51 protein-coding genes and 2 tRNA genes (2 of these 53 only partly in view) are annotated in these 56,816 nt (G+C 63.0%); 32 read left to right on the top strand and 21 right to left on the bottom strand.

Translation table 11 applies throughout. The annotated features are described in order from the left end of the window. Positions 1–1,039: the 3' portion of a pyridoxal phosphate-dependent aminotransferase gene (locus tag ACYG9Z_RS08155; protein ID WP_023683265.1), read on the top strand. 146 nt of this gene lie to the left of the window's left edge; 1,039 of the gene's 1,185 nt are visible here — the last part of the coding sequence; its start codon lies off the left edge, out of view; its stop codon occupies positions 1,037–1,039. A gap of 12 nt (positions 1,040–1,051) precedes the next feature. Here ACYG9Z_RS08155 and ACYG9Z_RS08160 read toward each other — a convergent pair whose 3' ends face one another. Continuing rightward, positions 1,052–1,813: an SDR family oxidoreductase gene (locus ACYG9Z_RS08160; RefSeq protein ID WP_023683264.1), complete on the bottom strand. Its 762-nt coding sequence runs from the start codon at positions 1,811–1,813 to the stop codon at positions 1,052–1,054. 332 nt (positions 1,814–2,145) lie between these two features. After that, the gene (locus ACYG9Z_RS08165) at positions 2,146–2,883 is read right to left on the bottom strand and encodes a tellurite resistance TerB family protein (RefSeq protein ID WP_023671935.1); all 738 of its coding nucleotides are present in this window, start codon (positions 2,881–2,883) and stop codon (positions 2,146–2,148) included. A 137-nt stretch (positions 2,884–3,020) separates the two neighbouring features. On the opposite strand from ACYG9Z_RS08165, the gene ACYG9Z_RS08170 reads away from it, so the two are divergent. Continuing rightward, on the top strand, positions 3,021–3,449 hold the full coding sequence (locus ACYG9Z_RS08170) for a YybH family protein (protein WP_348524867.1): 429 nt from the start codon (positions 3,021–3,023) through the stop codon (positions 3,447–3,449). Positions 3,450–3,472: 23 nt separating this feature from the next. On the opposite strand, the gene trhO is transcribed toward ACYG9Z_RS08170, so the two are convergent. Beyond that, positions 3,473–4,399 carry an oxygen-dependent tRNA uridine(34) hydroxylase TrhO gene (gene trhO / locus ACYG9Z_RS08175; protein WP_023751322.1) on the bottom strand — a complete coding sequence of 309 codons (927 nt, stop codon included), beginning with the start codon at positions 4,397–4,399 and terminating at the stop codon, positions 3,473–3,475. Positions 4,400–4,573: 174 nt separating this feature from the next. On the opposite strand from trhO, the gene ACYG9Z_RS08180 reads away from it, so the two are divergent. Then, positions 4,574–5,212, top strand: coding sequence for a 2-dehydro-3-deoxy-phosphogluconate aldolase (locus tag ACYG9Z_RS08180; RefSeq protein WP_023701045.1), 639 nt, complete (start codon positions 4,574–4,576; stop codon positions 5,210–5,212). Positions 5,213–5,348: 136 nt separating this feature from the next. Here ACYG9Z_RS08180 and ACYG9Z_RS08185 read toward each other — a convergent pair. The 3 genes from ACYG9Z_RS08185 to ACYG9Z_RS08195 all read right to left on the bottom strand — a co-directional run bounded on the left by ACYG9Z_RS08185 (position 5,349) and on the right by ACYG9Z_RS08195 (position 9,299). After that, positions 5,349–5,422: transfer RNA gene (locus ACYG9Z_RS08185), tRNA-Gln, on the bottom strand. Between the two features lie 120 nt (positions 5,423–5,542). Beyond that, entirely contained in the window at positions 5,543–7,369 is a 1,827-nt protein-coding gene (locus tag ACYG9Z_RS08190; protein WP_023728404.1) for a DUF882 domain-containing protein, read from the bottom strand. 391 nt (positions 7,370–7,760) lie between these two features. Continuing rightward, positions 7,761–9,299: a sigma-54-dependent transcriptional regulator gene (locus ACYG9Z_RS08195; RefSeq protein ID WP_023691752.1), complete on the bottom strand. Its 1,539-nt coding sequence runs from the start codon at positions 9,297–9,299 to the stop codon at positions 7,761–7,763. A gap of 145 nt (positions 9,300–9,444) precedes the next feature. Here ACYG9Z_RS08195 and ACYG9Z_RS08200 point away from each other — a divergent pair, with 145 nt between their 5' ends. From ACYG9Z_RS08200 to ACYG9Z_RS08260, 13 genes are all read left to right on the top strand, one after another. Further along, positions 9,445–11,283 carry a M3 family oligoendopeptidase gene (locus tag ACYG9Z_RS08200; protein WP_023671941.1) on the top strand — a complete coding sequence of 613 codons (1,839 nt, stop codon included), beginning with the start codon at positions 9,445–9,447 and terminating at the stop codon, positions 11,281–11,283. 414 nt (positions 11,284–11,697) lie between these two features. Then, positions 11,698–12,414: a protein in NADH-ubiquinone oxidoreductase complex gene (locus ACYG9Z_RS08205; RefSeq protein ID WP_023751323.1), complete on the top strand. Its 717-nt coding sequence runs from the start codon at positions 11,698–11,700 to the stop codon at positions 12,412–12,414. A 163-nt stretch (positions 12,415–12,577) separates the two neighbouring features. Next, positions 12,578–13,723, top strand: a complete 1,146-nt coding sequence (locus tag ACYG9Z_RS08210; RefSeq protein WP_023751324.1) for an aminodeoxychorismate synthase component I — start codon at positions 12,578–12,580, stop codon at positions 13,721–13,723. Continuing rightward, a complete protein-coding gene (locus tag ACYG9Z_RS08215; protein ID WP_031192935.1) occupies positions 13,672–14,334 on the top strand; it encodes an aminotransferase class IV family protein in 663 nt (220 codons plus the stop codon). Before ACYG9Z_RS08210 ends, ACYG9Z_RS08215 begins: the two co-directional genes overlap by 52 nt. 52 nt (positions 14,335–14,386) lie before the next feature. Continuing rightward, entirely contained in the window at positions 14,387–15,310 is a 924-nt protein-coding gene (locus tag ACYG9Z_RS08220) for a heme-dependent oxidative N-demethylase family protein (RefSeq protein ID WP_023751326.1), read from the top strand. A 2-nt stretch (positions 15,311–15,312) separates the two neighbouring features. After that, a complete protein-coding gene (locus ACYG9Z_RS08225; protein ID WP_023751327.1) occupies positions 15,313–16,377 on the top strand; it encodes a hypothetical protein in 1,065 nt (354 codons plus the stop codon). Further along, positions 16,341–16,553 carry a hypothetical protein gene (locus ACYG9Z_RS08230; RefSeq protein ID WP_031243983.1) on the top strand — a complete coding sequence of 71 codons (213 nt, stop codon included), beginning with the start codon at positions 16,341–16,343 and terminating at the stop codon, positions 16,551–16,553. Before ACYG9Z_RS08225 ends, ACYG9Z_RS08230 begins: the two co-directional genes overlap by 37 nt. A gap of 127 nt (positions 16,554–16,680) precedes the next feature. Further along, on the top strand, positions 16,681–18,126 hold the full coding sequence (locus tag ACYG9Z_RS08235) for a homospermidine synthase (protein ID WP_023751329.1): 1,446 nt from the start codon (positions 16,681–16,683) through the stop codon (positions 18,124–18,126). Positions 18,127–18,314: 188 nt separating this feature from the next. Next, positions 18,315–18,692 carry a hypothetical protein gene (locus ACYG9Z_RS08240; protein ID WP_023683250.1) on the top strand — a complete coding sequence of 126 codons (378 nt, stop codon included), beginning with the start codon at positions 18,315–18,317 and terminating at the stop codon, positions 18,690–18,692. A 197-nt stretch (positions 18,693–18,889) separates the two neighbouring features. Further along, complete coding sequence (locus ACYG9Z_RS08245) at positions 18,890–20,908, top strand: bifunctional metallophosphatase/5'-nucleotidase (protein WP_023751330.1); 2,019 nt, start codon at positions 18,890–18,892, stop codon at positions 20,906–20,908. A gap of 155 nt (positions 20,909–21,063) precedes the next feature. After that, positions 21,064–22,128, top strand: coding sequence for a ferrochelatase (hemH, locus tag ACYG9Z_RS08250; RefSeq protein ID WP_023751331.1), 1,065 nt, complete (start codon positions 21,064–21,066; stop codon positions 22,126–22,128). Positions 22,129–22,286: 158 nt separating this feature from the next. Then, on the top strand, positions 22,287–23,237 hold the full coding sequence (locus ACYG9Z_RS08255; RefSeq protein WP_023686408.1) for an SPFH domain-containing protein: 951 nt from the start codon (positions 22,287–22,289) through the stop codon (positions 23,235–23,237). Positions 23,238–23,333: 96 nt separating this feature from the next. After that, entirely contained in the window at positions 23,334–23,798 is a 465-nt protein-coding gene (locus tag ACYG9Z_RS08260; protein ID WP_023671953.1) for an NfeD family protein, read from the top strand. 87 nt (positions 23,799–23,885) lie between these two features. Here the strand turns inward: ACYG9Z_RS08260 and ACYG9Z_RS08265 are convergent, their stop codons facing one another. Continuing rightward, positions 23,886–24,881, bottom strand: coding sequence for a KpsF/GutQ family sugar-phosphate isomerase (locus ACYG9Z_RS08265; RefSeq protein ID WP_023704013.1), 996 nt, complete (start codon positions 24,879–24,881; stop codon positions 23,886–23,888). Between the two features lie 150 nt (positions 24,882–25,031). Here ACYG9Z_RS08265 and ACYG9Z_RS08270 point away from each other — a divergent pair, with 150 nt between their 5' ends. Next, positions 25,032–26,816 carry an outer membrane beta-barrel protein gene (locus ACYG9Z_RS08270; RefSeq protein ID WP_031243984.1) on the top strand — a complete coding sequence of 595 codons (1,785 nt, stop codon included), beginning with the start codon at positions 25,032–25,034 and terminating at the stop codon, positions 26,814–26,816. Here ACYG9Z_RS08270 and galU read toward each other — a convergent pair whose 3' ends face one another. After that, positions 26,817–27,722: a UTP--glucose-1-phosphate uridylyltransferase GalU gene (gene galU, locus ACYG9Z_RS08275; RefSeq protein WP_023714035.1), complete on the bottom strand. Its 906-nt coding sequence runs from the start codon at positions 27,720–27,722 to the stop codon at positions 26,817–26,819. A 207-nt stretch (positions 27,723–27,929) separates the two neighbouring features. Here galU and ACYG9Z_RS08280 point away from each other — a divergent pair, with 207 nt between their 5' ends. Both ACYG9Z_RS08280 and ACYG9Z_RS08285 read left to right on the top strand, forming a co-directional pair. Beyond that, positions 27,930–29,153, top strand: coding sequence for a lytic murein transglycosylase (locus ACYG9Z_RS08280; protein WP_023714036.1), 1,224 nt, complete (start codon positions 27,930–27,932; stop codon positions 29,151–29,153). 102 nt (positions 29,154–29,255) lie between these two features. After that, positions 29,256–30,461: an SGNH/GDSL hydrolase family protein gene (locus ACYG9Z_RS08285; RefSeq protein ID WP_023714037.1), complete on the top strand. Its 1,206-nt coding sequence runs from the start codon at positions 29,256–29,258 to the stop codon at positions 30,459–30,461. On the opposite strand, the gene ACYG9Z_RS08290 is transcribed toward ACYG9Z_RS08285, so the two are convergent. Both ACYG9Z_RS08290 and gltB read right to left on the bottom strand, forming a co-directional pair. After that, entirely contained in the window at positions 30,458–31,912 is a 1,455-nt protein-coding gene (locus tag ACYG9Z_RS08290) for a glutamate synthase subunit beta (RefSeq protein WP_023671207.1), read from the bottom strand. The genes ACYG9Z_RS08285 and ACYG9Z_RS08290 overlap by 4 nt on opposite strands. Before the next feature lie 140 nt (positions 31,913–32,052). Beyond that, positions 32,053–36,804 (bottom strand): glutamate synthase large subunit, encoded by a 4,752-nt coding sequence (gene gltB / locus ACYG9Z_RS08295; protein ID WP_023751333.1) that lies wholly within the window; start codon positions 36,802–36,804, stop codon positions 32,053–32,055. Between the two features lie 509 nt (positions 36,805–37,313). On the opposite strand from gltB, the gene ACYG9Z_RS08300 reads away from it, so the two are divergent. Then, positions 37,314–38,363: a threonine aldolase family protein gene (locus ACYG9Z_RS08300; RefSeq protein WP_023751334.1), complete on the top strand. Its 1,050-nt coding sequence runs from the start codon at positions 37,314–37,316 to the stop codon at positions 38,361–38,363. Between the two features lie 18 nt (positions 38,364–38,381). Beyond that, entirely contained in the window at positions 38,382–39,278 is an 897-nt protein-coding gene (locus ACYG9Z_RS08305) for an MBL fold metallo-hydrolase (RefSeq protein WP_023751335.1), read from the top strand. Here ACYG9Z_RS08305 and ACYG9Z_RS08310 read toward each other — a convergent pair. After that, positions 39,275–40,039, bottom strand: coding sequence for a sulfite exporter TauE/SafE family protein (locus ACYG9Z_RS08310; RefSeq protein WP_023686418.1), 765 nt, complete (start codon positions 40,037–40,039; stop codon positions 39,275–39,277). The two genes, ACYG9Z_RS08305 and ACYG9Z_RS08310, sit on opposite strands and share 4 nt — an antisense overlap. Positions 40,040–40,196: 157 nt before the next feature. Further along, the gene (locus tag ACYG9Z_RS08315) at positions 40,197–40,664 is read right to left on the bottom strand and encodes an Hsp20 family protein (protein WP_023671202.1); all 468 of its coding nucleotides are present in this window, start codon (positions 40,662–40,664) and stop codon (positions 40,197–40,199) included. A 458-nt stretch (positions 40,665–41,122) separates the two neighbouring features. On the opposite strand from ACYG9Z_RS08315, the gene ACYG9Z_RS08320 reads away from it, so the two are divergent. The 4 genes from ACYG9Z_RS08320 to ACYG9Z_RS08335 all read left to right on the top strand — a co-directional run bounded on the left by ACYG9Z_RS08320 (position 41,123) and on the right by ACYG9Z_RS08335 (position 43,605). Beyond that, on the top strand, positions 41,123–42,082 hold the full coding sequence (locus tag ACYG9Z_RS08320) for an alpha/beta fold hydrolase (protein ID WP_023735042.1): 960 nt from the start codon (positions 41,123–41,125) through the stop codon (positions 42,080–42,082). Positions 42,083–42,249: 167 nt separating this feature from the next. Then, entirely contained in the window at positions 42,250–42,411 is a 162-nt protein-coding gene (locus ACYG9Z_RS08325) for a hypothetical protein (RefSeq protein WP_023695699.1), read from the top strand. Positions 42,412–42,414: 3 nt separating this feature from the next. Then, positions 42,415–42,648, top strand: coding sequence for a DUF1127 domain-containing protein (locus ACYG9Z_RS08330; RefSeq protein ID WP_023751336.1), 234 nt, complete (start codon positions 42,415–42,417; stop codon positions 42,646–42,648). Positions 42,649–42,774: 126 nt separating this feature from the next. Beyond that, positions 42,775–43,605: a helix-turn-helix transcriptional regulator gene (locus ACYG9Z_RS08335; protein ID WP_023751337.1), complete on the top strand. Its 831-nt coding sequence runs from the start codon at positions 42,775–42,777 to the stop codon at positions 43,603–43,605. A 12-nt stretch (positions 43,606–43,617) separates the two neighbouring features. Here the strand turns inward: ACYG9Z_RS08335 and hisN are convergent, their stop codons facing one another. Both hisN and ACYG9Z_RS08345 read right to left on the bottom strand, forming a co-directional pair. After that, a complete protein-coding gene (gene hisN, locus ACYG9Z_RS08340; protein WP_023671197.1) occupies positions 43,618–44,391 on the bottom strand; it encodes a histidinol-phosphatase in 774 nt (257 codons plus the stop codon). 337 nt (positions 44,392–44,728) lie between these two features. Continuing rightward, positions 44,729–45,670 (bottom strand): N-formylglutamate amidohydrolase, encoded by a 942-nt coding sequence (locus ACYG9Z_RS08345; protein ID WP_023704024.1) that lies wholly within the window; start codon positions 45,668–45,670, stop codon positions 44,729–44,731. 164 nt (positions 45,671–45,834) lie between these two features. Here ACYG9Z_RS08345 and cpdR point away from each other — a divergent pair, with 164 nt between their 5' ends. Continuing rightward, positions 45,835–46,197 carry a cell cycle two-component system response regulator CpdR gene (cpdR, locus tag ACYG9Z_RS08350; protein ID WP_023671195.1) on the top strand — a complete coding sequence of 121 codons (363 nt, stop codon included), beginning with the start codon at positions 45,835–45,837 and terminating at the stop codon, positions 46,195–46,197. A 114-nt stretch (positions 46,198–46,311) separates the two neighbouring features. After that, positions 46,312–46,386: transfer RNA gene (locus tag ACYG9Z_RS08355), tRNA-Val, on the top strand. A 107-nt stretch (positions 46,387–46,493) separates the two neighbouring features. Here ACYG9Z_RS08355 and ACYG9Z_RS08360 read toward each other — a convergent pair. The 7 genes from ACYG9Z_RS08360 to ACYG9Z_RS08390 all read right to left on the bottom strand — a co-directional run bounded on the left by ACYG9Z_RS08360 (position 46,494) and on the right by ACYG9Z_RS08390 (position 51,846). Next, a complete protein-coding gene (locus ACYG9Z_RS08360) occupies positions 46,494–46,781 on the bottom strand; it encodes a DUF982 domain-containing protein (RefSeq protein ID WP_031197745.1) in 288 nt (95 codons plus the stop codon). Positions 46,782–46,893: 112 nt separating this feature from the next. Further along, positions 46,894–47,316 (bottom strand): DUF982 domain-containing protein, encoded by a 423-nt coding sequence (locus ACYG9Z_RS08365; RefSeq protein ID WP_306413578.1) that lies wholly within the window; start codon positions 47,314–47,316, stop codon positions 46,894–46,896. A gap of 64 nt (positions 47,317–47,380) precedes the next feature. Further along, the gene (locus tag ACYG9Z_RS08370) at positions 47,381–47,845 is read right to left on the bottom strand and encodes an Hsp20 family protein (protein WP_023671192.1); all 465 of its coding nucleotides are present in this window, start codon (positions 47,843–47,845) and stop codon (positions 47,381–47,383) included. Between the two features lie 405 nt (positions 47,846–48,250). Continuing rightward, the gene (locus ACYG9Z_RS08375; RefSeq protein WP_023710933.1) at positions 48,251–48,457 is read right to left on the bottom strand and encodes a hypothetical protein; all 207 of its coding nucleotides are present in this window, start codon (positions 48,455–48,457) and stop codon (positions 48,251–48,253) included. An 81-nt stretch (positions 48,458–48,538) separates the two neighbouring features. Continuing rightward, the gene (gene fcl, locus ACYG9Z_RS08380) at positions 48,539–49,507 is read right to left on the bottom strand and encodes a GDP-L-fucose synthase (RefSeq protein ID WP_023701026.1); all 969 of its coding nucleotides are present in this window, start codon (positions 49,505–49,507) and stop codon (positions 48,539–48,541) included. 9 nt (positions 49,508–49,516) lie between these two features. Then, positions 49,517–50,587 (bottom strand): GDP-mannose 4,6-dehydratase, encoded by a 1,071-nt coding sequence (gmd, locus tag ACYG9Z_RS08385; protein ID WP_023701025.1) that lies wholly within the window; start codon positions 50,585–50,587, stop codon positions 49,517–49,519. A gap of 104 nt (positions 50,588–50,691) precedes the next feature. Next, positions 50,692–51,846: a dihydrodipicolinate synthase family protein gene (locus ACYG9Z_RS08390; protein WP_023725193.1), complete on the bottom strand. Its 1,155-nt coding sequence runs from the start codon at positions 51,844–51,846 to the stop codon at positions 50,692–50,694. Between the two features lie 228 nt (positions 51,847–52,074). Here ACYG9Z_RS08390 and ACYG9Z_RS08395 point away from each other — a divergent pair, with 228 nt between their 5' ends. The 5 genes in view from ACYG9Z_RS08395 to ACYG9Z_RS08415 are tightly spaced (at most 10 nt apart) and all read left to right on the top strand, a layout consistent with a single transcriptional unit that may run on beyond the window. Beyond that, positions 52,075–53,133 carry a LacI family DNA-binding transcriptional regulator gene (locus tag ACYG9Z_RS08395; protein ID WP_023725194.1) on the top strand — a complete coding sequence of 353 codons (1,059 nt, stop codon included), beginning with the start codon at positions 52,075–52,077 and terminating at the stop codon, positions 53,131–53,133. Continuing rightward, positions 53,130–54,146, top strand: coding sequence for a Gfo/Idh/MocA family protein (locus tag ACYG9Z_RS08400; protein WP_023751344.1), 1,017 nt, complete (start codon positions 53,130–53,132; stop codon positions 54,144–54,146). The genes ACYG9Z_RS08395 and ACYG9Z_RS08400 overlap by 4 nt, the downstream gene beginning before the upstream one ends. Next, a complete protein-coding gene (locus ACYG9Z_RS08405) occupies positions 54,143–55,744 on the top strand; it encodes an acyl CoA:acetate/3-ketoacid CoA transferase (RefSeq protein ID WP_023710931.1) in 1,602 nt (533 codons plus the stop codon). The genes ACYG9Z_RS08400 and ACYG9Z_RS08405 overlap by 4 nt, the downstream gene beginning before the upstream one ends. Further along, on the top strand, positions 55,737–56,513 hold the full coding sequence (locus tag ACYG9Z_RS08410) for an enoyl-CoA hydratase/isomerase family protein (protein WP_023683222.1): 777 nt from the start codon (positions 55,737–55,739) through the stop codon (positions 56,511–56,513). Before ACYG9Z_RS08405 ends, ACYG9Z_RS08410 begins: the two co-directional genes overlap by 8 nt. A gap of 10 nt (positions 56,514–56,523) precedes the next feature. Next, positions 56,524–56,816 carry the 5' end (the start) of an aldehyde dehydrogenase family protein gene (locus ACYG9Z_RS08415; RefSeq protein WP_023751345.1) on the top strand. The gene runs 1,219 nt beyond the window's last position, so only the first 293 of its 1,512 coding nucleotides appear in the window; the start codon lies at positions 56,524–56,526; its stop codon lies beyond the right edge, outside the window.

Raw genomic sequence — 56,816 nt, forward strand, 5'->3', positions numbered from 1 at the left:
TGTCGAGGCCGCGATCAAGGCGCTGCGCGACGGCCACCATGGCTACACCCCGGCCAATGGCCTGCTGGCGACGCGCGAAGCGGTGGTGCGGCGCACGCTGACCACTACCGGCGTCGAAGTCTCGCCCGAGAATGTAATGATCCTGCCCGGCGGCAAGCCGACCATGTTCGCGGCCATCTTGATGTTCGGCGAACCCGGCGCCGAGATCCTCTATCCAGACCCAGGCTTTCCGATCTACCGCTCGATGATCGAGTTCACCGGCGCCGCGCCCATTCCGGTGCCGATCCGCGAGGAGAACGGCTTTGCCTTCTCGGCAGAAGAGACGCTGGCGCTGATCACGTCGAAGACCAGACTGCTAATCCTCAACTCACCGGCCAACCCGACCGGCGGCGTCACGCCGCGCGCCGAGATCGAGAAGCTGGTAAAGGGACTGCAAGCGCATCCGCAGGTCGCTATCCTCTCCGACGAAATCTACGACGTCATGACCTATGACGGCGAGACGCATTTTTCGCTGCTCAATTTTCCGGAAATTCGCGACCGGCTGATCGTGCTCAACGGCTGGTCGAAGACATGGGCGATGACCGGCTGGCGCATGGGCTGGTCGATCTGGCCGAATGGCGACAAGGGCGGGCATCTCTACGACAAGGTCCGCAAGCTGGCGGTCAATTGCTGGTCCTGCGTCAACGCGCCGAGCCAGTTCGCCGGCATCGCCGCCATCGACGGCCCGCAGGACGATGTCGACAAGATGATGTGCGCCTTCGACAACCGCAGGAAGATGGTGGTCGAGGGGCTGAACGCGCTGCCCGGCGTCTCCTGCATCACGCCCAAGGGCGCATTCTATGCCTTCCCGAATGTTTCGAAGACCGGCTGGAAGGCCAAGAAGCTCGCCTCGGCACTGCTCGAGGAGGCCGGCGTGGCGCTGATCGGCGGCCCCGATTTCGGCATTCTCGGCGAAGGCTACATCAGGCTCTCCTACGCCAATTCCGAAGAGAACATCTTGCGCGCGCTGGAGCGGATCGAGTCGTTTTTGAAGAGGTAGGCCTTCGGCTCTTCACCCACGCCCCACGAACGGCATCTTGGTCGCCATCACCGTCATGAACAGCACATTGGCATCGAGCGGCAGGCTGGCCATGTGGACGACGGCGTCGGCGACGCGCTGGACGTCCATCACCGCTTCGGCGGCGATGGTGCCATTGGCCTGCGGCACGCCGACCGTCATGGCATGCGCCATATCGGTCAGCGCGTTGCCTATGTCGATCTGGCCGCAGGCGATGTCATAGGGCCGGCCGTCGAGCGCCAGCGTCTTGGTCAGCCCCGATATGGCGTGCTTGGTCGCGGTGTAGGGCACCGAGCCCGGCCGTGGCGCATAGGCCGACACCGAGCCATTGTTGATGATGCGGCCGCCCATTGGCTTTTGCTTGCGCATGACGCCGAAGGCGGCGCGGGCGCACAGGAACGATCCGGTGAGATTGACGCCGACAATATCGTTCCAGACCTCGACCGGGATCTCGTCGATCGGCGTCGACTTGTAGCTCATGCCGGCATTGTTGAAGAGCAGGTCGACGCGGCCGAAGGCTGCGGCCACCGTCTCGAACAGATCATCGACTTCGCCGGCCTTGCTGATGTCGCAGGCAACCGCCAGCGCCTTGGCGTCCGTTTTCCCGGCCTCGGTAATGGCGGCATCGAGCACCGCTTTGCGGCGGCCGCAAAACACCGTGTTCCAGCCGGCCTTGAGCAGCGCCGTGGCGACGCTCTTGCCGATGCCGGTGCCGGCGCCGGTGACGATGGCGGTTTTCTCTGTGAGGACTGTCATGATTTTGCTCCTGCGCGCCGCGCATCCCCGGCACAGATCGGGGTGCATCCGAATGCACCGACCCATCGCAAATGAGGGCGATCATGGCAAGCCGGACACTAATGCATGTCGCTCAAAAGTGGCCCCGGTTCTGAGAGAACGACATGCATCCGGACAAAAACATGAAGCGCCACGCGCTTTATGTGATCGGTCCGACAAAAAGGGCGGTCATTGGCGACCGCCCCCTGATCTGAACCGGGCTTGGGAGGAGGAAAAGCCGATCCGACTAACTAAAATCATGCGCTTCCTCGGTAAACGAGAAGTTAACGCTTTTCCCGCCGCGGCTGCGTTGTCTACCAGCGCGGGTTCGGCGCCGTGCCTGACGGAACCGGCACCTTGGCCGCCGACACCGTCGCCTCGACATGATCGACGAGCGCATCCGGCAGGCCGAGCCGGCCGGCGAGCAGGTCGAGATAGCCGCGTTCGGCGCGCGTATCGGGGTCGATCGTCAGTCGGGACGCCGTGTAGAGCTCGAGCCTCTGCTCATCGGTCTTGGCGCCTGCGACCAGCGTATCGAGGTCGAGCGGGCTGTCCAGCTCGGCCATCAGAAACTTTTCCGCTTCCGTGCCGATGCCGGCCAGACTGAGCTTGCCGGCGATCTTTTGGCGTTCCGCGTCATCGACATGGCCATCGGCCTTGGCCGCCGAGATCATCGCCCGCACCAGGGTCAGCGTGAACTCGTCCTCCCCCTGTGGCGCCTGTGAAGGATGAAAGCCGGTGTCGGCGGGCGGCGGCAGCAATTCCGGCTGGCCGGCCGCCGGCGCCTGCTCGGGTGCATTGCCGGCCTTGTAATTCTGGTAGGCCTTGTAGGCGAGACCGCCGATCGCAGCCAGTCCGCCGAGCTTCACGGCCGTGCCGGTGACCTGCCGTCCCGTGCCGGTTCCAAGCAGCACCGCGGCCAGCGCACCGGCGGCCAGCGGATTGTCCTTGGCCATCTGCACAGCCTGCCCGGCCTTGTCGCGAACGGTGCCGGTTGTGCCGGGAACTTGCGAGCCGAGCAGATCGTCGAGAAGCTTCTTGGGGTCGAACATGGTGCCTCCAGAAAAGGGCCCGCGCCAACGTGGACGGGCAGGTTTTGGACGTTGCAGACGTAGGTCCCGATTGTTGACATTACAATGACGGACCGGCGCTTTGCTATCGGCGCCGGCAATGCCGCAAATCAAATTCGATGTGTCGAAACCCGCCTCGGCTTCGGTTAGTGTCGCCGCAACGTCGGCGAGGGAGGAGTTTTGCCGTGACCGATCAGCCAGACCGCGACCAAGCACGAGATCCCCAGGATCTGGAGCGCCTGCTAATTGATCGGCAATGGGCGGGAGACATTGAGGGCATGGTAGCGCTGTTCGAACCCGATGCCGTCATCGACACCGGAGCAGCCGAATTGACGCGTGGCCATGAGGCGATCCGCGCTTTGTTCGAAGCCTTTGCCGCGAGCTGGCGAAAATTCCAGCGCGGCGAGCAGCGCCCGGCGGCCATTAACGGCGACCTCGCGTTGACGTCGACCAGGCTTGCCGACGGCTCGATAACCTCAGAGGTCGCGCGCCGGCAGGCCGACGGCACATGGCTGTGGGTGATCGACCGCTATTCTGTCGTGTGGTGATCCAGTCAGGGCGTCGGCGGCACTTAACTGCCGATATGTCCCCTGCCCTGCGCCTGCGCAAGTTCGACCTGGCGCTGGCGCTCGGCATAGCGGGTGCGATCCTCATCCGAGCGTGCCTCGTAGCAATGCGGGCATGACACGCCGGTGGAAAAATGCGGCGACAGCCGGTTCTCCGGCGTCAGCGGATGCCGGCAGGCGCGGCAGAGTTCGGCCTCGCCTTCGGTCAACCCATGCGACACCGAGACCCGCTCGTCGAAGACGAAACACTCGCCCTGCCACAGGCTGTCTTCGGCCGGCACCTCTTCAAGATATCTGAGGATGCCGCCCTTGAGATGGAACACATCCTTGAAGCCGAGCGACTTCACATAGGCCGTCGCCTTTTCGCAGCGGATGCCGCCGGTGCAGAACATCGCGACCTTGCGGCCGTCGAGTTGGTCGCGGTGTTTTTCCACCCAGGCCGGGAATTCGCGAAAGCTTGACGTGCGCGGGTCCACCGCGCCCTCGAACGTGCCTATCGACACTTCGTACGCGTTGCGTGTGTCGATGACGATGGTGCCGGGGTCCGAGATCAGCGCGTTCCAGTCGGCCGGCGCGACATAGGTCCCCGCACCCGTCGCCGGGTCGAGGTCTTCGACGCCCATGGTGACGATCTCGCGCTTCAGCCGCACCTTCATGCGATGGAACGGCATTTCGGCGGCAGTGCTGTATTTGACCTCGAGATCGGCAAGACCTTCGATGGCCTCGAGATAAGCGATCAGGTCGGCTATGTCGGTTTCGCTGCCGGCGACCGTGCCGTTAATACCTTCCTGCGCCAGAAGCAATGAGCCCTTGATGCCGCGCCCGCAGCAGAAGGCGGCAAGCGGCGTGCGCAAGACCCGCAGCGCCTCGAAGTCGCCCAGCCTCGCAAACTTGTAGAGCGCGGCGACGCGCACGGGTTCATGGTTGGTCATCGCCAAGCCACTAGACCGTGGTCAAAGCGGATTCAAGGCAGAGCTAAAGACACTTCGTCGGTATTCGCCCGCAGGCTCGTTGGCCGACATGTGACATCGCGGCAGGCCGGGTTTCGTGGACTCGGAATCGGCCTTCTGCTAATCGGTTGAAATCACCTAGGGAGAGACAAGCCAATGCTCAGCAAGACCGAAACGCTCCTGTCGCTGCTCAATGGCCAGCCGGTCATTCCGGTGCTGAAGATCGCCAATGTCGCGGACGCCGTCCCGCTCGCCCGGGCGCTGGCCGCCGGCGGCCTGCCGGCAATCGAGATCACGTTGAGAACCGCCGATGCGCTGGAAGCGATCCGCCGCGTCGCCGGTGAGGTCGAGGGCGCCATTGTCGGCGCCGGCACAATTCTCGATGCCAAGCAGTTCGACGAGGCAGCGGCCGCTGGCTCGAAATTCATCGTCAGCCCCGGCATCACGCGAGAGTTGCTGGCGGCGGCCAAGGACAGCGACGTTCCCTTGCTGCCCGGCGCCATCACGCCCGGCGAGATCATGGCTGCCCGCGAGGCCGGCCTGCGGTTCCTGAAATTCTTCCCGGCCGAACAATCCGGCGGCATCGCCTCGCTGAAGGCCTTTGCCTCGCCGCTGGCCGACGTGAAATTCTGCCCGACCGGCGGCATCTCGGCCAAGAACGCGGCCGACTATCTCAGCCTGTCCAACGTTATCTGCGTCGGCGGCTCGTGGGTGGCGCCGGACGAGTTGGTCAAGGCCGGCAAGTGGGATGAGATCGAGGCGCTCGCACAGACCGCGAGCAAGCTCGGAAAATAACCTCCGCTACTTTATCTTTGCGCAATCCCAAGGGAAGCGCTCCGCGCTTTCCCGGGAAAATCACAGTGTTCCCGGAACTGCACTCGGCACAAAAACCCGCCAGCTGCGCCGCCGGGTTTGCTACGCGTTGAGATTTTGGTTCCCGCTCATGGGCTCGAACCACGATTCACGCCTTCAAAGGGCGCTGTCCTACCATTAGACGAAGCGGGAATGCAGTTTGGTGGTTAGCATTCTGTGGCGATGGAAGCCAGTGCTCGATATCTCGCTAGAAGCAAAAGCCGCACGGCTTGCCCAGCGCGGCTTCGATTTCGATATTGACCGGGTCACGCCCTACTTCGTCTGGAAGCGGGCGACCGAAAGGAATTTTACGGCATTGCCGGTGAAGCGGTTGGCATCGGCCATCTGGTTGTCCGCCTGGAAGCCTGCGGTGTAGACCTCGCTCGGCGGCGTATGCACGATGTTGTAGGCATAGCGCGGCGCTGTCGTCGGGCTGGAAACGGTGGCGATGTTGTCGCCGCTGCTCAGCGCCCAGCGGGCCGCCTGCGGTTCGGCCGCCACCACCACTGCCTTCGGTCCTGGCTTCAGGTCGCGGGCCGAAGCCCTGGCTTCCTTGCGTGTCGTCTTGACGCCGGCGCCGATCACCGAGGCTGGATCGGTACCGGCGGGACGGGCAGCAATAGCACCGCGCGGCGATGCGGCATCGACACCTGACGGATCGTTGAACGCCGAGCGAGGCTCGAGCGACGCAACCTGATAGTCGTCGGTAGCACCGGCTGTATCGGCGGCGCTGGCCTGTTCGAGAACCGCCTTGACCTCGTCCGGACGCTGCGACGGCAGCACCGAGAACGCGTCGGTTGCGGTCTGCTTGTGGGCAGCCGTATCGGCCAGCGCCAGCAGAACGCCCTTGTCCTGCGGCGCAAGCTCAGCCGGCGGCGAAGAGCGGTCGGGACGCCAGGTCGGCAATGGGACGTTGACCGCGACCTGCGCCGGAGCGGCAGCTTGATCGGCTCCCTGGTCGGCATTGCTCGCATCGGCCGTGCCGAACGGCACATTGGCCGGCGCCTGCGCCGTCGCCACCGTCTGTTCGGTGGTGGCATCGGCCACGCCGAACGGCACGGTCTCAGGCTGTTGCGCGCCGACATCGGCCTTCGGCCGCGGTGCGAAAGCGGGCAGCGGCACTTCCTTGGCGGGCAGCGCGGCGATGATCGTCTCCGGCGTGTCCTGCGGCTCCGAATCGTCAGCGCTGTCGTCGGCAAGCTGCGGAATGTTGGCGCGCTTGGCGTTCTGCGGCGACACGATCGCGATGCCAGGCAGATTGCTGTTGTTGTTGCTCGTGGCAGCCAGCACCGGCTTCACGCTTCTCGGCGGCGGCGCGGCGGTAGCGACATCGGCGCTGTCGTCGGCTTCGTCTTCACCGCCACCGCCAAAGAACGCGGACAGGAAGCCACCGGATTTCTTGGTGCTGCCGCCTGCGCTGGCCATCATGATGGCAGGAGAACCGGCGCCCTTGCGCGCCTTGTAGGAGGCGAGCGCCTGGTCATAACCCGGCAACGGCCTGCCGTCGCTCGGCACATGCAGCGTCTTGCCATTGGGGAACAGGCTGACCAGTTCCTGGCGGCTGATGCCTGGCCAATGCCGCACATTGCCGACGTCCATGTGGACGAAGGGCGAACCCGACGACGGATAGTAGCCGACGCCGCCGCCCTGCATCTTCAGGCCGATGTTGCGCAGCTTTTTCAGCGGCACACCCGGAATGTAGAAATCCATCGCCTTGCCCAGCATATGCTGGCTTTCCTTGGCGACACCGCGGCTGCGGCTGCGCAGCATCGAATTGGTCGACGGCGAGCGATAGCCGCAAACGACCTGGATGTAGTCGGTGGCGCCGGCCTGCCGGTAAGCTTCCCACACCAGATCGAGCAGGCGCGGATCCATCTTGGTCGGTTCGTTGCGACGCCAGTCGCGCAGGATGATGTTGATCTTCCTGAGGCCTGCCGGATCGTAGCGGCCATTGCGCTTGTAGACGATCTCGGCCTTTTCGTGCGTGTGGAGGTGATAGAGCTTGAGCGAGCGCGTTTCAGCGCTGGCGCCGGCAGCAGTTGCGGCGAGGAAAGCGAACGCAACGATCAACGCTGCCAGCCATCTTGGCCAGACGCCCATGTGATCGCGCCGCCCGTTTCTGTGTCGTTCGACTTTGTTCAAATCAAAAGGCCTTGCAGGCTGCCGTTTGTCCCCGGATTTGTCCAAACGGATGCGTGGTTCTCACATCCGAATATCGATCCTAATGGTTAATCATCGCTTATTGAAGCCGAAATGCGGTAACACCGTGGCGATATCCCGTCAAAAATAATACACAGGATTTCTTGGTAAACTGCTGGTTTAGATCAAGATTCAGCCTTTTCGCGCTACACGATCTGTTACCGCTGGCCTTAATGCGTGAACAACGCTGTCCGCGTCAGCCATATTCCCGCCCCAACCCCCTTATGCAGCGCCGGATATGGCATGGCAAGCTGGTCCCGGCCTTGCGTTGGCAAGCTGTGGAATTCGGCGTTCAGGAGGCAAGGCGGTCGAGGCGACCGGTTTCCGGGTCGATGCCGTGTTCCTTGAGCTTGCGGTAGAGCGTCGAGCGGCCGATGCCGAGACGCCGTGCGACCTCGCTCATCTGGCCGTTATAATGGTCGATGGCGAGCTTGATCATTTCGAGTTCGACATCGGCCAGCGCACGCACATTGCCACGCTCGTCCAGCGCCCGCAGCGTGCCGAAACGCTGAAGCAGCCTCGCCGGAGGGGCGGGCTCGGCAGCTGCAGTACCGGCGTCGTCAGTCTGCGCGCCATCGCCTTGCGATCCGGTGCTCAAGGCCATGACGGGGTCCGACAAGGACGCATCGGCGTCGAGATTGACGGTGCCGTCGACCTGCGCCCGGATCTGCGGAAATTCGTCAGTCGTGAGCACATCGCCTTCGGCAAGCACCGAGGCCCTGAACACGGCGTTTTCCAGCTGCCTGATGTTTCCCGGCCAATCATAGGCCTGCAGCATGGCCAGTGCGGCATCCGAGATGCCGTGCAGGCGATTGCCCGCCGGCGCCACCTTGTCCATGAAATGCTTGACCAGATAGGGGATGTCGTCGCGGCGGTCGCGCAGCGGCGGCACGACGATCGGGTAAACGTTGAGCCGGTAGAACAGGTCCTCGCGAAACTTGCCGTCCTTGACCTGCTGCAGAAGGTTGCGGTGGGTGGCCGAGATCAGCCTGATGTCGACCCTGACGGTGGAACGGCCGCCGACCGGATCGACCTCGCCATCCTGCACGGCGCGCAACAGCTTGACCTGCACGTCGAGCGGCAGGTCGCCGATCTCGTCCAGGAACAGCGTGCCCGAATGCGCCTCGACGAACTTGCCGGTGTGCTTTTCGGTGGCGCCGGTGAACGAGCCTTTTTCGTGACCGAACAGGATCGATTCGACCAGATTGTCGGGGATGGCGCCGCAATTCACTGTGACGAACGGTTTTGTGCGGCGTTCGCCGCTGCCCTGGATGGCGCGCGCCACCAATTCCTTGCCGACGCCCGATTCGCCCTCGATCAGGATCGGGATGTTGGAGGCCGCAGCCTTCTGGCCGAGGCGGATCACCCGGTCCATCGCCGGGCTATGCGTGATCATGTCCTTGAATGTCAGGTGGCCGCCGCGACGCCGCGACGTGCGCTTGACCTCGTCCTCGACCGCCTCGACCTTGAGCGCGTTGCCGATCGCGGTCTGCAGCCGGTCGGGAGACGCCGGCTTGACGACAAAATCGAAGGCGCCGTGGCGCATCGCCGAGACCACCGTTTCGATGCCGCCCTGCGCAGTCTGCACGATGACGGGAACAGTGATGCCGCGCTCGCGCATCACCTTCAGCACGCCGATGCCGTCGAGGCCCGGCATGACAAGGTCGAGGATGACTGCCGAAATATCCCTCGCATTGGGTCCGTCAAGCGCGCTCAGACCGGCCTCGCCACCATCGGCAACGATGGCGCTGTGGCCGAATTTCGTCACCGCCGCCTCGAGCAGCCGGCGCTGCACGGGATCGTCATCGACTATAAGAATGGAACCTGTCATGACTGATTTGAGTTGCCCGCCTGGGAAATTCCCATGGATCATCTTGGCACAGGGTTCTAAACAAGGTTTCAAAAAACCCGGTGAACGAATTCCTTAGGATTTGACCGGCTTGTCCTTTCCCCTTGATTCCAGAAGGTAATTGTTGATGAGCAGGATTCTCGGTCGGCAGCTTGCGGCGGTAGCGTCCGGTCAGGGCGCGGCGGAACTTGGCGACCTGCCGGAATGGAATCTCGCCGATCTTTATTCCGGCATGGAGGCGCCCGAACTGAAGCGTGACCTTGCCAAGGCGGCGGCCGACGCCGTCGCCTTCGAGAACCGCTGGAAGGGCACACTGGCTGCGGAGGCCGGGCGCGGAAGCGCCGGCAGGCTTGGCGAGGCGCTGACAGCCTATGAGGCGCTGGAGGAACTGATCGGCCGCATCGTCTCCTATGCCGGCCTGATCTATGCCGGCAACACCGCCGATCCGCAGCGCGCAAAGCTCTATGGCGACATCCAGGAAAAGATGACCGACGCCAGCGCGCATCTTCTGTTCTTCGCGCTGGAACTGAACCTGATCGATGACAAGGCGCTCGAATCCGCCCTCGCCGCCGACGCCGGCTTTGCCCATTACCGGCCCTGGGTGCTCGACCTCAGAATGGACAAGCCCTACCAGCTCGAGGATCGGGTCGAGCAGCTGTTCCATGAGAAGTCGATCACCGGGCGCGGTGCCTGGAACCGGCTGTTCGACGAGACGATGACCGATCTGCGTTTCGACATAGACGGCGAGGAACTGACGCTTGAGCCGGCGCTGAACCGCCTGCAGGACGCCGATGGGGAGGTCCGCCGCCGCGCTTCCGAAGCGCTGGCCACAACCTTCCGCAAGAGCCTGCGCACCTTCACGCTGATCACCAACACGCTGGCCAAGGACAAGGAGATTTCCGACCGCTGGCGCGGCTTCGAGGACATCGCCGACTCACGCCATCTCGCCAACCGTGTCGAGCGCAGCGTGGTCGACGCGCTGGCATCGGCCGTGCGCGAGGCCTATCCGCGCCTGTCTCATCGCTACTACGCGATGAAGGCGCGCTGGCTGGGCATGGAGGTGATGAACCACTGGGACCGCAACGCGCCCTTGCCCGAAACGCCGCAAGCGGTGATTCCTTGGGATGATGCCAGGAACACTGTGCTATCGGCCTATCAGCGCTTTTCCCCCGACATGGCGGAGATCGCCCGCACCTTCTTCGACCGCAACTGGATCGACGCGCCGGTCAGGCCCGGCAAGTCGCCCGGCGCCTTCGCCCATCCGACCGTGCCTTCGGCGCACCCTTACGTGCTGCTCAACTACATGGGCAAGCCGCGCGATGTGATGACGCTGGCGCATGAACTCGGCCACGGCGTGCATCAGGTGCTGGCCGGCGGCCAGGGCGCGCTGATGGCTTCGACGCCGCTGACTTTGGCCGAGACGGCCTCGGTGTTCGGCGAGATGCTGACCTTCCGTTCGCTGCTCGACCAGACCACCGACAAGCGCCAGCGCAAGGCGATGCTCGCCCAGAAGGTCGAGGACATGATCAACACGGTCGTGCGCCAGATCGCCTTCTACGAGTTCGAACGCAAGGTGCATGCAGAGCGCAAGAACGGCGAACTGACCTCCGACAAGCTCGGCCAGTTCTGGCTCGAGGTGCAGGCCGAAAGCCTGGGGCCGGCGATCAAGCTGCGCGAGGGCTATGAGGTCTTCTGGACCTACATCCCGCACTTCGTCCACTCCCCCTTCTACGTCTACGCCTATGCCTTTGGCGACTGCCTGGTGAACTCGCTCTACGCGGTCTACCAGAACGCTGAGCATGGCTTCCAGGATAAGTATTTCGAGATGTTGCGCGCCGGCGGCACCAAGCATCACTCGGAGCTTCTCGCGCCCTTCGGCCTCGACGCCACCGACCCCGCCTTCTGGCAGATCGGGCTTGGCGTGATCGGCGGCCTGATCGACGAGTTGGAAGCGCTCGACAGTTAATGCGCGCACCCATTGGACCGATGGCGCAGAGTGGCAGGTTCAGCAGCGGCCTCGACTTTGCAGAATCGCAGAACAGTTTAGCCGGGATGCATGTGACGGCAGCGCTGTTCTTGTTCTAAATACCTGTTCTTGAATAACTCTCCGGCGAAATTTTCCGTTAGCTTTCCCGAAGCCGTATGATAGCTTTCCGACCGAAGCTCAGCCGGGCGCGCGGCTTAAGGCCGGACAGCATCCCGGCCCATGGCAGCGGTCTGACGAATGCGACAGCGACGGTTGGCAATGGGCGGCAAAGCCGAACGCCGACACTCGACGACAGACCGGCTGTTCCCTGAGCCGCCGAACCACATTGGATGATCCGATCTGCCAAGGTCATGACTTGGGACGGCGGCGGACGGATCCGACTGGAGAGAGACGATGACCTTCTTTTACATTGTCCTGGCGTTCCTTGTAGGTGTGTTGGTTGGCTGGTTTATCTGGGGCCGGCTGCGCGGCGAACTCGACAGCCTGCGCGGCGATCTCGACCGCACCCGCAGCGAGCGTGACAGACTGCGCGCCGACGCCGATCGCCTGACTGGCGAACTCGACGCCTGCGGCAAGACCCGCGCCGATCTCGAACGCCGGCTGCGTGAAACATCAGCTCCATCCGCCAAGCCTTCAAGTTCGGCGCCGGCCGCGCTGGTATCGACAGCGGCAAAGGCCAAGTCCGCCCCGGCCGCGAAACCGGCCCCCGCCAAACCCGCCGCGGCCAAACCAGCTGCGGCCAAATCCGCGGCCGCAAAACCAGCGGCCAGCAAACCTGCCGCCGCCAAGGCCGCGCCCAAAGCCGCTGCTTCAAAGCCCGCCGCCGTCCCGAAGAAGGCCGCCCCGGCAGCTGGGAAGGCCGATAATCTGCGCCGCCTGATCGGTATCGGCCCGGTCAACGACAAACTGCTCAAGGGCCTTGGCGTCACGACCTACGCGCAGATCGCCGGCTGGACCGCGGCCGACGTCAAGCGCATCGAGGACACGCTGAATTTCGACGGCCGCATCGCTCGCGAAAAGTGGGTCGAGCAGGCCAAGCTGCTTGCCGCCGGCGACGAAAAGGAGTTCGCACGCCAATTCCCGAGCGCCGGGACCGCCAACAACAGCTGATCCGTCATCGGCAACATAACCAGAAGGCGGCGCTCTCGGGCGCCGTCTTTGTTTTTGCATTCGCCACTGTCTTTGCGCCCTGCGACGCCGCTCCCTCGATTGCACGCCGCCCGGCCCCCATATAGAGCGGTTCTGGCGTCATCGACCGCAGTACCCGAGCCCCATGCCCCTGCCCTCTGCCATTTTCCGCAACGATGAAAGCGGCCGTCAGTTGGTCTTCGACCACCCGGCCGACATCATCATTGCCTATGATGCCAAGGATTTTCTGCCGGCGCTGGCGGCTGCGCAGGCGGCGAGCGATGCCGGCAAATGGCTGGCCGGCTATTTCTCCTACGAAGCGGGCTATCTGCTCGAACCGAAACTCGTGCCGCTGCTGCCTGAAGGCCGGCGCGCGCCATTGGTTTGTCTGGGTGTCTTCGATGCTCCGGCCGAAGAGGCCGTGCCGCGCAACGATGCGCCGGCCACCAATGGCCCCATCTTCGACGCCAGGGCCAGTTGGTCCGCTCAGGACTACGCCAAACGCTTCGCGCGCCTTCACGACCACATCCGCAAGGGCGACTGCTACCAAGGCAACCTGACCTTTCCGGTCCGTGCCCAATGGTCGGGCGATCCGGTTGCTGCCTTCGACGCACTGACAGGACGCCAGCCGGTCAAGTATGGCGCACTGATTTCGCTCGGCGATCCCATCGTCTTATCGCGTTCGCCCGAGCTGTTCTTCGAGATCAATGCCTTAGGCATGATCGAAACCCATCCGATGAAGGGCACCGCACCGCGCGGCGCGACCAAGGCCGAGGACGCGCGGTTGAAGTCCTTCTTGCGCAGCGACGAAAAGAACCAGGCCGAGAACCGGATGATCGTCGATCTCCTGCGCAATGACATCTCGCTGATCAGCGAGGTCGGCACGCTGGAAGTCCCGGAACTGTTCCGCATCGAGAGCTACCCGACCGTCCATCAGATGGTGAGCCGTGTGCGGGCGAAGCTTCTGCCTGATCTCGGCATCCGCCAAATCTTTGGCGCGCTGTTTCCCTGCGGCTCGATCACCGGCGCGCCGAAAATCCGCGCGATGGAAATCCTGCACGAGCTGGAAGACACACCGCGCGACGTCTATTGCGGCGCCATCGGCTGGATCGCGCCTGGCGGCATGATGCGCTTTTCGGTGGCGATCCGCACCATATCGCTCTTTTCCAGTGGCGAGGCAGTTTACAATGTCGGCGGCGGCGTCGTCTTCGATTCGACCGCGCAAGAGGAGTATCAGGAGTGTCTGCTGAAGGCGCGCTTCGCGACGGGGACACCGCCGATTTCGAGCTGATCGAGACGATGCGCTGGGAGCCCGGCCAGGGCTTTCTGCGTTTCGAACGCCATCTCGCACGCCTTTACGGGTCGGCGGAAGAACTCGGCTTTGCCTGCGATCCGCAGCGGATCGGCGAGGTGCTGGCGAATACTATCGGGGCGCAGCAGACGGCGCTGCGCACCCGGCTCGTCCTGCAGCGCAATGGCGAGGTGACGGTTTCTGTTCAGCCTTACGAGCCACTCGCCGCCGACAAGGTCTGGCGGCTGCGACTGGCGCGGGTCCGGCTCTCCTCCACCGACACGCTGCTGCGCCACAAGACCGGCCGGCGGCAAGTCTACACTCACGCCCGCTCCGAATATCTGATCACCCAGGCCGACGAAGTGTTGCTCGCAAATGAGCGCAGTGAAATCTGCGAAGGCACCATCACCAACGTCTTCGCCGATTTCGGTGATGGCATGCTGATGACACCCAGGCTCGACTGCGGCCTGCTGCCTGGCGTATTGCGCGCCGAGCTGCTGGACGAAGGGCGCGCCCAGGAGGCGATCCACAGCTATGACGAGTTGAAATCCGCCAAAACACTGTTCGTCGGCAATTCTCTGCGCGGCTTGATCCCGGCAACATTGGCCTGATACGAAGCGGCTGCGAGAATAACCGCCGGCATTGGACACTTTCTAGCGAAGCATGAATTCTCGTCAGCCCACGCACACGCCCTATGATGGCTCCTCAAAGCTCTTCACCATCGGGCTGAAGCCGCTCGAGCTCGACAAGTGGATCGAGGTCGACCGGTATCTCTTCGACCATCTCGCCGAAAAGCGCCGGCTCTATGCCGAAATTCCCGACAAGGTGTTTGTCGAGGAAGACGGCACGCGCGACACCCAGCGCGAAGTGCGCGGCCTCATCGAAGCACATCTGCTGTCGACATTTCCCGGGATGTACCGGCGCACCAATGCCGGGGTTGAGGTCATTGGCGCCAAAGCCGACTCTGACGCCACCTTCCACGATGCCCCGCTGGTCGCAGCGTCGCTGCTCGTCCAGGAAGACCTGATCCTGATGCGCCGTGACGACACCGGCTGGCGGCTCGCCGCCGGCTCGCTGTGTTTCCCGTCATCCTGGTCGCTGGTCGAGAAGTTCGGCCGGCCGCTGCAGCAGATCCACGCACCGGTGCCGGGCTTCGGTCCGGGCACCAGGCCGGCGGAGCTCATCAACCGCATGTTCGACGGCCTGCAGGGCCAGGCCGTCGAACGCTTCAACTGGTCGATCCAGGCCGGCGACGCGCTCTATCATCCGCTCTCCAATGTCGAGCGCATCGACCGTGCCACCAACCGCCCCTCGCGATTTCCCGACGGCGACGTCAACGCCCACGCCTTCATCCGCGTCGAGCGCCAGACGCTGCGCAAACTGCCTCTGTCGCGCGACATCCTGTTCACCATCCGCATCCATCTCGACCCGCTGAAAGTGCTGGCGCGGCATCCCGACCGGGCAACGCTTGCCGCCTCTTTCGCGGCGCAATTGCAGGCGCTGGATGAGGCTCAACTCGACTATAAGGGGATGACATCAGACCGTGACCGGCTGATGCAACGCCTGCAAACCATGGCTCAGGAGTGACGATGATCCGACATGTTCTGAAGCTAGCCGTCCTGCTCGGTGCATTGCTGGCGTTGCCGGCAACAGCGCATGCGGAACCGGTGACCTATGCGGGGAAGCTCGGCAACATCGACATCGTCGTCGAGTTTACCGGTGATCCGGCGACGGCTGGAGAGGCACTGGCGGGCCGCTATTTCTACCGCTCCAAGGGCGTCGATATTCCTCTGCAGGCGAAGTCGAGCAAGGGCGCCACCTTTCAATTGGCCGAGGAAGAAGCCTGCGATGCCAAGAAGTGCGGCGACGGCCAGGCTCCACCCATCGGCGCCGTCTGGCGGTTGAGTTCCGCCGACAAGGGCAAGACGCTGGAAGGCACCTGGACGGCCAAAAAGACCCTGCCGCTGAAGCTGACAAGGATCGCCAGCCGTGCCCAGACGGAGACGCCGGCGACGACGCCACGCGATCTCTATGATTTCACCGACATGACATTCTCGGGCGACGATGCGCCGATCACCATGGCGGCATCGCCCTACGACTATCTCAAGCTGGATTTCGCGCCCAAGGCAGACGCCAAGGAAGGTTGGCCGGATGCAGCCTACAACTATGTCACCGATCCGCGCACCAAATTCGCCAGGCCGCGCATCGTCGATCTCGCCGGCAGTGCGCCGATCGAAGCCGCCAATGCCTTGCTGCAGAACCGCCATTGGCATGACAGCCTCAGCGCCTTGACATGCGCGGCGCTGCAATATGCCGGTTTCCACGACGGGCCGCCGATGGAGGGCATGGACGACGATTCGCTTGGCGGCTATGAAGACACGACGTCCAAAGTTACGTCATTGACGCCGAAGCTGATGAGCTGGTCGGAATCCGGCAGCCTCTATTGCGGCGGTGCGCGCATCCGAACAACTATTCCGACGCCTATGTCATGGACGTGCGCCGTGGCGCCTTGCTTACCCTTCAGGACATGTTTTCCGATACGGTCGACGGCAAGCCAGGCCCCTCGCTGGCCACCTTCGTCAAGGAGAAGCGCAAGAAGCCAAGCGACCAGACCGAGGTGGATTACGAGGCCGAATGCGGCATCGACGATTTGATCGGCGACTATCTCGGCGCCAGCCTGAAGCGCGATGGCGACAGGCAGGTTCTGGTCTTCGGCCTGCAAGGTTTGCCCAACGTCATCCAGGCTTGCGGCGGCGATCTCGTTGAAATCCCGGACTCCGAAGCACAAGCGCTGCTCACGCCGGAATTCGCGAAACTGCTCGAACCGTAGGCGCATCTGCGCCGTCGGGAACTAACCTTATCCCTGCTTTTCGCTTTATTGTGACAATGATCTATGGTTTGTCGCGCGGCGGTCGAACGGCCGTTTTGGCGCGTTGCTTGAAGGAGTGCTCGATAAAATGGCGAATGAAAACTGGCCCGTTTACGGTGAAATCACCGGCCCTGTCGTGATGATCGGCTTTGGTTCGATCGGACGGGGAACGCTGCCTCTGATCGAGCGCCATTTCAAATTCGACAAGTCGCGCATGACGGTCATCGACCCGCTCGACACCGACCGCAAGCTGCTCGACGAGCGCGGCATCGCCTTCGTCCAGGAGCACGTGACCGAGAAAAACTACAAGAAACTGCTGACGCCGCTTTTGACCAATGGTGGCGGCCAGGGCTTTTGCATCAATCTGTCGGTCGATACCGGCTCGGTCGACCTGATGCGGCTCTGCCGCAAGCTCGGCGTGCTCTACATCGACACCGTCGTCGAGCCGTGGCTCGGCTTCTATTTCGACGCCAGGGCCGACAATGCCAGCCGCACCAACTACGCGCTGCGCGAAGCCTTGATCAAGGAGAAGCACGACAAGCCCGGCGGCGCTACCGCGGTTTCGACCTGTGGCGCCAATCCGGGCATGGTCTCGTGGTTCGTCAAGCAGGCGCTGCTGAACCTTGCCGGCGACCTCGGCCTCGAGTTTTCCGAACCCGCGCAGGACGACCGTGACCGCTGGGCCAAGCTGATGAAAAAGGCCGGCGTCAAGGGCATCCACATCGCCGAGCGCGACACCCAGCGCACCAAGAAGCCGAAGCCGATGAACGTGTTCTGGAACACCTGGTCGGTCGAAGGTTTCATCTCGGAAGGGCTGCAGCCGGCCGAGCTCGGCTGGGGCACGCATGAGAGATGGATGCCGAAGAACGGCAAGGAGCACAAGCATGGCTCCAAGGCTGCGATCTATCTCGAACAGCCCGGCGCCAACACCCGCGTGCGCTCCTGGTGCCCGACGCCGGGCGCGCAATACGGTTTCCTGGTGACGCATAATGAGGCGATCTCGATCGCCGACTTCTTCACCGTGCGGTCGAAGAAGGGGAAGGTGCAATACCGCCCGACTTGCCACTATGCCTATCACCCCTGCAACGACGCCGTGTTGTCACTCCACGAAATGTTCGGCGCTGCCGGCAAGCCGCAGCCGGTCCACCATGTGCTTGACGAAAACGAGCTGGTCGATGGCGTGGACGAGCTTGGCGTGCTGCTCTACGGCCATGCCAAGAACGCCTACTGGTACGGTTCGCAGCTGTCGCTGGCCGAAGCCCGCAAGCTGGCGCCCTACCAGAACGCTACCGGCATGCAGGTCACCTCGGCCGTGCTCGCCGGCATGGTCTGGGCGCTGGAAAACCCGGAAGCCGGCATCGTCGAGGCCGACGAGATGGACTACAAGCGCTGCCTGGAAGTGCAGTCCCAGTATCTCGGACCAGTCAAGGGCTACTACACCGACTGGACGCCGCTCGATAACCGTCCGGGCCTGTTTCCCGAGGACCTCGACAAAAGCGACCCGTGGCAATTCCGCAACATCCTCGTTCGATAGCGGTTCCATACCCCTGCCTCACTGCCTTGCAATCGCCCGGAAATCGGGCGATTGAAGGGAAGCGGACGAGAGCAGTGTGCATCCATTTGGACGCACGAGGGACGGCTCTGGAAACTTGAGGCCACGCACATCGTGTTCTCCAAAACGTCGTTTGACGATTGGGCCGATGCGTCAGGAGAGGATTTGATATGACGATTGCGCGCAAAATTCTTTCTGCGGGCGCGGCGGGCGCTCTTGCGACGATGCTTGCCGCCTGCACCACCGGCGGCTCCGACGGGCCACCGATCTCATCGCAGGCGCGAGGCGTCGAAGGCTCATGGCTGAACGCCGAAGGCAAGGCGGTCTCGACATTGAACGGCGGCGTCTTCACCACCGTTTCGGCGGAGACCGGTGAGAAATTCGCTGACGGCAGCTACACCAAGACCGGCGCCACCTCGGTCGAGATCAACGGAACCTCGCTGATCCGGCAGCAGCCAATCGCTTTCAACTGCCTGCTGGTGTCCATAAACCAGCTGAATTGCACCAGCTCCGCCGGGCAGAACTTCGTGCTGACCAGGCGCGGCTGAACCTTTCCCATGCGGCTTTGCGGATGGCGGCGCCGCGATGCCGCCGCCTTTTTTATGCCGGCAAACCGATGCCGGTTATCCGCCCTGATTCTTCTTGCATCGCCACAACCGCGATGTGAACATACCCGAAATGCTGGCTGTTATCCTGCAGTCGGGCAAGAGCGTTAAACGCCTTTGATCATATCCGGGAGACGAAGATGAAGAAGCTCGCCGCCATTGCCGCCCTCTCTGCCTCGACACTCGGCCTGTCGGCCGCACCATCCTTTGCCGACTACACGTTGAACATCCTGCATTTCAACGATTGGCACAGCCGCATCGAAGGCAACAACAAATACGAGTCGACCTGCTCGGCCGAGGAAGAGACCAAGGGTGAGTGCATCGGCGGCGCCGGCCGGCTGGTCACCGCGATCGCACAGGAGCGCAAGAAGCTCGAAGGCCAGAACGTGCTGCTGCTCAATGCCGGCGACAGCTTTCAGGGATCGCTGTTCTACATCACCTACAAGGGCACGGCGGAGGAGGAATTCCTCAATCAGATCAAGCCCGACGCGGTGACGCTCGGCAACCACGAATTCGACGATGGCGAGAGCGCGCTGGTGCCTTATCTCGACAAGGCGAAGTTCCCGATCGTCAGCGCCAATGTCGTGCCCAACGACAAGTCCGGTGCCGCAGGCAAGATCAAGCCGTCGATTGTGCTTGAGGTCGGCGGCCAGAAGATCGGCATTGTCGGCGCCGTGACCAACGACACGCCGGAACTCGCCTCTCCCGGCCCCAACATCACCATCGCCGACGACGTCAAGTCGATCACCGCCGAGGTCGAGAAGCTGAAGGCGCAAGGCGTCAACAAGATCATTGCCGTCACCCATATCGGCTACAGGCGCGAGCGCGATACCATCGCCAAGATCCCGGGCATCGATGTGGTGGTCGGCGGCCACAGCCATTCGCTTCTGTCCAACACCGACCCGAAGGCGGAAGGCCCCTATCCGACGATGGTCGACAACCCCGACGGCTCCAAGGTGCCTGTCGTGCAGGCCGCGTCCTATTCGAAATATCTCGGCGAATTCAAGGTCGTGTTCGACGACAATGGCAACGTCAAGGAAGCCAGCGGCGACCCGATCTTCCTCGACAAGTCGATCATTCCCGATCCGGCCGTTCTTGCCCGCATCAAGGAACTCGGTGCGCCGATCGAGGCGCTGAAGAACAAGGAAGTGGCCGAGACCACCGAGGCCATCGACGGCAGCCGCGAAAGCTGCCGCACCAAGGAATGCGCGATGGGCAATCTCGTCTCCGACGCCATCCTCGACCGGGTCAAGGGACAGGGCGTCGAGATCGTCGTCTCCAATGGCGGCGGCTTGCGTGCTTCGATCGACAAAGGCACCGTCACCATGGGCGAGGTGCTGACCGTGCTGCCGTTCCAGAACACGCTGGCGACCTTCCAGATTTCCGGCAAGGATCTGGTTGCCGGGCTGGAAAACGGCGTCAGCCAGGTCGAGGACGGCGGCGGCCGCTTCCCGCAAGTGGCAGGTCTGAAATACTCATTCGACAAGTCGGTCGCGCCCAATGCCGGCCGAGTCAAGTCGGTCGAGGTGATGGAAGGCGGCGCCTGGGCGCCGATCAACCCGGACAAGGACTATCTGGTCGCCACCAACAACTATGTCCGCCAGGGCGGCGACGGCTACAAGGTCTTCGCCGAGAAGGCCAAGAACGCCTATGATTACGGCCCCGGCCTCGAACAGGTGGTTGCCGACTATCTCGCCGCGCACCGGCCCTATACGCCCAAGCTCGACGGCCGCATCACCGAGGTTGCCGCAACCGTAGCGGCTGCCCCGGCCGCCGAGCCGGCAAAACCAGCCGAACCGGCACCTGCTCCAGCCGAACCGGCAAAACCGGCCGAGGCTGCACCGGCGGAGCCGGCGATGCCCGCATTGCCGGCAGGCTCCGGCGACATCACCACCACGCCGCCGACTGTCCCGGCGGAAACGGCCCCGTCAACGCCGGCACCGGCAAAACCGGCCGAAGCCGCACCTGCTCCGGCAAAGCCGGCTGACGCCGCCCGGGCCGAAGCCAGCCATGTCATCGTCGCCGGCGATACCTATTGGGATCTCGCCAAGAAGGCCTATGGCGACGGCGCCAAGTGGAAGGTGATCTCCGAGGCCAACAAAGGCTACGAGCCACGCCGGCTTCCGGTCGGCGCGACCTTGACCATTCCGGCGAAGTAACCTCGCTTCGCACTCACGACCAGCAAAACCCGTCCGGGTAACCGGACGGGTTTTTGGCTTTCAAGGTAAGGTGCGGCCAGACGCAGCATTGAAAACTCGCGCCACATCGCTAGGTTCGCCCGACATCGTCGGTTTCGCGGTGTCGGGAGACCTTCATGACGCTTTCCACGCCTGTCGACCCCAAAGCCGCGAAAGCGCTCGACCCGCTGCCGGCCGGACATCCGCCGGTAAAGGCAGGCAAGATCGGCGTCATGTTGGTCAATCTCGGCACGCCGGACGGTACCGATTTCAAGCCGATGTGGCGCTATCTCCGCGAATTCCTGTCCGATCCGCGCGTTATCGAGCTCAACAAGGCGATCTGGTATCCGATCCTCTACGGCTTGGTGCTGACCACGAGACCGAACAAGTCCGGCGCCAATTACGCCAGGATATGGAACCGCGAGAGGAACGAGTCGCCGCTGCGCACCTACACCCGCGCGCAGGGCGAAAAGCTGGCCGCAGCGCTCATCGACCTACCCGATGTCGTGGTCGACTGGGCGATGCGCTACGGCAACCCCTCGACCGCGAGCGTCGCGCAAAGGCTGGTCGCACAAGGCTGCGACCGCATCCTGTCGTTCCCACTCTATCCGCAATACTCCGCGACCACCACCGCGACCGCCAACGACCAGCTGTTTCGCGCCTTGATGAAGATGCGCCGCGCGCCTGCCGTGCGCAGTGTTCCGCCCTACTATGACGAGCCGGTCTACATCGAGGCGCTCGCCCATTCGATCGAACGGCATCTAGCAACGCTAGACTTCGAGCCCGAGGTGGTCATCACCTCCTATCACGGCATCCCGAAGCCCTATTTCGAGAAGGGCGATCCCTATCACTGCCACTGCCAGAAGACGACACGGCTGTTGCGTGAACGACTGGGGTGGGATGAAAAGAAGCTGATCATCACCTTCCAGTCGCGCTTCGGCGCCCAGGAATGGCTGCAGCCCTACACCGACAAGACGGTCGAGGAACTGGCGAAGGACGGCGTGAAATCGATCGCCATCGTCAACCCAGGCTTTTCCGTCGACTGCATCGAGACGCTGGACGAAATCGGCCGCGAGGCGGCCGAGACCTTCCATCACGCCGGCGGCGAGAAATTCGCCCACATCCCGTGCCTCAACGACAGTGCAGAAGGCATGGCAGTGATCGAGGCGATGGTGCGGCGCGAGCTGTCGGGCTGGGTCTGAGGCCGCCACGTTGCGGCGATCGATCGCCGCAGTTGCGCTATTCCATGCACTAATAATCAACGATCACCTGATTGTAACATTATTGAAACACACCTAAGTGTTTGGTGAAGTCGGTTGCATGGAATCAACGCCATGGCCGGCATCTGAGGGAGATTCAAATGGACTTCAGTGGTTTCGGTATTGCGATTGGTGCGCTTGCCTTTCTGGTATTGGTGCTTCTTATCAAAGGCATCCGGACAATCCCGCAAGGCTATAATTATACGGTGGAGCGCTTTGGTCGTTACACCAAAACACTAAGCCCCGGCCTCAACCTCATCGTGCCGTTCGTCGACCGAATCGGCGCCAAGATGAACATGATGGAGCAGGTGCTCGACGTTCCGAGCCAGGAAATCATAACGCGCGACAACGCCATTGTCGGCGTCGACGGCATCGCCTTCTACCAGATCCTCAATGCGGCCCAGGCCGCCTACCAGGTCGCCGGCCTGGAGAACGCCATCCTCAATTTGACGATGACCAACATCCGTACCGTCATGGGTTCGATGGACCTCGACGAACTGCTGTCGAACCGCGACGCCATCAACGAACGGCTGCTGCGCGTCGTCGACGAAGCGGCGCATCCGTGGGGCATCAAGATCACCCGCGTCGAGATCAAGGACATCAATCCGCCGGCCAACCTCATCGAATCGATGGGCCGTCAGATGACCGCCGAACGCAACAAGCGTGCGCAGATCCTCGCCGCCGAAGGCCTCAAGCAGTCGCAGATCCTCGAGGCCGAGGGCCGCAAGGAAGCCGCCTTCCGCGACGCGGAGGCGCGCGAACGCTCGGCCGAAGCCGAAGCGCGAGCCACCCAGGTTGTATCGGAAGCCATCTCCAAGGGCGACGTGCAGGCACTCAACTACTTCGTGGCGCTGAAATACACTGAAGCGATGGGCAAGATCGGCACCGCCAACAACAGCAAGGTCGTGCTGATGCCGATGGAAGCCTCGGCGCTGATCGGCACGCTCGGTGGCATAAGCGAGATCGCCAGGGAGGTGTTCCGCAGCGAAGGCACCGCCGGCGCCGCCAGGCAGGCCGCCCGCCCTCCGGTGGTTCGCCCGAATGAGAACTGAGACCTGACGAGAACTGAGGTCGCGAGCATGATCCCGAAAAGTGGGAACCGGTTTTCGGAAAAGATCATGCTCCACAGGAAGTAGGAGCGCACTCCCATGTTCGACCGCATCATTTCCGAACTTGGTCCGTGGAACTGGATGGTTCTGGGCTTCGTCCTCCTGGTGATGGAGGTCATCGCGCCAGGAATATTCATGCTGTGGATCGGCATCGCCGCATTGGTGATCGGTGTGATTTCCCTGCTCGTCTGGGACGCAAGCTTCTGGGCCTGGGAAGTCCAGGTCCTCGCCTTCCTGGCCCTGTCGCTGGTCTCGGCCTTTGCCGGAAAGAAGCTGGTTGGTGGGCGTAATACCCCTAGCGACCAGCCGCTGCTCAACCGGCGCGGCGCGCAGTTGGTCGGCAGGATGGCAACGCTGGCCGAGCCGATCAAGGACGGTCGCGGCCGCATCAAACTCGGCGACACACTGTGGCGCGTCTCCGGTCCCGACCTGCCGGCCGGCACGCAGGTGCGCGTCGTCAGTTCGGCCGACACCGATCTGGAACTGACCGTCGAGGCAGTTTGACATTTCGAAAGCGCATGGCGCTTTCGATCCGGAAAATCAGGCCGCGTCGCCTAGGGCTTCCCGAACGCGACGCGTCCTTTGATTTTTTCAGGCGGCGCCGATGCGCAGCAGGTCGTGCAGATGAACCAGTCCCACGAGCCGCCTGCCTTCGACCACCATCAGGCTCGTAATGGCCGAATTGTTGATAATCTGCAGCGCCGTCGCCACCAGCGTGTCCGGTGTGGCCGTCTTCGGCTTTTTCGTCATCACCTGATCGACGCTCATTTCCATGAGATTGCTGCCGATGTGACGCCTGATGTCGCCATCGGTGATGATGCCCACCAACGCGCCATCCGCCGTCGCGATCGCCACGCAGCCGAAGCCCTTGTTCGACAATTCGAGGATCGCCTCGCGCATGCCCGTGCCGGAAGCCACCAGCGGCAGCCTTTCGCCGACATGCATGATCTCGTGGATCTGCGTGAGATTGGCGCCGAGCTGGCCGCCGGGGTGGAACGTGCGGAAATGGTCGGGCGTGAAGCCGCGCGCTTCGAGCAGCGCTATGGCCAGCGCATCGCCGACCACCAGTTGCAGCAGGGTCGATGTCGTCGGCGCCAGACCGTGCGGGCAGGCTTCCGGCGCGGACGGCAGGAGCACCACCACGTCGGCCGCGCGCGCCAGCGCCGAGGCCGCGCCCGCGGTAATCGCAATCAGCGGGATCGAGAAGCGCCTGGAATAGGCGACGATGCCCATCAATTCTTTGCTCTCGCCGGACCATGACATGGCGATGATGGCATCGTCTCTGGCGATCATGCCAAGGTCGCCATGATTGGCCTCCGCCGGATGGACGAAGAAGGCAGGCGTGCCGGTCGAAGCCAGACTAGCCGCGATCTTAGTGCCGATATGGCCGCTTTTGCCGACGCCGGTGACTATGACGCGGCCATTGATGCGCGACACCATGTCGACGGCGCGGGCGAAAGGTTCGGCCAGTTCGTTCTCCAGCGCGGCGGCCAATGCCGCCACGCCGGCCTGTTCCGTGGCTACCGTTCTCAGCGCCGAGGCGACCGAAGCCTCCAAAGGCTTCTTTTCTGGGGATCCCGCATGCATGGCTGATGCGATTAGCGCTTTGCCGTTCGCCTGTCCAACAGAATTGCCGTCCAGCCATGTCGTACAGGCACACCTTCAACCCTCCGTTAACCATCCCCGTTTACGGTTCGGTAAGTATGGCGCGCTTGCGCCGCGCAAGCAGTGGTGACGATGTCGCGGGCCCAGCCTCAAGAGAAAAAAGGTCGAACGGGCAGAGCCTTTTGCGCTCTGCTTCTCGCGACGAGCGTGCTCGCTTTGCTGCGGCCAACTGCGCTTCATGCCCAGGAGACCGAGCTGCGCGGCGAAGTTTCGGAATCGGCGATCCTGTCCGACCAGCAGCGCCGGGCCAGGCAATTGACCAAGGCCAACACGCAGGTCAAGCCCGCCCCTGCCGACACCGCCCCCACGGGAAACACGCCAACCGCTTATGTGCCGGCCAGCGATGGCGCCTTGCCTGACGACACCGACCCGTCACAGGCCGGCGCAAACAGCATTTTCGACCCGCCGGCGACCATCGACGATTCGGGCGCCGACAAGCCGCCAACCGTCCAGCCACGCCGGCCATCGACGGCAAAACAAGGCGCCGCCGCGGATGCAGACAAGGCCAAGGACAAAACCAAGGCTGCCGACAAGAAGAAGCCTGGCAAAGCCACGGACCAGACCACCACCGGAACGACCCCGGACGGCACTGCGGCAGGCGACGCCGATCAGGACACAGCTAACCGCCGTGTCCTCACCGTCGACGGCGTCGACCGACGAAAGCTCGACCCCGGCGCCGAGCGCACCAACGCCATCGAGGGCCAGAAGAAGAAGCTCGAGGACGACCCGTACGCGGCAACCGGCATCAAGGTCGGCTCGTTCCTGCTGCGGCCGACGCTCGAGCAGGGCGTTGCCGTCACGTCGAACGCCGATTCCAGCGCTGGCGGCAAGTCGGCGGTGCTGTCCGAAACGGCGCTGCGTTTCTCCGCCGCCTCCGATTGGCGCGAGAATTCGGCGGTCATCGACGGCTACGGCAATTTCCGCAACACCATTTCGGGCCAGAAGATCAATGAGGCACGCGGCCGTATCCAAGGCACGTACAATGTCGACCTCGACAATGAACTGCGCGCCATCGCCAAGCTCGGCTACGAGATTGCGCCGGAATCGGCCTCCGCGCCCGACGCCATTGCCGGCGTCAAATCGCAGCCGATCCGCCAGACGGTCGACGGCAGCCTCGGCGTCGAGAAGGACGTTGGCAAGATGCGCTTTGCGCTGACCGGCGCAGTCACCCACGACATCTATGGCGATGCCGAACTTACCGATGGCACCTCGCTGTCGCAGAAGGACCAGGACAACACGCTCTATACCGCAACGTTGCGGACCGGCTATGAAATTTCCCCGGCTCTGACGCCCTTTGCCGAGATTGAGCTCGGCCGCCGGGTATATGACCAACGGATCGACAACAAGGGCTTCGAGCGCTCTTCGACCCGGCTTGGCGCACGCGCCGGTATCGAAGTCGACATGGGCGAGAAGCTCAAAGGTGAGTTCTCGGCCGGCTGGCTGCGGGAAGCGATCGACGACAAGAACCTGGAGGCGATTTCGGGAGCCACCATCAATGCCGACCTCAAATGGTCGCCCGAGCGCGGCACCATCATCGGCCTCACCGGGCGAACCACGGTCGAAGGCACAACGAATGCCGGTGAGAGCGGCGACATCCTCTATTCCGGCCGCCTCACCGGCGAGCGGCAGATCCGCGCCGACCTGACCGGCAACGCAGCCCTTGGGCTCGACTGGCGCAATTACACCGGCTCCGACGGCCATGACATGACACTGAGTGCAGAGGCCGGGCTGACCTGGTGGCTGAACCGTTACGTCGGTCTCACCAGCCGCGCCCGCACCGAAAAGCTGACCAGCAATCTGCCCGGGCGCAACTACACCGCCAACAGCATCTATTTGGGGCTGAAGCTGCAGCGGTAGCTAAAAAGCAGCGCCGCGACGCTCGGACGGCTTCATCTCATCGAGCAGCGTGCGGATGACGCCGGCCATGTTCTCGTTCATGTCGCTGCGCCACAGCGCGAAGGCGACATTGGCCTCGACGAACCCTTCCGGCGAGCCGCAATCGAAGGTGCGGCCCTGAAAGTGGTAGCCAAAGAAGGGCTGCTGCTTTTCCAGCTTCAGCATCGCGTCGGTGAGCTGGATCTCGTTGCCGGCGCCCTTTTCCTGGCTTTCCAGGATCTTGAAAATCTCGGGCTGCAGGATGTAGCGGCCGTTGATGTAGAGATTGGACGGTGCGGTGCCGGTCTTCGGCTTTTCGACCATCTCGGTGATGCGGAAGCCGTGATGCGTGTCCTCGCCCCGGCCGACAATGCCATATTTGTGGGTCTCGGCCGGATCGCATTCCTGCACGGCGATGATGTTGTTGCCCGTCTCCTCGTAGAGCTCGACCATGGCCTTCGTGCAGCTCTTCTCCGACTGCATGATCATGTCGGGCAGCAACAGCGCGAAGGGTTCGTCGCCGACCAGTTCACGGGCGCACCAGACGGCATGGCCAAGCCCCATCGGCACCTGCTGGCGGGTGAAGGAGGTCTGCCCAGGCGCCGGCTGCAGCCGCTGCAGGCGGGCCAACTGCTCGTCCTTGCCGCGCTGTGCCAGCGTATCATAGAGCTCGAACTGGATATCGAAATGGTCTTCTATGACCGCCTTGTTGCGGCCGGTGACAAAGATGAAATGTTCGATGCCGGCCTCGCGCGCCTCATCAACGACATACTGGATGACGGGCCGGTCGACGACGGTCAGCATCTCCTTGGGGATGGCCTTTGTGGCCGGGAGAAACCGTGTGCCGAGACCGGCGACCGGGAAAACTGCCTTGCGAACTCGCTTCATGCGTCAATTATCCGTTTGAGGGCGTGCCCGGCAATCCCGCCTCGCGACATTTTCGCGCCGGAATTGTGGATTATCGGGCCATTGAGGGAAACATCAACCGGTAAAGCATCCAGGTGTCTTTTCGTTCCAGGCGCCGCCTATGGTAAACCAATTGCTAACCCGGTTCGGCGATGAATGGTCTTTCCTGAGATAAAGAAAGGGGAAAATATGTCCGTTCGCAGTGCCGCAAAACTCTTTACCAGCGTGCTGACGGCGGCCAGCCTCTCGCTCGCCTTGCTGATGCCGGCCGGACCGGCCTTCGCCGATGCCGGGTTTCGGCAATGGGTCGCCGGCTTCCGCGCCACCGCCGTGGCGGGCGGCGTTTCCGGCGCGGTCTACGACCGGGCGTTCCGGGGCATCAATGAACCCGACCCGGTGGTGCTGGAAAAGGCACGCACCCAGCCCGAATTCACCGCACCTGCCTGGGACTATTTCGACAACCGCGTCCACGACCAGTCCGTTGCCGTCGGCCAGCAGATGGCCAGGAAATGGAAGCCGTGGCTGGAACGGATCGAGGCGAGGTTCGGCGTCGACCGCTACATCCTGCTCGCCATCTGGTCGATGGAATCGAATTATGGCGAGATCCTCAAGCGCGACGACATCATGCGCAATGTCATCCGCTCGCTGGCAACCCTCGCCTATGGCGACCCGAAGCGTTCGAAATTCGCCCGCACCCAATTGGTCGCCGCGCTGAAAATCCTGCAGACCGGCGACATCGACGAAAGCCACCTGATGGGCTCCTGGGCCGGCGCCATGGGCCAGACCCAGTTCATCCCGACCAGCTACCAGCATTATGCCGTCGACATGGACGGCAACGGCAAGCGCGACATCTGGAATTCGATCCCCGATGCGTTGGCGACATCAGCCAATCTGCTGAAGAAGAATGGCTGGCAGGGCGGCAAGACCTGGGGCTACGAGGTCACCATTCCGGCGGGCAAACTGCCGGCCGGCTCGAAGACATTGGCGCAGTGGCAGGCGCTCGGCGTCGCCAGGGCCAATGGCAAGCCGTTCAAGAACGCAACCGACAAGGCGACGCTGAAAGTGCCGGACGGCCGCGGCGGACCGGCCTTCCTGATGATCAAGAACTTCTCCGTCATCAAGGCCTACAACAACGCCGACAAATATGCCCTGGCCGTCGGCCTTCTTGCCGACGAAATCGCCGGCTCTAATGGTCTGGTGCAGGACTGGAAGCGGCCTTTCACCAAACTGTCCTTCGAGGAAAGGCAGGAGTTGCAGAAGCGGCTTTCGCAGCACGGACTTTACGACGGCAAGTTCGACGGCAAGATCGGTGACGGCACGAAAACCGCCATCATGACCTATCAGGCAACGGTCGGCTTGACCCAGGACGGGTATCCGAGCATGGAAGTGCTCAAATGGCTCAGAAAGAAATAGAGCCATCGGCAGCGCCGCGCATTGCGGCGCACAAGGATGCCGTAGCATTGATGTGTGCACGATCCTCTGCGAGGGCCATGCACCAAGGGATGGAGAGGGTGCTTGGTTTCGGCAGCGCGTATCCGTGTGATCGTTTTCCGCTTGCCGATCCTCGTTCTGGCCATCGTTGTCCTGGCGACGGGGGTCGCCGGCAGTTTCCACACACCGGCTTTGGCGCAGGAACAACCGCAGAACCGCGGCTGGTCGCTGCGCGACCTTCTGTTCCCGCGCCGCAGCGAACGCATCGAGCCGCCGCTCGACGTCCGCAAGGCAAAGCCGAAGGTCAAGAAGAAGCCCCGTGCACCCCTTGAACCTTCCGCTCCGATTGTCGAGAAGACACCGGATGCCCGCGTCGTTCTGGTGATCGGCGATTTCATGGCCAACGGCCTGGCCGAAGGCCTCGAAACAGCCTTTGCCGACAATGCCAACGTCAGGATCGTCGAGCGCGCCAACGGTTCTTCGGGTTTCGTGCGCGATGATGTCTACAATTGGCCCGAACAGGTCAAATCGCTGGTCGAGACCGAAAAACCCTCCGTGGTCGTCGTCATGCTCGGCTCCAACGACCGCCAGCAGATGCGCGTCAACGATGTGCGCGAGCAGCCGCGCTCCGAGAACTGGACCAAGGAATACGAACGCCGGACCGAAGCCTTGGGAAAGGCACTGGCGGCGACCAAGGTGCCTTATCTGTGGGTCGGCATGCCAGCCTTCAAGACGCCGAAGATGACCTCCGACATGCTCGCCTTCAACGACATCTACCACTCTGCTGCCGAGAAGAACGGCGGCGAATTCGTCGATGTCTGGGATGGGTTCGTCGACGAGAACGGCGCCTTTGTCTCGACCGGCCCCGACATTAACGGCCAGGCCGTGCGGCTGCGCTCCGACGACGGCATCAACGTCTCCAAAGCCGGCAAGCGAAAGCTCGCCTTCTACACCGAAAAGCCGCTGGCCAAGATCCTCGGCCTGGCAGCGCCAGGAAGCGTGGTGACGGCTGCCGCACCGGCCGGCGCCCCGGTCGAGGCGCCGTCGCTGCCCGCCGCCCCGATCGTGGTCGACCGCACCGTTCCGATGCTGCTCAACGATCCGGCGCTCGACGGCGGGACCGAGCTTCTCGGTGCGGCGGCGGCGCCGAAAGCCAATCCGGATCTGCCCGGCGAAAAACTAATCCTCGAAGGCAAGGCGCCCGAGGCCTCGCCCGGTCGCGCCGACGACTTCTCCTGGCCGCCCAAGGCCGCTGCCGCGACGGATACGACGACGGCGATCAACCGTTAACGGGGGAGTACCGTCGACCCCATCAGCGCTTCATCGATCGAGCGCGCGGCCTGGCGGCCTTCGCGGATCGCCCACACAACCAGCGACTGGCCGCGGCGCACATCACCTGCGGCGTAGAGCTTGTCGACGCTGGTCTTGTAGTCGCGATCGTTGGCTTCGACATTGCGGGAACGGCGGCTGTCGGTGGTGATTTTCATCTCACCGTCCAACTCTTTCGCCACGCCGGCGGCAGCCGGTCCGGCAAAGCCGATGGCGATGAAGGCGAGGTCTGCACGGATGACGAATTCGGTGCCGGCGATCGGCTTGCGCTTCTCGTCGACTTCGCAGCATTTGACGCCGGTCAGCTGGCCGTCCTCGCCGATGAATTCGAGCGTCGCCACCTGGAATTCGCGCTCCGCACCTTCGGCCTGTGAGGACGAGGTGCGCATCTTGGTCGCCCAGTAGGGCCAGACTGAAAGCTTGTCTTCCTTCTCCGGCGGCTGCGGGCGGATGTCGAGCTGGGTGACGCGCACCGCGCCCTGGCGGAAGGCGGTGCCGACGCAGTCGGACGCGGTATCGCCGCCGCCGACGACGACGACATGCTGGCCGCCGGCGATGATCGGATGCGACGGCCAGGCCACCGACTGGATCGGCTCGCCGCCGACGCGACGGTTCTGCTGCACCAGATAGGGCATGGCGTCATAGACGCCGCCGAGATCGTCGCCCGGAATGTTGGCCGGACGCGGCGATTCCGAACCGCCGCAATAGAGCACCGCATCGTATCCGGCGAGCAACTCTGCCACCGGCTTGTCGACGCCGACATTGACGCCGCAATGGAAGGTCACGCCCTCGCCCTGCATCTGCTCGATGCGGCGGTCGATATAGTGCTTCTCGATCTTGAAGTCGGGAATGCCGTAGCGCATCAGCCCGCCGGGACGGCTCTCACGCTCATAGACGCTGACCTCGTGGCCGGCGCGGCCAAGCTGCTGCGCCGCCGCCATCCCTGCCGGGCCGGAGCCGATGACAGCGACCCGCTTGCCCGTCTTCTTCTCCGGCGGATAAGGCCGGATATGGCCGGTTTCATAAGCCTTGTCGGCGATTGCCTGTTCAACGGTCTTGATGGCAACCGGAATGTCCTCGAGGTTCAGCGTGCAGGCTTCCTCGCAGGGCGCGGGGCAGATGCGGCCGGTGAACTCGGGGAAATTGTTGGTCGAATGCAGGTTGCGGATCGCATTGTCCCAGTCGCCATTGTAGACGAGGTCGTTCCAGTCCGGGATCTGGTTGTGGATCGGGCACCCGGTCGGCCCGTGGCAGAACGGGATGCCGCAATCCATGCAGCGCGCGGCCTGTTTCTCGACCTCCTTGTCCGACATCGGCAGCGTGAATTCGCGGAAATGCCGGATGCGGTCGGAGGCCGGCTGGTACTTGTGCACCTGCCGGTCGATTTCGAGAAAGCCTGTTACCTTGCCCATAGTCCAGTTCCTGCTGTCCAGATGGTGCGGTTTTCGCACCCGTTAACCCCTTGAGGCAGCCATGGCAACCTTGCATCCGAGGTCAAACTGTCGCTGAAAGTTCCGCCGGGAAGCCTGCGCCTCCCGGCAAGTCGAAAAACCTATTCCGCCGCCACGCCCATGCGCATGCGTTCCATCTCGATCAGCGCGCGGCGGTATTCGACCGGCATGATCTTGCGGAATTTCGGCCTGAAGATCGTCCAGTCGTCGAGTATCTCGCGGCCGCGTACCGAACCGGTGAAATGGACGTGGTTCGAGATAAGCTGGTAAAGCCGTTCCTCGTCATGGGTGGTCATGTCGCCCGAGACGTCGACGCGACCCTTGTGGTCGAGGTCACCGCCATGATGCAGCAGCCTTTCCATCAGATCGTCTTCTTCCGGAACCGGCTCCAGCTCGACCATCGCCATGTTGCAGCGCGCGGCGAAATCGCCGGCCTCATCCAGAACATAGGCCACGCCGCCCGACATGCCGGCAGCGAAGTTGCGACCGGTCTGGCCGATGACGACGACGATGCCGCCGGTCATGTATTCGCAGCCATGATCGCCGACGCCTTCCACGACGGCGGCGACGCCCGAATTGCGCACCGCGAAGCGCTCGCCGGCGACACCGGCGAAATAGGCCTCGCCCTCGGTCGCGCCATAGAGGACGGTGTTGCCGACGATGATCGATTCCGCCGCGACGATCCTGGACTCCTCCGGCGGCCGGATGACGATGCGTCCGCCCGACAGGCCCTTGCCGACATAGTCGTTGGCCGCACCCACGAGTTCGAACGAGATGCCGCGCGCCAGGAAGGCGCCGAACGACTGGCCGGCTGTGCCGGTCAGCTTCACCTGGATCGTGTCCTCGCGCAGGCCCTTGTGCCTGAAGCGCTTGGCGACTTCGCCCGACAGCATGGCGCCCGTGGAGCGATCGACATTGCGGATGTCGACCTCGATCTTGACCGGCTGCTTGCTTTCGAGCGCGGGCTTCGCCAGTTCGATCAGCTTGCGATCGAGTACATCGTCGATCGGGTGTTTCTGCCGTTCGGTCCAGTGCACCGCCTCATGCGGCGCGTCCGGCTTGAAGAACATCTTGCCGAAATCGAGCCCACGCGCCTTCCAATGCTGGATCATCTCGCGCTTTTCCAGCAGGTCGCTGTCGCCGATGATCTGGTCGATATGGGTGTAGCCCATCTCGGCCAGCAGCCCCCTCACCTCTTCCGCAACATAGAAGAAGAAGTTGATGACATGCTCGGGCGTGCCCTTGAAACGCTTGCGCAGAACCGGGTCCTGCGTCGCGACGCCGACCGGGCAGGTGTTCAAGTGGCACTTGCGCATCATGATGCAGCCGGCCGCGATCAGCGGCGCGGTCGAGAAGCCGAACTCGTCGGCACCGAGCAGCGCACCGATGATGACGTCGCGCCCCGTGCGCAAGCCACCATCGACCTGCAGCGCAACGCGCGAGCGCAGCCCGTTCAGCACCAGCGTCTGGTGCGTCTCGGCTAGGCCCATTTCCCACGGGCTGCCGGCATGCTTGAGCGAGGTCAGCGGCGACGCGCCGGTGCCGCCATCATAGCCCGATATGGTGATGTGGTCGGCGCGTGCCTTGGCGACGCCGGCCGCAACCGTACCGACACCGACTTCCGACACCAGCTTGACCGATACGTCGGCCGCCGGGTTGACGTTCTTCAGATCATAGATCAGCTGCGCCAGATCCTCGATCGAATAGATGTCGTGATGCGGCGGCGGCGAGATCAGGCCGACGCCAGGCGTCGAGTGCCGGACCTTGGCGATGGTGGCGTCGACCTTGTGGCCGGGCAGCTGGCCGCCCTCACCGGGCTTGGCGCCCTGCGCGACCTTGATCTGCATGACATCGGAATTGACGAGATACTCGGCGGTGACGCCAAACCGCCCCGAGGCGACCTGCTTGATCGCCGAACGTTCGGGATTCTTGCTGCCGCCGGGCAGCGGCAGATAGCGGTCGGCCTCTTCGCCGCCCTCGCCGGTGTTCGACTTGCCGCCGATCTGGTTCATGGCGCGCGCCAGCGTCGTGTGTGCCTCGCGCGAGATCGAGCCGAACGACATCGCCCCGGTCGAGAAGCGCTTGACGATATCGGCCGCCGACATCACGTCCTCTATCGCCACCTTCTTGCGGCCGGTCTCTTCCGCAAGCTTGATCCTGAACAGGCCGCGTATGGTCTGAGCACGGGCCGTCTCGCTGTCGATCTGCGCGGAATACTCCTTGAACGTCTCCCACGAGCCCTGACGCACGGCGTGCTGCAAGGTGGCGACGGCGTCGGGCGACCACATATGGGCTTCGCCGCGCATGCGGTACATGTACTCGCCGCCGACCTCGAGGCTGTTGCGCAGCACCGGATCGTTGCCGAAACCGTCGGTGTGGCGGCTGAGCGTCTCGGCCGCGACCTCGTCCAGGCCGACACCTTCGATCAGCGTCGCTGTGCCGGTGAAGTACTTCTCGACGAAATCCGACTTCAGCCCGATGGCGTCGAATATCTGCGCGCCGCAATAGGACTGATAGGTGGAGATGCCCATCTTCGACATCACCTTGAGGATGCCCTTGCCGATCGACTTGATGTAGCGCGAGACCACCTCGTAGGCGTCAACCTCAGCCGGCAGTTCGCCACGCTTGTGCATGTCGAGCAGCGTATCGAAGGCAAGGTAGGGGTTGATCGCCTCGGCGCCGTAGCCGGCGAGACAGCAGAAATGATGCACTTCGCGTGGCTCGCCGGATTCCACGACCAGGCCGACCGCGGTGCGCAGACCCTTGCGGATCAGATGGTGGTGCACGGCAGCCGTCGCCAGCAGTGCCGGAATGGCGATACGGTCGGGACCGACCTGGCGGTCGGACAGGATGATGATGTTGTAGCCGCCGGCGACAGCGGCTTCCGCCCGCTCGCACAGACGCTCGACGGCGCCCTGCATGCCGGCCGCGCCCTCGCTCGACCCGTAGGTGATGTCGATGGTCTTGGTGTCGAAACGGTCCTCGGTGTGGCCGATCGAGCGGATCTTTTCCAGATCGCCATTGGTCAGGATCGGCTGGCGCACTTCGAGCCGCTTGCGGCGCGAATTGCCGACCAGGTCGAAGATGTTGGGCCGCGGCCCGATGAACGAGACAAGGCTCATCACCAGCTCCTCGCGGATCGGGTCGATCGGCGGGTTGGTGACCTGGGCGAAATTCTGTTTGAAATAGGTGTAGAGCAGCTTCGACTTGTCCGACATCGCCGAGATCGGCGTGTCGGTGCCCATCGAACCCACGGCTTCCTGGCCGGTGGTCGCCATCGGCGACATCAACAGCTTGGTGTCTTCCTGCGTGTAGCCGAAAGCCTGCTGGCGATCGAGCAGGCTGACATCCTTGCGCAGCGCGCGCGGCTCGACCGGCTTCAGATCCTCGAGGATCAGCTGCGTGTTGTTGAGCCAGGTCTTGTAGGGATGCCTGGTGGCGATCTCCGACTTGATCTCCTCGTCGGAAATGATGCGGCCCTTGGCGAGGTCGATCAGAAGCATGCGGCCGGGCTGCAGCCGCCACTTCTTGACGATCCTCTCCTCCGGCACCGGCAGCACGCCGGCCTCTGACGCCATGATGACGCGGTCGTCGTCGGTGACGATGTAGCGCGCCGGGCGCAGCCCGTTGCGGTCGAGCGTGGCGCCGATCTGGCGGCCGTCGGTGAAGGCGACCGCGGCCGGCCCGTCCCACGGCTCCATAAGCGCTGCATGGTATTCGTAGAAAGCCTTGCGATCGGCATCCATCAGCTTGTTGCCGGCCCAGGCTTCCGGGATCAGCATCATCATGGCGTGGCTGAGGCTGTAGCCGCCCTGGAACAGGAATTCGAGCGCATTGTCGAAGCACGCCGTGTCGGACTGGCCGTCATAGGAGATCGGCCACAGCTTGGAGATGTTGTTGCCGAACAGTTCGGAATCGACCGAGGCTTGGCGCGCCGCCATCCAGTTGTTGTTGCCGCGCACCGTGTTGATCTCGCCATTATGCGCGACCATGCGGTAGGGGTGCGCGAGCTTCCATGACGGGAAGGTGTTGGTCGAGAAGCGCTGGTGGACGAGGATCAGCGCGGTCTCGAAACGCGGATCCGACAAATCCTTGTAATAGGCGCCGACCTGGTAGGCCAGGAACATGCCCTTGTAGACGATGGTACGCGCCGATAGCGACACACAGTAGGCGCCGATATCCTTGTTGTTGTTCTCGGCGTAGATGCGGCCGGAAATCACCTTGCGCAGCAGGTACAGCCTGGCCTCGTATTCCTCGTCATCTGGAATGTCCGATGTGCGGCCGATGAAGACCTGGCGATGGAACGGTTCGGAGGCCGCAATATCGGGCGCCTTCGACAGCGATGAATTGTCGACCGGCACGTCGCGAAAGCCGAGCAGCGGCAGCCCTTCTGACTGCGCCGATTCGGCGATGATCTCTTCGATATGGGCGCGCAGTGCCGCATCCTGCGGCATGAACCAGTGGCCGACGCCGTATTGGCCTGCCGCCGGCAGTTCGACGCCCTGGGCCGCCATCTCTTCGCGGAAGAAATGATCGGGGATTTGCACCAGCACGCCGGCGCCGTCGCCCATCAGCGGATCGGCGCCGACAGCGCCGCGATGCGTCAGGTTTTCGAGCACGAAGAGCCCGTCCTTGACGATCTGGTTCGACTTCACGTTCTTCATGTTGACGATGAAGCCGACGCCGCACGCGTCATGCTCATTGCGCGGATCATAGAGACCCTGCGCGGCCATGCCATTGGTGGTCAGGCCGTTGGTGGTCTGGCCTTCTTTGGTCAGAACGGTATTTTTAACGGCTGCCGCTTTCGTCTGCGCGGCCTGGCCGATAATCGCAGATGGCGTCAGTTCCGTCATCGTCCTGTCCTCCGCTCCGGCCCCTTGCACGTCTAGCATTTGGGGCGCTGGTCTACCTTGGGAAGCGACTGGCTTCCGCTCTCATTCTTGCGGCACGTCTTTTCGAAATCCTTGGCGGACCGTGCGGTGCACCGCCGGTTCGTATCCGGTATCGTACAGGCCACAGCCGAGCCGTCTACCCGTCGCTCGCGGCAACGGCCGGAGTGGCCTAAATGATACGCCAATCCAGCCTGACTTGTGCGACAAAATAAGACAGCACTACTGTCCTAAATTTTTATGTCAGAAATCCTGGGCGTACACAAGACCGATTCACCAAATTCTTGGACGTTTGGCGACAGAAAATTACGTCAGGCGCTGTTGAAACGAAATTTCGGTCCCGGCACTCCTTCGTGATCGCCTTTGGCTTTACCGCTTTTTCAGCCCTTGGCCCTTGCGCGTCAAACCCCGAAACGGCCATGGTCGCGCTCTTGTCGCAACCAGACTTTCTCAACTAGACAGGGACTTTCCTGATGTTCTTTGCATCCGACAACTGGGCGGGCGTCCATTCCAACATTGCCGCCGGGCTGTCAGCCAATGCCGGCGGCTTTTCGACCGCTTATGGCGATGGCGATCTCGACCGCGCCGTCTACCAGCGTTTCAGCGAGATCTTCGAACGCGAGGTCGCGGTGTTCTTCGTCGCTACCGGCACGGCGGCCAACTCGCTGTCGCTGGCCGCTTACAACAAGCCCGGCGGCATTTCCTTTGCGCACCGGGAATCGCATATCATCGAGGACGAATGCGGCGCGCCGGAATATTTCAGCGGCGGCTCGCGTCTCCATGCTGTCGACGGCCCCCTGGGCAAGATCGACCCGCACAATCTTGAACGCGCCGTCGCCCGTTTCGCACCCGAGATCGTCCATTGGGGACGCCCGACGGCCGTCTCGATCACCCAATCGACCGAAGTCGGCACAGTGTACGGGCTCGACGACATTTCCATCATTTCGGAGATCGCTAAACGCTTCTCCCTGCCGCTGCATATGGACGGCGCCCGTTTTGCCAACGCATTGGTCGCGCTTGAGACGACGCCGGCCGAAATGACCTGGAAGCGCGGCGTCGACATCGTCTCGTTCGGCGGCACCAAGAACGGCTGCTGGTGCGCCGAAGCCATTGTGCTGTTCGACCTCGACCGCGCCAAGGAGCTGTCCTTCCTGCGCAAGCGCGCCGCACAGCTGTTCTCTAAGTCGCGCTTCATCGCAGCGCAGTTCGACGCCTACTTCACGGACGGCCTGTGGCTGGACACGGCCCGTCATGCCAATGCCATGGCCGCGCGCCTGGCGGCTGCGATCGAGGATTCGGCAACGGCGAAGCTCGCCTGGTTGCCGCAGGCCAACGAGGTGTTCGCGGTGATGAAAAAGGCGGAAGCCGAAAGGCTGCAATCCGTCGGCGCAGCCTTTTACGACTGGCACAGGCCGCACGGCTTCGACGGCCATGTCGGCGAGGACGAGTTGCTCTATCGCTTCGTCACCAGCTTTGCCACGACTTCAGATGAGGTCGATCGCTTCGGCCAGATGATCGCCTGAACCCGCGAGACCGCGCCAATGACAAAGCCACCTCTCGGCTCAACCATGCGACTGGTTCGCCCGGCGCCAAACGTGCTCGGCTTCTACGATGGCCGCGTTGACGGCGTTCGCGCCTGGTCGGACGAGCCGAACTGGCTGGACGACGGCGCCTATGCCCTCGGCATCTGCACCTATGCGATCGTCGATGGTTCGCAGGCGCTTGTCTACGACACGCATATTTCGCTGCCTCACGCGCGCTTCATCAGGCAGACGCTCGAAGACATGGGCGCAACATCGATCCGGGTCGTGCTCAGCCACTGGCATGACGATCATATTGCCGGCAATGAGGTGTTTCAGGATTGCGAGATTATCGCCAACACGCTCACCGCCTCGGCGCTCGCGAACAACCGGGCCGAGATCGAAAGCGGTGTTCCACCGATCAAGCCTCTCGTGCTGCCGAACAGGACCTTCGAAGGCAGTCTTGACCTCGCCGTTGGATCGATCGCCGTCGAACTGCGTCAGGTCGAAATCCACAGCCATGACGGCACGGTGCTGTTCATGCCCGAAACCGGCCTGCTCCTGGCGGGCGACACGCTCGAGGATCCGATCACCTATGTCAGCGAGGCGGATTGGCTGGCGCAACATCTGGTCGATCTCGAACGCATGGCCGGCTGGTCGATAGACCGCATCTTGCCCAATCACGGCTCGCTCGAAGCGATTGAGCGAGGCGGCTACGACAAAGGCCTCATCGCCGCGACGCAAGCCTACGTTCAAAAACTGCTTCGCTGCCGGCGTGAGCCTGATCTTGCGAAGCAGGATCTGAAAACCTGCGGCGCCGACATATTCGCCACGGGCGCGGTCGAGTACTTCGCGCTGTACGAGCCCGTCCACCGGCAAAACGTCGAGGCCGTTCTCGCAACCGGCACCGATCGCTAAGCAAGGAAAGGCCGCGCCAAAAGCTCGAGGCCAAGCAAGATCAGGAAAACAAGAAACCAGCGCCGGAAGGTCGCCGGGCTGATCCGCTGCCGGAGCAACTGTCCGAGCCACATGCCGAGCAAGGCCGGCGCAACCGCCAGCGACGACATGGCGACATGCCCGACCTGGAACGCGCCGTGCGAGGCAAGGCCGGCAGCGAGCGCGATCGTCGACACGGTGAAGGACAGGCCGAGCGCCTGGATCAGATCGTCACGGCTCAAGCCCAGCGCCTGAATGTAAGGTACAGCGGGCACGACGAACACGCCGGTGCCGCCGGTGACGATGCCGGTAAGGAAACCGACGATGGGCGACGACCAGCGCTCGGCTGACGCGGGAACCGTCAACTGCCGCGCCAGCAGCGTATAGACGGCATAGACGATCAGCGCCGCCCCGAGGCCGGCCGTCGTCCATTTGACATTGTCGCTGGCCAGCAGCCATGAGCCGGCCAGCGTGCCGGCGACGATGCCGACCATCATCAGCCACAGCCGCCTGAGGATCCATCCGAAGCTCGGGCCGGCAAACAGCTGCCAGATATTGGTGACGAAGGACGGCACGATCAGCAGCGAAGCCGCGGCGACCGGCGGCATGATTGTGCCCAGCAGCCCCATCGCCAACGTCGGCAGTCCCATACCGGTAACGCCCTTGACGATGCCGGCCAGCAGGAAGGTCACCGCAATGGTTGCCGTTAGGGCCAGGGAAAAATCAGCCGAAAGATCAGACATCGCCCTTCATGGGAAGACGGCGCCCGCCGCAAAAGAGCCAGAACTCTTCGGTTGGGGTGACAGAGGCTGCGGCGAAAAAAAGCGGCGCCTCGCGGCGCCGCTTTCGTCTCGGGAGGAGACGCTTTCAACCTTGGGCGTTGTGACGCCGCCGTCTTGATCACGCGGCGTTCTTGGCCTCGATCTGCTTGGCGTTGGCCGAAGAGGCGGTAATCGCGATCTTGCGCGGCTTCAGCTCCTCGGGGATGTTGCGCTTAAGGTCGACGAAAAGCAGGCCGTTCTTCAGGGTGGCGCCGACGACCTCGACATGGTCGGCAAGCTGGAAGCGGCGCTCGAACGAACGCGAGGCAATGCCGCGGTAGAGCAGCTCGGAGCCTTCGCCATTGCCCTCTTCCTTGCGCTCACCCTTGACGGTCAGCACGTTGCGGTGGGCTTCGATCGAAATCTCTTCGTCCGAGAAGCCGGCAACCGCCATCGAGATGCGATAGGCGTCCTCGCCGGTGCGCTCGATGTTGTAGGGCGGATAGGTCTGCGCGCCATCGGGCTGGGCCAGCGAGTCGAGCATGGTGAACAGGCGGTCGAAGCCGACGGTCGAGCGATAGAGCGGGGAAAAATCAACGTGACGCATGAGGTGTTCTCCTGTTGAGCAACATGTTTGCGTGTGGCCGGTGCGAAACCCTGGAAAGGCGTTTCGGGTGGACCAGCAGCCCCGACATCGGCGGCTGCATCCGACATTTGGGGAGCGCAAAAGCGCATTTCAAGGATTTTTGAAGAGCGCCAATCGAGGCGTCGATGAACGGCAGATGAACCGCTGCTTCGGCGCCCGTTCAGCCGGCCGGCGCTAGAGTGCCCCCAGGATAAAGAACCAGGCGGCGCCGGATGAAAGCGCCGCGACGAGGCCGACCGGGTGTAACGTCCCTTCCTCCCGGATCGACAGAGGCCGGAAGCACGCCGCCGCAGGCTGCTTCCGGCCTTGCTTGTCGTTCGTCCGCCCCCTTGGCGTCCTCCCTTTGCTTTTCATCCATTGGCGTCTATCACCATGCCGACGCCCTGCCGGGTGAGACACCACGAAGACGCAAGCGCCTAATGACGGATCTCTTCCATCCCACGCCAGGCAATCCGCCGCCGCAAAATGTCGCCGGCGGCTTTTTCACCACGCGCGACGGCAAGAAGATCCGCTACGGCCTGTTTGCCGCGGTCACCCGGCCGCTGAAAGGCACCGTCGTGCTGCTGCCCGGCCGCAACGAGTGCATCGAGAAGTATTTCGAAACCATCCGCAACCTGACCGACCGCGGCCTCGGCGTCGCCACGCTCGACTGGCGCGGCCAGGGCGATTCCGACCGGCTGATCGCCGATCCGCAACGCGGCTATGTCCGCTCTTTCTACGATTACACCGGCGACCTCGAACAGTTCTTCGAGGATATCGTGCTGCCCGACTGCCGCGGCCCGTATTACATCCTCGCCCATTCGATGGGCGCCGTGATCGCGCTGCTCGCGGCGCCGTCGATGGTCAACCGGGTGCGTCGCATGGTGCTGATTGCGCCTTTCCTGACGGTGCCCGACTCGCCCGTGTCGGCAAAAACCGCGCGCCGCGTCTGCTCGATATTGTGCTTTCTCGGCCTCGGCCGGCTCTACGCCGCCTGGGGTCCGCGTCCCAGGGAAACCCTGCCCTTCGCCCTCAACAAGGTGACATCGGACCCCGGGCGCTATCAGCGCAACACGAAAATCTACGAGCACTATCCGCAACTGGCGCTCGGCGGGCCGACGATCCGCTGGCTGCAGGCGGCAATCAAGGCAGGCGAAGCCATCAGTGAGCCCGACTTCATGGCCAGGATCCAGGTGCCGCTGCTGATGATCGCCGCCGGCGCCGATCAGGTCGTCTCGACCAAGGCCGTGGAAGCCTATGCCAGGCGTCTGCGTCTGGGCTCGCTGCTGATGATCGATGGCTCGAAACACGAGATCCTGCAGGAGGCCGATGTCTATCGCGAGCAGTTGCTCGCCGCCTTCGACGCCTTCATACCCGGCAACGGCGACCCGACAGCCTGATGCCGCCGGCGCTGCATGTTGCGGCGCCTTGAGCTTGCGTCGCCTGCTGACAGCCTTCTGTCAGGAGCAGCGCCGGCAGCACCCAAAGAGCTAAAGATTCTGACAGCCGGTGCCGCCCCGGAATGCTCATCTCTCCGGGTCGAACCGAACGCCAAGGAGATGACGTCATGACCGAGAAGACCTGCGCTGCCTGCGATTGCCAGCTGGACGCCAACCCGATCCGCGTCAAGGTCGGCGGCAAGACCGTCGAGGTCTGCTGCGAGGAATGCGCGATTGCGCTGAACGAAGCCGGCGCCTCAGTGGCCGGCGCCGGCAACGGGGAAGCCTGAGCGATGCGCCCCGATCATGCGGCGCAATGCCTCGCACATCAGCCGACAACTCAAACCGCGACGTTCCGGCGGTCCTTGCGGACACAAGGCATCGCGGCGGCCAACTGGATCGGCCGTCAATTGGAAAGGCGCCGAAGCCGCCTTGCCTTGCTCGAAATGACCGACGAACAGCTCAAGGACATCGGCCTGTCGCGCAGCCAAGCTCACTGCGAATACATGCGCCGTTTGTGGGACTGAGCCATGGCCGTTACAAAGGGCCCGACAGGTGAAGTCTCCTGACAGGTTTGGACAGGTCAATCGCCTAATGTGCCGGAGCAGCTTTCGGTGCAAGGGTAGAATGCCACGGCCATGTCTCAGCTCACCATGTCGCAGTTCACGGTACAGACACTTCTGGACACCGGCACCGTCATGGTGAGGGATGTCCTCTGCAGCGGCGAATGCCGGCACAAGAGCGAAGAAGAGTGCACCGCTGCCACGCATCTTGTGTTTCCCTATCGCGGCGTCTTCGTGCGCCATGTCGGCCGCAACGATGCGGTCGCCGAAGCCAACCAGTTGTTGTTCTTCAACAACGCCGAAGGCTACCGGATCAGCCATCCCGTCGAGGGTGGCGATTCCTGCCTCGATCTCGTTGTCGAGGAGGCGCAACTGCAGGAGCTGACGCCGAAGGAGCAGTTGCGCTCGGGCAGCGCCGTGGCGTTTCGTCGTCAGCGCCGCCGCATCGACCCGCGGGCTCAGGCGCTGGTGGCGGTGCTGCGCCACAGCCTGAGCCGCAACATTGCCGAAACGCTGGAGGCCGAAACCCTGGCGCTGACGCTGGTGCGGCGCTCCCTCGGCGAGCGCACCTCGCATGCCGCCGGCGCAAGCGCTGGCCGGCAGAAGCTGGTCGATCGCGCCAAGCTCGTCCTGTCCTCGGATCTTTCGCGGCGCTGGACGCTGGCCGAGATCGCCGCTGAAGTCGGGGTATCACCGGTTTATCTCACGCAGGTTTTCCAGCAGGTCGAGGCGATGCCGCTCTATCGCTACCATCTGCGCATGCGGCTGGCGCGCGCGCTCGACCTGCTTGGCCGCTACGACAATCTGACCACGCTCGGCCTGGACCTCGGCTTCTCCAGCCACAGCCATTTCAGCTCAGCGTTCAGGCAGGTCTACGGGCGAACGCCGGCGGAATTCCAGCGCTCGATCAAGCCGCGCTGATCGGGTCGACTATCAGCCCCGCAGGGCTGCCATTGCAGCCGCATGAAGCTCCGGCGTTGCGGCGGCCAGGATGTCGCCGCCCTTTTCCGCCGGACCGCCCTCGAATGTGGTGACGACGCCGCCGGCCTTTTCGATGATCGGGATCAGCGCCACGATGTCGTAGGGTTTCAATCCGGGATCGGCGACGATGTCGACGCTGCCCGAGGCAATCATGGCAAAGGCGTAGCAATCGGCGCCGTAGCGGGCGAGCTGGATCTGTTTCTCGAACGCGTCGTAGCGGGTGCGCGCCTCGCCCTTGAAAAGCGCCGGCGTGGTGGTGAACAAGGTCGCCTCGTCAAGCTTCGTCCTCTTGCGGGTCGACAGCTTCCGCGGCCCACCGGGGCCTTCGTAGTGGGAGCCGGAAGCGTTGGCGTAGAACAGCTCGCCGGTGAACGGCTGCGCCATCATGCCGGCGACGGCGTCACCGTCGACCGTCAATCCGACCAGCGTTCCCCACACCGGCAAGCCTGAGATGAAGGCGCGGGTACCATCGATCGGATCGATCACCCAGACATGCCTTGAGGAGATGTTTTCGCTGCCATGTTCTTCGCCAAGGATACCGTGATCGGGATACTCAGCCGAGATCAGCGCCCGGATGGCGCGCTCGGCCTCGCGGTCGGCCTCGGTGACCGGGTCGAAACTGCCTTTTTCCTTGTTGGCCACCGCGCCCTGTGCGCGGAAACGCGGCAAGGTTTCAGCCGCCGCCGCTTGCGCGATCCGGCGCATGAAATCGATGCTGATGTCCACGTGATTCTCCCGCATTGCAGAGTGCCAACCCGGTCTGCCGGCACTTTCCCGCCAAAACAAGCCGGTTTATCGATTTATCAGAGACATCAGCGTTGCCGAAATGTCACACATCAGGACCATCGAAACGCATTTTCACATCAGAGTGAATTAAAAAAGCGTGGAATCGATTGACATTTGTGCATCGCACAATAAATTTGTTCTCGGACAGGTTTTCCTGTCCATGCCCTCCTTGGGCGTTTCCTCCCTAGACTTCGACCGTGTCGTGCAAACGATGCGGTCTTTTTTTACGCTGCGGGATGGCCAGCGCGGGATTGCATGAACAGCCGCCGCTCCGGCGTCATTCGGCGGCCAGCGGCAGGTCGATGAAGTGGTGGTCGGGCATCGCCATCAGGTCGGCCGAAAAGCGCGCCATATCGTCGGCCAGCGCATCGAAGCCGGCCGATTTCTGGAACGTCCGCTCATTCATGTAGAGGCCGCGATTGACCTCGATCTGCAGCGCATGCAGATGGCGCGCCGGCCGGCCGTAATGCTCGGTGATGAAACCGCCTGCATAGGGTTTGTTGTGGGCGACGGTGTAGCCCATGCCGATGAGCAGGCCGATCGCCGTTTCGGTCAGGGCCGCCGTGGCCGAGATGCCGAAACGGTCGCCGACGATGAAATCCGGCCGCAGGCCGCTGTCGCCCACCCTGATGCTCGCCGGCATCGAATGGCAGTCGATCAGCACGGCATAGCCGAACCTGGCATGGGTTCTGGTCAATAGCCGCTTCAGCGTCTCGTGATAGGGTTTGTAGACCGCCTCTATGCGCTGGACGGCCTCCGCCAGCGGCAGACGGCCGGAATAGATGTCGAGCCCCTCACCCACCAGCTTGGGCACGGTGCCGAGCCCGCCGGCAACGCGCGCCGAGCGGATGTTGCAGAAGGACGGCACCGGCTCGGCGAACATGCGCGGGTCGAGTTCCCAGGGTTCGCGATTGACGTCGAGGTAGGCGCGCGGAAAATTCGCCGCCAGCATCGGCGCGCCCAGCACCACCGCGCTGCCGAACAGCTCGTCGACATAGCAATCCTCGGAGCGGCGGATGGCGTTCCGGTCGAGCCGCGCCATGGCCAGGAAGCGGTCTGGATAATAGCGGCCGCTATGCGGTGAGTTGAAGACGAAGGGAACGCGCTGCTCGGCGCCCGATCGGATTTCGAAGGGTGGAACGACCGAAAAATCTTCGGCTGCCGTCGTCAATTTGAACGAACCCGGAAACAGCAATGCATCATGATGGGAAACTGCCACCTCATCGGCCGCATGTCCAGCATTTCGGCATGTCAGGAACCCCGTCAAATCAGGATTAATGCCGCCAACGTTCACTTGATGTTTACCGTCAGCTCCTCATATACAGGATGGTTAACGGGCTTGCCGGACGGCAGGCTTGGCTGGGGTGATTCGGACGGGACAAGATGGCACGCATTCTGCTGGCGGAAGACGACGACGACATGCGCCGGTTCCTGGTCAAGGCACTGGAGCGGGCCGGCTACCACGTCAGCGATTTCGACAATGGCGCCAGCGCCTACGAGCGGCTGCGCGAAGAACCTTTCTCCCTGCTGCTGACCGATATCGTCATGCCGGAGATGGACGGCATCGAACTCGCCCGCCGCGCCACCGAGATCGATCCCGACCTGAAGGTGATGTTCATCACCGGTTTCGCGGCCGTCGCGCTCAACCCCGATTCCAAGGCGCCGAAAGACGCCAAGGTGCTGTCCAAGCCCTTCCACCTGCGCGATCTCGTCAACGAGGTCGAAAAAATGCTGCAGGCCGCCTGAAGCACGCACAGTGTGATCTCGCCGCTTCGTCGGCGGCGCGACAAAACGAGCCTTTCTTTCCCTTTCCGGCTATTGACGCGCTGGACCAAAAATGGTGTATGCGCGGCTTCGGATGGGCGTGTAGCTCAGCGGGAGAGCACTGCATTGACATTGCAGGGGTCACAGGTTCAATCCCTGTCACGCCCACCATCCTTTCGATAACTTGGCCAAGCCCGTTTTTGGCGCACCCCTTCGACAACTTAGCCGGTAAGGCGGCCACCGCTTGTGGCAGCCGCCTCGTTCAAACGCGACGCGCTTTAGACGTGGTGCGGGCTTAGCGTCCTTGAAGGCGCAGGCTCGATGCCGTCCTCCATAAGAATATCCTTCTTGCGAGCGAACGCGACGAAGACGCCTCGTGCTGTCTCGGGTTCCACATCGCCAATCAGAGCGGCTTTGCAAGCGCGAATAGCAGCTCTCTGCTCCGGGCTGTTGCCACACCATTCGGATGCGAATTGATAGGCATCTGCGACCGTGTTGAGTTGGCGGGGAAAGCCCAATCCCACCCACACCCGGACTGGCTTTTCAAAAGGTTTCGATAGCATCATGACCTCCTTTCCTAATGCATGTCACCCAGAAGTATGCCGCGGTTCTGGGACAACGACATGCATCAAAACAAAGACTTAAAGCGTGTCGCATGAATCCGTTTCGCGACGCGCTTTAGGCAGTCACTCCTCCGCCTTCGCCACCTCTGCCCATCATCCACGGCATTGTCGTGGATACTTCCTCAAGGATTCTGGCTGCTTTCGCAAAACCGCTGAACGCGTCTCTGGCTGCGGAAAGCGGATAATCGCTATCGAAAGCTCGCTGGCAGGCCCGCAATGCGGTTTGGTGAATGGGGCCGCGCCTGTCCTTCGGCCATTCATAGAGGAACTCCAGAGCGTCCTCGAGACACGTGATTTCCTGAACAAGGTTGTCGCCGCTTTTCACGAAAACGGCGCTGTCAAACATCCGATCGTTCATATGATCCTCCAAATTGAACGAACCATTGAGTTTCATGGTTTGCGCGGTCCAGGCCAACTGCAGGCGCGCGACAGAGGCGCGCCAGTACGTCCTGCAGTGATCATCTTCGTTTCTCCGCAATCACAGCCTCCCGGCCGGAACCGGGAGGCGGACCCGCAGTTCAAAGTGTGACAGATCGACAGGATTACGCGGCTTTACGCGCGCGGTCCGTGTCTTGCGTGATCTGAGTGGCGGCCGTCGGCGTGTCGCCGACGCCGATGCTAATGCGGCGCGGTTTCAGCTCTTCGGGAATCTCACGGACGATGTCGATCGAGAGGAGGCCATTCTCCAGTTTGGCTGCCTTGATCTTCATGTGGTCGGCAAGCTTGAACGTCTGCCTGAAACTGCGATAGGCGATGCCCTGGTGCAGCAGCTGGCGTCCGCTCTGATCATCAGCCTTCTGGCCTACCACGACCAGTTCGGGTCCATGCTGGGTCAGCTCAACCTCATCCTGGCTGAAGCCTGCGATGGCCATCGAGATACGGTAATCGTTCTCGTCGACCTTCTCGATGTTATAGGGCGGCCAGTCTGGACGCGTGCCGCTGTCGAGCATGTCGAAAAGCCGGTCGAAACCGACGGTGGTCCGATAGAGGGTATCAAAGGTTCTCATAGCCACATCCTCCTTGAAGCAACATGGGTACAAGGACGCCGCCCCGTGCGGCGCCGCCATTTTTTGCCGAGCCTTATGGCCTTGGCGGAAATCGAATTAGGAGGCGCCCCAAATGAGTTCAAGAGCATCTCGAATTTTTTTTAGTAGCATCCTTCGCATCGACGGAAAGCGAAATCTGAGTTTCTACGGGACCTTCCCTTCGAACAGTCGAACAGCCCCTTGAAGTACATATCCGGCGGGAAGTTTTCGCGCGATCTGCGCGACCGCATCGTCTACTGCCCCGCCGTCCCGTTTCGTATTCAAATGCCGGCCAGCAAGAACCGGGTAGCGGCCTTCCGATCCGTAAATCCACCCTGTCGGGGGCGAAACGTCCCGGCACGTGCCGGGACGTTTCTGGCTCGCGGATCACTGTGGCCGCGGATCGGGCCTGTCGGGCTTGTCATGAGGGGTGTTGTTGCCTTCACGGCACGGTGTGCCGATGCCGCAGCATTTGCCGTTGTAGGTGACACCGGGCTTGGTCTTCTCGCATTCCCTCGGCGGTGCCGTCTGACACCCTGCCAGCACCGAAACCGCGATGGCGGCGAGAAATGCGTTTCTTGAAGTGATAAACATTGACGTTCTCCTTGATGGACCGTGTTTGCTACACACCGCCTGGTCGCGGGCGGCAGCGAAATGGTTCAAGGAAAATTGGAATCAGGCCGCGCCGAGGCGGACATCACCCTTCTCAATATGGTTGAGAAACCACGCATATGTCTGTTCCAATCCATCGCGAAGCGCGTAGCGCGGGCGCCATCCCGTCGCAAACAGCCGCGAAACATCCATCAACTTGCGCGGCGTGCCATCTGCCTTGGTCGTATCGAAGGCGATATCAGCCTCGACGCCGGCGACCGATGCGACGGTCTGGGCAAGCTCGGCAATGGTGACATCCTCGCCCGAACCGACATTGACGTGGCTGTCGCCGGCATAATTCTTCAACAGCCAGACCAAGGCACCGGCGGCGTCGTCGACATGCAGGAATTCACGCCGTGGCGTGCCCGAGCCCCAGACCTCGAGGCTGTTGCCGCCGCTCAGCGCCAGTGCATGCGCCTTTCGCATCAGGGCCGGCACGACATGGCTGGACTGGAGATCGAAATTGTCGCCAGGACCGTAAAGGTTGGCCGGCATCGCCGAGATGTAGTCGACGCCATGCTGGCGCCGATAGGCCTGGCACAGTTTGAGCCCGGCGATCTTGGCGATCGCGTACCATTCATTGGTGGGTTCGAGCGGACCGGTCAGCAGCGCGTCTTCCCTGATCGGCTGCGGCGCGAGCTTTGGATAGATGCAGGACGAGCCGAGAAACAAAAGCTTGCCGACCTCGCTGCGAAAGGCGCCGTCAATGACATTGCCCTGCATAACCAGGTTTTGCTGCAGGAAATCGACAGGGAACCGGTCATTGGCCAGGATACCGCCGACTTTGGCGGCCGCCATCACCACCGCATCCGGCCTGTGCTCGGCCATCCAGCGCCGCACCCCTGCCTGGTCGAGCAGGTCGAGCCTGTCGCGCGATACGGTGAGTATCTCGCAGTCCTCGCTCGCCAGCCGGCGCACGACGGCCGAACCGACCATGCCGCGATGCCCGGCGACGAAGACACGCTTGCCTTTCAGATCAAATGTCGCGTCCATGAACCTGCCTCACGCAGAACGGCTGTTCTGCCGCGTGCCGCCGGCGGTGCGCGCCAGATCGGCCTGCACCATTTCCGCCACCAGATCCCTGAAGCCGGTCGTGTGCGACCACCCCAGCCTGGCTTTGGCCTTGGCGGGGTCGCCGAGCAGCAGGTCGACCTCGGTCGGCCGGAAATAGCGCGGATCGATGCGCACCAGGACAGTGCCCGAACCGGCATCGACACCGACTTCATCGACACCCTCGCCTTGCCAGCGGATGGTGCGGCCGGTCTCGGCAAACGCCAGCTCGACGAATTCGCGCACCGAATGCGCCTCGCCGGTCGCCAGCACGAAATCGTCGGCTTCGCTGTGCTGCAGAATGCGCCACATGCCCTCCACATAGTCGCGCGCATGGCCCCAATCACGCTTGGCGTCGAGATTGCCGAGATAGAGCGTGTCCTGCAGGCCATGATGGATCGAGGCGACGGCCCGCGTAATCTTGCGGGTGACGAAGGTCTCGCCGCGTGTCGGGCTTTCGTGGTTGAACAGGATGCCGTTGGCGGCGAACATGCCGTAAGCCTCGCGGTAGTTGACCGTGATCCAGTAGGCGTAAAGCTTGGCCGCGGCATAGGGCGAGCGCGGATGGAAGGGCGTCGCCTCGCTTTGCGGGACCTCGCGCGCCTTGCCGTAAAGCTCCGACGTCGATGCCTGATAGAAGCGCACCGACTTCTCCAGGCGCAGGATGCGGATCGCCTCGAGCAGCCTGAGTGTTCCCAGCGCATCGGCATTGCCGGTGTATTCCGGCGTCTCGAAACTCACCTGGACATGACTCTGGGCGCCGAGATTGTAGATCTCGCCGGGCTGTGTCTCCTGCACCAGGCGAATAAGGTTGGTCGCGTCGGTCAGGTCGCCATAATGCAGGAAGAAACGCGCACCGCGCTCGTGCGGATCGACATAGATGTCGTCAACGCGCTCGGTGTTGAACGAGGACGAGCGGCGTTTGACGCCATGGACAATATAGCCCTTCTGCAGAAGCAATTCTGCGAGATAGGCCCCGTCCTGCCCGGTAACCCCGGTGATGAGCGCCACTTTTTCCGTCATTGCCGCTCCGTCCGCATCCAATCCCGGCAACCGAATACAGATTTGGCGCGAGAACGCAAATCCCCCATACGGGGGACAGGTTTCAGCCAGCGATTGTGTCGTTCTCAGGCACCTGCAACCGCGCAGAAATGCTTCATCCTGGCCAGCGCAAGCTCGGGATCGGCGAGCAACCCTGCCTGGTCGGCAAGGCGGAAGATGTCGGCATAGTGCAGGATGCCGCGCGCCGACTGCATGCCGCCGACCATGGCGAAATGGTCCTGATGGCCGTTGAGCCAGGCCATGAAGACGATGCCGGCCTTGTAATACTCCGTCGGCGCCTCGAAGATCTTGCGCGACAACGGCACTGTCGGCGCCATCAGCGCGTCAAATCCGGCGCGGTCGCCGTCAGCCAGTTTCGCGAGCGCCGCACTGGCGACTGGCGCGATGGCGTCGAATATGCCGAGCAAGGCGTGCGAGTGCCGCTTCCCGTCGCCGGCAATCAGTTCGGGATAGTTGAAATCGTCGCCGGTGAACATGACGACGCCTTCCGGCAACCGGTTGCGCAAGGCAACTTCCTTGCCGGCATCGAGCAGGGAAATCTTTATCCCCTCGACCTTGCCGGCATGGCGCTCGATGATGGCGACGACGGTGTCGAGCGCGGCCTCGAAATTGCCGCTGCCCCAATAACCTTTCAGTGCAGGATCGAACATGTCGCCCAGCCAGTGCAGGATGACCTTGCCGGATGCCTGGCTGAGGATGCGATCGTAGACCCTGATATAGTCGTCCGGACCCTTTGCGACCGCTGCCAGCGCCCGGCTGGCCATCATGATCGCCTTGCCGCCCTCGCCTTCAATGAAAGCGAACTGCTCCTCATAGGCGGCGATCACATCTTCGAGTGATCTCGAATTGGCCGGCGCCAGATGATCGGTGCCGGCGCCCGAGGAGAGGTCTGCGCCTTCGACGCTGCGCGCCTCGGCGATCGAGCGGCGGATCAATTCCTGCGCATTCGCCCAGTCGAAACCCATGCCGCGCTGGGAGGTGTCCATCGCCTCGGCGATGCGGAAGCCAAGCCGCCACAAATGATGCCGAAACGCCATCGTCTTGTCCCAATCGACCGCAGGCTTCGACCAGGGGTCGGTCATCGCGAAAGGATCGGCGACGACGTGGGCCGCGGCATAGGCGATGCGCGGGAAAACCGCACCGATTACGGGCTCGACCGGACTGCCCGCGAGCTTGTAGCTGACGCGGCCGCCATTCTGCGTAGGCAGGGTGATATCCATGGCAACCTCCGTTTTCGGCATCCTATAAATGGAACGTTCCAATAAATCAAGAACCTTTATGATTGCGGCGATTGAACCGGTCCAAATGCCAAGAAGGCTAAGAGTCCTTGCTAGGAACCACATTCATCACCTTTTCGACCTCCGCAAGAATCCCGATTGACTCTCGGTTGGCAGAGTGATTAGAACGTTCCAATAGATTTGCCCATCTAAGCGGAGGAAACCACCGACATGGCCAGCCGGGCCAAGGCAACGATCCTGGACATCGCCCGCGAGGCTGGTGTGTCCAAATCGACGGTGTCGCTTGTGCTGCAAGGCTCAGGGCTGATCCGGCCTGAAACCGCGGTCAAGGTTCGCAAGGCGATCGAGGATGTCGGCTATGTCTACAACCGCGGCGCCGCCAATCTGCGCAAAGCCCATTCCAACGTCATCGGCATGGTCATCAACGATCTCACCAACCCCTTTTTCGCCGAGCTGGCGGTCGGCATGGAGCGCGTCTTCCAGTCGGCCGGCATCGTGCCCTTCATCGCCAACACGGCGGAGAACCCGGTGCGCCAGGAAGAAGTGCTGAAGTCGCTGATGGAACAGGGCGTCGCAGGCCTGATCGTGTCACCGGCACGCGGCACCACGCCGGGCGCCTTCCGTCGCCTCGAGATGGCGGGCGTGCCGGTCGTCTTCGCCATGCGCCGCCTGCCGGACAGCCGCATCCCGGTGATCGCTCCTGACAACCATCGCGGCGCGTATCTCGCCGCCGCCCATCTGATCGGCAAGGGCCATCGCCGGCTGGCCTTCTTCGGCGGCACCTCCGACCTGGTCGTCTATCAGGAGCGCCTGGGCGGTTTTCGTGAAGCTTGCGAAACATTGGGCATTGCCAGGCGCGACGTGCTTGTCGTCGAAGGCGAGACCAGCCGCAGGGGCGGCATCGCGTGCCTGGAAACCGCCCTTGCCATGGCCGAGCCGCCGACGGCGGCACTGTGCTTCAACGATGCCGTCGCCTTCGGCGTCATGCTGGCGCTGCGCAAGCGCGGGCTGGAGCCCGGCGCGGACTTTGCCGTCGTCGGCTTCGACGACGTGGTCGAGGCCGAGCATTATATGCCGGCGCTGACCAGCGTCTCGGTGGACACACCCGGCCTCGGCGAACGCGCCGCCCACGTCATGCTGAAGATGATCCAGTCGCGCATCACGCATGCCGAGGACCATATCGGCGCCGTCAATCTGGTCGTCAGGGACAGCTGCGGTCCCGATCGCGGCACCCAGGACACATCAGCAGGAATGGGAGACGCGGCATGAGCGTCAAATGGGGACTGATCGGCGCCAGCACGATCGCCAAACAGTTCATGATCAACGCCATTCGCGCGCAAGAGGGTGGCGAAATATCAGCGGTGATGAGCTCCAGCCCGGAGCGCGCCAAGACCTATGCCGATGAACACAACATCCCGCTTGCCGTCTCGACGCTCGATGACCTGCTCAGCGCCGACATCGACGCCGTCTACATCTCGACCACCAATGAACTGCATCTCGAACAGGCATTGGCTGCGATCAAGGCGGGAAAGCATGTTCTGTGCGAAAAGCCGCTGGCGCTGAACAGCACTGATGCGCGCACAATGGTCGCCGCCGCCAAGGAAGCCGGTGTCGTGCTTGGCACCAATCATCATCTGCGCAATGCCGGCGCCCACCGCGCCATGCGCGACGCCATATCAGCCGGCCATATCGGCAAGCCGATTGCCGCGCGCGTCTTCCATTCCGTCTATTTGCCGGAAAACCTGCAGGGCTGGCGCATTACCAAGCCTGAGGCCGGCGGCGGCGTGGTGCTCGACATCACCGTGCATGATGCCGACACGCTGCGCTTCGTGCTCGGCGACGACCCGATCGAGATTTCGGCCTTCACCCAGTCGGCCGGCCTGGCCGGCAGCGGGCTGGAAGACGGTGCCATGTGCATCTGGCGCTTCAGGTCCGGTTTGATTGCCCAGTCGCATGAAGGCTTCACCACGAAGTTCGCCGATACCGGCTTCGAGGTGCATGGTTCCGAAGGCTCGCTGATCGCTAAAAATGTGATGACGCAGAAGCCGGTCGGTTCGGTGCTGCTACGCACCGCCAAGGGCGAGGAGGAACTGAGCTTCGACCGCGAAGACCTCTACGTCAGGTCGCTGCGCCAGTTCCATGCCGCTATTAGCGGCGCGGGCCAGCCCTCCGCAACCGGCGAGGACGGCGTCTGGTCACTAGCCTGCGCCGAAGCAGCGTTGCTGTCCGGGAAATCCGGCAAGGCGGTTGCCATCGAGCCGAAACTCGGGAGCGCCAAGTGAGCAAGCTCGTCTCCGCTCAGCAGGCCGCCAGCCTCATCAAGGACGGCATGACCGTCTCCGTCTCGTCATCGAGCGGCCTCGGCTGCCCGGATGCCGTGCTGGCTGCCATCGGCCAGCGCTTCGACGCTGAAGGCCATCCGAAAGACATCACCACGCTGCATCCGATCGCCGCCGGCGACATGTATGGCATCAAGGGCATCGACCATCTGGCTAAGCCTGGCCTGTTGAAGCGCACGCTCTGCGGCTCCTATCCCTCGGGCCCCTCCTCGTCCGAGCCGCCGCAGATATGGAAGATGATCGGCGACAATTCGGTCGCCGCCTACAATGTGCCGTCCGGCATCCTGTTCGACATGCACCGCGAAGCTGCCGCCAAGCGGCCGGGCGTGCTGACCAAGGTCGGCCTCGACACTTTTGCCGACCCGCGCCACCAGGGCTGCGCCATGAATGAGGCTGCAAGCGAGCCGATCGTCTCGGTGCAGCAGTTCGACGGCGAGGAATGGCTCTATTTCCGCTCGATCGTGCCCAACGTTTCGATCATCCGCGCCACCACCGCCGACGAGCGCGGCAACCTCACTTACGAGCATGAAGGCGCCTATTTGGGCGGCCTCGAACAGGCGCTCGCCGCCCGCAACAATGGCGGCATCGTCATTGCGCAGGTCAAGCGCGTCGTCGAGAACGGCACGCTGAAGCCGCATGACGTGCGCGTGCCCGGCGTCCTGGTCGACCACATCGTGGTGGCGCCGGACCAGTTGCAGACGACGTTGACGCCTTACGACCCGGCGATTTCGGGCGAGATCTTCCGGCCGTTGTCCAGCTTCCGCAACGCTGAGATGAACGTCCAGAAAGTAATCGCGCGCCGCGTCGCCATGGAATTGCGCGACGGCATGGCGGTCAACATTGGCTTCGGCATCTCGGCAAACGTGCCGCGTATCCTTCTCGAGGAAGGCCAGCACGGCAAGGTCACCTGGGTGATCGAGCAGGGCGCCGTCGGCGGCGTGCCGCTGCTCGACTTCAAGTTCGGCTGCGCTTCCAATGCCGAAGCGATCATGCCCTCGCCGCACCAGTTCATCTATTTCCAGGCCGGCGGCTTCGATGCCTCGCTGCTCTCCTTCTTGCAGATCGACCGCCATGGCTCCGTCAACGTGTCGAAACTCTCGGCCCGGCCACATGTCACCGCCGGGGCCGGCGGCTTTGTCGACATCACGGCACGGGCGAAAAAGATCGTCTTCTCCGGCTTCTTCAATGCCGGCGCAAAACTGTCGCTCGCCGATGGCGGCATCCGCATCGATGCAGAAGGCAAGGTCAAGAAGGTGGTTAACGAGGTCGAACACATCTCCTTCTCCGGCAAGCGCGCCGTCGCGCAAGGGCAGGACATCACCTACGTCACCGAGCGCTGCGTGATGAAGCTGACGCCGGACGGTCTGATGGTGACGGAACTGGCGCCCGGCATCGACCTCGAACGCGATGTGCTGGCGCAGTCAGAGATTCCGCTCGGCATCGCCAACGATCTCAAGTTCACGCCGGCGGCTCTCTATCAGGACCGGCCGATCGGCCTGTCGCTGAATGGTGGCGCTTCTCTCGGAGGCGCGCATGGCTGAGCGCCTCGTCACCTTCGAGCAGGACGGCGCCATCGGCATCGTCACGCTGCGCCGGCCGGAGAAGTTCAACGCGCTGGACATTCCGATGCTGCGCGCGCTCGAGACAGCGCTCGACGAAGCCGAAATGGCTGAAGGTGTGCGCGTCGTGCTGATCCGCGGCGAAGGCAAAGGCTTTTGCGCCGGCGGCGACGTCGAGGCCTGGGCACAAATGAGCGCTGCCGACTTTCAGGTGCAATGGGTGCGCTACGGCCACCGTGTCTTCGACCGACTGGCGCGGCTGCGGCAGCCGACCATCGCGGTGCTTTCCGGCCATGCGCTGGGTGGCGGGCTGGAGCTGGCGGTCGCCTGCGACTTCCGTGTCGCCGAAACGCAGGTGAAGCTCGGCTTCCCCGAGACATCGATCGGCGTCGTCCCCGGTTGGTCCGGCACGCAGCGCGCCGTGCGCCGCTTTGGGGCCCAGATCGTGCGCCGCATGGCACTCGGCGGCGAGCTCTTTGCCGCCTCCGACGCGCTTGCCCTCGGCGTCGTTGACCGCGTGGTCGAGACCGGCCAGGCGCTGGCAGAGGCCAGGACTTGGGCCGAAAAAATCGCCGGGCGCGGGCCGCTCGCAACCGAAGCCGCCAAGCTGATGATCGCAGTCGCCGAAGGCGAGGAAAGTGCGGCCGCCACCGAGGCGCTCGCCAGCGGCTTCGTTGCGCTGACCGGCGACCTCAAAGCCGGCGTGAGCGCCTTCAAGGCCAAGCAGAGGCCGGCCTTTTCCAGATCTTAGAGAAAGCATGATGAACGCACCGCTCAACATTTCCATGCCGGCCGAGGCGTCCAAGGCGCCGAAGGCTTACAAGCTGCTGATCGACGGCAAGCATGTCGATGCCCGTGACGGCCGCACGATTGCGCGCAACAGCCCCGGCCATGGCTTCACCGTTTCGCGCTATGCGCAGGCCGGCGAGGCCGAGGTGGAGGCGGCCATGCAGGCCGCGCACAAGGCATTCGAGACCGGCCCGTGGCCGCGCACGAAGGCGGCCGAGCGCGCAGCCATCCTGCTCAAGACGGCCGACCTGATCGAGGCCCAGCT

The sequence above is a fragment of the Mesorhizobium sp. RSR380A genome, from assembly GCF_054719385.1.

Bases quoted from the DNA above. Each gene is read 5' to 3' on its own strand.
- hemH (WP_023751331.1), top strand. From the start codon at position 21,064: ATGACGCTTTCCACGCCTGTCGACCCCAAAGCCGCGAAAGCGCTCGAC.
- ACYG9Z_RS08395 (WP_023725194.1), top strand. From the start codon at position 52,075: ATGGCCAGCCGGGCCAAGGCAACGATCCTGGACATCGCCCGCGAGGCT.
- ACYG9Z_RS08200 (WP_023671941.1), top strand. From the start codon at position 9,445: ATGAGCAGGATTCTCGGTCGGCAGCTTGCGGCGGTAGCGTCCGGTCAG.
- gmd (WP_023701025.1), bottom strand. From the start codon at position 50,587: ATGACGGAAAAAGTGGCGCTCATCACCGGGGTTACCGGGCAGGACGGG.
- ACYG9Z_RS08315 (WP_023671202.1), bottom strand. From the start codon at position 40,664: ATGCGTCACGTTGATTTTTCCCCGCTCTATCGCTCGACCGTCGGCTTC.
- ACYG9Z_RS08305 (WP_023751335.1), top strand. From the start codon at position 38,382: ATGACAAAGCCACCTCTCGGCTCAACCATGCGACTGGTTCGCCCGGCG.
- ACYG9Z_RS08310 (WP_023686418.1), bottom strand. From the start codon at position 40,039: ATGTCTGATCTTTCGGCTGATTTTTCCCTGGCCCTAACGGCAACCATT.
- ACYG9Z_RS08260 (WP_023671953.1), top strand. From the start codon at position 23,334: ATGTTCGACCGCATCATTTCCGAACTTGGTCCGTGGAACTGGATGGTT.
- ACYG9Z_RS08300 (WP_023751334.1), top strand. From the start codon at position 37,314: ATGTTCTTTGCATCCGACAACTGGGCGGGCGTCCATTCCAACATTGCC.
- ACYG9Z_RS08180 (WP_023701045.1), top strand. From the start codon at position 4,574: ATGCTCAGCAAGACCGAAACGCTCCTGTCGCTGCTCAATGGCCAGCCG.
- ACYG9Z_RS08245 (WP_023751330.1), top strand. From the start codon at position 18,890: ATGAAGAAGCTCGCCGCCATTGCCGCCCTCTCTGCCTCGACACTCGGC.
- trhO (WP_023751322.1), bottom strand. From the start codon at position 4,399: ATGACCAACCATGAACCCGTGCGCGTCGCCGCGCTCTACAAGTTTGCG.
- ACYG9Z_RS08235 (WP_023751329.1), top strand. From the start codon at position 16,681: ATGGCGAATGAAAACTGGCCCGTTTACGGTGAAATCACCGGCCCTGTC.
- ACYG9Z_RS08255 (WP_023686408.1), top strand. From the start codon at position 22,287: ATGGACTTCAGTGGTTTCGGTATTGCGATTGGTGCGCTTGCCTTTCTG.
- ACYG9Z_RS08370 (WP_023671192.1), bottom strand. From the start codon at position 47,845: ATGAGAACCTTTGATACCCTCTATCGGACCACCGTCGGTTTCGACCGG.
- ACYG9Z_RS08240 (WP_023683250.1), top strand. From the start codon at position 18,315: ATGACGATTGCGCGCAAAATTCTTTCTGCGGGCGCGGCGGGCGCTCTT.
- ACYG9Z_RS08360 (WP_031197745.1), bottom strand. From the start codon at position 46,781: ATGATGCTATCGAAACCTTTTGAAAAGCCAGTCCGGGTGTGGGTGGGA.
- ACYG9Z_RS08220 (WP_023751326.1), top strand. From the start codon at position 14,387: ATGAATTCTCGTCAGCCCACGCACACGCCCTATGATGGCTCCTCAAAG.
- galU (WP_023714035.1), bottom strand. From the start codon at position 27,722: ATGAAGCGAGTTCGCAAGGCAGTTTTCCCGGTCGCCGGTCTCGGCACA.
- ACYG9Z_RS08330 (WP_023751336.1), top strand. From the start codon at position 42,415: ATGCGCCCCGATCATGCGGCGCAATGCCTCGCACATCAGCCGACAACT.
- ACYG9Z_RS08320 (WP_023735042.1), top strand. From the start codon at position 41,123: ATGACGGATCTCTTCCATCCCACGCCAGGCAATCCGCCGCCGCAAAAT.
- ACYG9Z_RS08205 (WP_023751323.1), top strand. From the start codon at position 11,698: ATGACCTTCTTTTACATTGTCCTGGCGTTCCTTGTAGGTGTGTTGGTT.
- ACYG9Z_RS08335 (WP_023751337.1), top strand. From the start codon at position 42,775: ATGTCGCAGTTCACGGTACAGACACTTCTGGACACCGGCACCGTCATG.
- cpdR (WP_023671195.1), top strand. From the start codon at position 45,835: ATGGCACGCATTCTGCTGGCGGAAGACGACGACGACATGCGCCGGTTC.
- ACYG9Z_RS08375 (WP_023710933.1), bottom strand. From the start codon at position 48,457: ATGTTTATCACTTCAAGAAACGCATTTCTCGCCGCCATCGCGGTTTCG.
- ACYG9Z_RS08190 (WP_023728404.1), bottom strand. From the start codon at position 7,369: ATGGGCGTCTGGCCAAGATGGCTGGCAGCGTTGATCGTTGCGTTCGCT.
- ACYG9Z_RS08165 (WP_023671935.1), bottom strand. From the start codon at position 2,883: ATGTTCGACCCCAAGAAGCTTCTCGACGATCTGCTCGGCTCGCAAGTT.
- ACYG9Z_RS08195 (WP_023691752.1), bottom strand. From the start codon at position 9,299: ATGACAGGTTCCATTCTTATAGTCGATGACGATCCCGTGCAGCGCCGG.
- ACYG9Z_RS08210 (WP_023751324.1), top strand. From the start codon at position 12,578: ATGCCCCTGCCCTCTGCCATTTTCCGCAACGATGAAAGCGGCCGTCAG.
- gltB (WP_023751333.1), bottom strand. From the start codon at position 36,804: ATGACGGAACTGACGCCATCTGCGATTATCGGCCAGGCCGCGCAGACG.
- ACYG9Z_RS08225 (WP_023751327.1), top strand. From the start codon at position 15,313: ATGATCCGACATGTTCTGAAGCTAGCCGTCCTGCTCGGTGCATTGCTG.
- ACYG9Z_RS08160 (WP_023683264.1), bottom strand. From the start codon at position 1,813: ATGACAGTCCTCACAGAGAAAACCGCCATCGTCACCGGCGCCGGCACC.
- ACYG9Z_RS08290 (WP_023671207.1), bottom strand. From the start codon at position 31,912: ATGGGCAAGGTAACAGGCTTTCTCGAAATCGACCGGCAGGTGCACAAG.
- ACYG9Z_RS08270 (WP_031243984.1), top strand. From the start codon at position 25,032: ATGTCGCGGGCCCAGCCTCAAGAGAAAAAAGGTCGAACGGGCAGAGCC.
- ACYG9Z_RS08265 (WP_023704013.1), bottom strand. From the start codon at position 24,881: ATGCATGCGGGATCCCCAGAAAAGAAGCCTTTGGAGGCTTCGGTCGCC.
- ACYG9Z_RS08325 (WP_023695699.1), top strand. From the start codon at position 42,250: ATGACCGAGAAGACCTGCGCTGCCTGCGATTGCCAGCTGGACGCCAAC.
- ACYG9Z_RS08410 (WP_023683222.1), top strand. From the start codon at position 55,737: ATGGCTGAGCGCCTCGTCACCTTCGAGCAGGACGGCGCCATCGGCATC.
- ACYG9Z_RS08170 (WP_348524867.1), top strand. From the start codon at position 3,021: ATGTGTCGAAACCCGCCTCGGCTTCGGTTAGTGTCGCCGCAACGTCGG.
- ACYG9Z_RS08280 (WP_023714036.1), top strand. From the start codon at position 27,930: ATGTCCGTTCGCAGTGCCGCAAAACTCTTTACCAGCGTGCTGACGGCG.
- fcl (WP_023701026.1), bottom strand. From the start codon at position 49,507: ATGGACGCGACATTTGATCTGAAAGGCAAGCGTGTCTTCGTCGCCGGG.
- ACYG9Z_RS08400 (WP_023751344.1), top strand. From the start codon at position 53,130: ATGAGCGTCAAATGGGGACTGATCGGCGCCAGCACGATCGCCAAACAG.
- ACYG9Z_RS08390 (WP_023725193.1), bottom strand. From the start codon at position 51,846: ATGGATATCACCCTGCCTACGCAGAATGGCGGCCGCGTCAGCTACAAG.